Raw genomic sequence first — 57671 nt, 5'->3', positions numbered from 1 at the left:
TTGATATCATCCACCAGGACCCCGTTATCTCTCAGGTTAAATTGATTGCCGAACCCTGGGACATTGGCGAAGGCGGATACCAGGTGGGCAAATTCCCTCCGGGATGGGGCGAATGGAATGGCAAATACCGCGATTGCGTGCGTGATTACTGGCGCGGGGCCGATAGTACGCTAGCCGAGTTTGCTTCGCGCTTTACGGGAAGTTCTGACCTGTACCGCGATGAACTGCGTCGACCTACGGCAAGTGTCAATTTCATTACGGCACATGATGGCTTTACCCTCAACGACCTGGTAAGCTACAACGAAAAACACAATGATGCCAACGGCGAAGGCAATAACGACGGGGAAAGCCACAACCGCTCCTGGAACTGCGGTGCCGAAGGACCGACAGATGATGACGCAATTAACGAGTTAAGAGAACGCCAGAAACGGAACTTTTTAACTACCCTGTTCCTTTCGCAGGGCGTGCCGATGCTGGTTTCAGGTGACGAGATCAGTCGTACACAACAAGGTAATAATAACGCCTATTGTCAGGACAACGAGATTTCCTGGACCAATTGGGAACAAGCTGATAAAGAACTGCTGGAGTTTACACGTAAGCTGATTGAATTCCGCCAGAAGCATCCTGCCTTCCGCAGAAGAAGATGGTTTAGAGGTACAGCGGTTAAAGAAGGCGGACTGGAAGATATTGCCTGGTTTAACACCTATGGCGCTCAAATGAGCGACGAGGACTGGAACTCGGGCTATGCAAAATCGCTGGCAGTATTTATGAATGGTAAAGCGCTGCGTTCGCGCTACCGCGATGGTGTGCCTATCATCGACGATAACTTCTACATTATCTTCAACGCGCATCACGAACCATTGGATTATACCTTGCCGCCGGATGATTACGGAAAAGACTGGCAACTGGTATTGGATACCTGCGACAACTTTATAGGCCAGGGCGATAAGTACACAGCAGGTGATACCATAAAAGTAGACGGACGCTCTGTAGTGGTACTGCATCACCCGGTTATGCACTGATAATGTGAGAAAGAATGGAAATTGAGAAACGGACGATTGGTGTTAACGTATCAAAAGGTGGTGTAAAAGCAGTGGTTTGGGCTCCGAATGCAAAAAACGTCAGTTTGCGTATCTGTAACGGCCGCATAGACCTGCCGATGGAGCAAAAAGATCTGGGTTATTGGCACCTGCAGACAGACCAGCTGAAAGACGGCGACTTATACCGTTTTGTATTGGATGGAGAGAAGTTCCTTCCTGATCCGGCTTCGCTTAGTCAGCCCGAAGATGTACACGGGCCCTCGCAGGTGGTAGATCTGAAAACATTTCAATGGACTGACGAAGGTTGGGACAATCCGGCTTTGGAAAGTTACCTGTTATATGAACTGCATGCCGGTACATTTTCGCCCGAAAGTAACTTCGCAGGGATTGAGGCAAAGCTGGACTACCTAAAAGAGTTGGGCATCAACGCCATTGAAATTATGCCGGTAGCACAATTTCCTGGCGGGCGTAACTGGGGTTATGATGGTGTGTTCCCTTATGCCGTTCAACACAGCTACGGCGGGCCCAAAGGCTTGCAACAATTGGTAAATGCCTGCCATAAGAAAAGTATCGCTGTTGTGCTGGATGTAGTTTATAACCACCTCGGCCCGGAAGGAAATTACTTCGGCGAATTCGGCCATTACTTCACCAAAAAGTATAACACCCCCTGGGGCAACGCCATCAACTTTGACGACGCCTGGTGCGATGCCGTGCGGCAATATTACATAGAAAATGCCTTAATGTGGTTCCGCGATTTCCATATTGATGCCCTGCGTATGGATGCCGTTCACGCGATTAACGATTTCAGTCCGAAACACATTCTGGCAGAGATTAAGGAACATGTGGACGCGCTGATGAAGCAAACAGGCAAAAAACACTATTTAATAGTAGAGTGCGACCTGAACGATACACGCTACATCAACGGCCTTGACAAGCAAGGCTATGGCATGGACTCGCAATGGGTCGACGAATTTCACCATGCGTTACGGGTAACTGCCGGCGGCGATCGCACCGGTTACTACGAAGATTTTAATGGTCTTAAAGACCTGGCCAAAGCCTACTGCGATGCTTACGTGTACGATGGTCAGTATTCGGCGCATCGTCATAAAAACTTTGGGGTACCGGCAAAAAATAATCCGGGTAAGCAGTTTGTGGTTTTCTCGCAAAACCACGACCAGGTGGGTAACCGTATGCTGGGCGAACGCAACAGCCAGCTCTTTAGCTTTGAAATGCAAAAGCTAATGGCAGCAGCAGTGTTAACAGCGCCTTTCCTACCCATGCTGTTTATGGGTGAAGAATGGGCGGAGCCCAACCCTTTCCTGTATTTTGTAAGCCACACCGACGCGGAATTGGCGGAAGCAGTACGTAAAGGCCGTAAGGCCGAATTCGCCGCTTTCCATGCACAAGGTGAAGCGCCAGACCCGGTTGATGAACAAACGTTCGAAGGCTCTAAACTGCAATGGGATTTACTGGATAAATACCCCCATGCGATGATGCTGGCCTATTACAAAACATTGATTAATCTGCGTAAAACCGTACCTGCATTAAAGAACTTAAACCGGCAGCACGTACAGGTGGAGGCCAATGAAGAAAACAAAACACTTGTACTGCACCGCTGGTACCAGGGAGAGCATCTGGTGGTTTTGATGAACTTTTCAGACCAGCAGCAAGTCATCGCTCTACCATCTACCGAAAAGAAATGGAACAAACTGATCGACTCTGCATCGCCAAGATGGAACGGACCTAAAGAAGCGCCGGATCATCTTCCTGGTGATTCCAAAGTTGATCTACAGCCAGAATCGGCTATCATTTACGCTATCAGCTAAACTATGTTTAATCCTGTCGCTACCTATCGTATACAATTCCACCAGCAATTTACTTTCGCTGAGTTCGAAAAAATAATCAGCTACCTGCAAAAATTGGGGGTAAGTACTATTTATGCTTCGCCGATATTTGAAGCAACACCAGGCAGTACGCACGGTTATGATGGCATTAACCCGCATCATATCAACCCCGAAATAGGCACCGAAAAACAGTTAAAAGCCATCAGCAAAAAGCTGAGCGATGCCGGTATGGGCTGGCTGCAGGACATTGTGCCCAACCACATGGGCGTGCATGAAAAGAACCCCTGGCTGATGGACCTGCTCGAGAAAGGCAAACGTTCACTATATGCAGGCTTCTTTGATACGGGTATCGCGAGCGACCTTTTTCAAAGCGAACGCCTGATGATTCCGGTCTTAGGCGGCGAACTTTCTGATGTGTTAGAAAAGCAGGAACTACAGGTAGCCTACCAGGACCGGCTACTGGTTCTAAAATACTATGATAACTTCTGGCCGTTAAACCCGCAATCCTATCAAACTATTTTAAACGCGGTTGAAATTCCTGATACATTAAAATCTACGGTTAGAGAAATAGATACGGTTTGGGCAGCTTCAGACAATAAAAAGCTTGCATTGAGATGGGCGGGTTGGTTAAGCAAGTTCAACCAGGTGGCAGAACAGCAGGACGCAAAGGATAGTATTGAAGATGCATTAAACAACATCAACAATAACCCCGAACTGCTTAAGCAAGTGATCGACAGCCAGTTTTACCGCCCATGTAACTGGCAGGAGACGGATAAGGATATCAACTTCCGCCGTTTCTTCACGGTAAACAGCCTCATCTGCTTAAACATCCAGGATCCGGAGGTATTCAGCCATTATCATAGCCTGATTAAGACTTTGGTTGACAAAGGCATTTTTCAGGGATTAAGGATAGACCATATTGACGGTTTATACGATCCCGAAAATTATTTGCATAACCTTCGAGAACTGGCTGGCGACGAAACTTATATCGTAGCCGAGAAAATTTTAGAGCGTGGCGAAAACATGCCCTCCCGCTGGGCTTTGCAGGGTAATACCGGTTACGATTTCCTGGCCCAGGTAAATAATCTGCTCACCGATGAGTCTTCGGAAAGAAAATTCACCTCGCTTTATAACCGGCTGATCGGTAAAAGCGAGCCGGTAGAGCAGCAGATCCACCAGAAAAAAACGCACATTCTGGAAACGCACATGCAGGGTGAGTTGAATAACCTCGCTTATTATTTTGTGCGGTTGAAACTGGCAGATCAGAAAGCATTAAAAACGGTCGGTCTGGAGAATATCAAAAACCTGATCGCTAAAATTTTGATTCATTGCCCCGTGTATCGGTTCTATGGCAATGCCATGCCCTTAGATGAAACAGAAACAGCGTCAGTGAGGTCTATTCTTTCAGCCGTGCTTATGGAAAGCCCCTCGCTTCAGGAGGCGGCAAATCTGTTTGATGAACGCCTGTTGCAGAAGCCGCATGAGAACAGCGCTTCTTATAACGACAGGGCTTTAAAATTTTATCAGCGGTTGATGCAGTTCAGCGGCCCGCTAATGGCTAAAGGCGTGGAAGACACACTGATGTACACCTACAACCGTTTTGTAGGTCATAATGAAGTAGGCGACGCGCCCGACGCTTTTGGGATAGACGTGAAAGAGTTTCACCGGCTGATGCGCCAGCGCCAGAAACAATGGCCGCTTTCAATCAACGGAACTTCTACCCATGATACCAAACGCGGCGAAGACGTGCGTGCACGGTTGAACGCGCTCTCTGCGATGCCGGGCGAATGGGCTGACCTGATTAAACAGTGGCAAAAGCTGGAAAGGAATTGGGACTCCCCCGTGCCCGATGTTAACGACCGTTACCTGATCTACCAGACCATTGCAGGGGCATATCCTATGCCAGGGCAGCCGGAAGATAACTTCGGCGAGCGGATCAAAGAATACCTGACCAAAGCTTTGCGCGAAGCCAAAACAAATTCGGACTGGACGGCCCCGAACGAAGAATATGAAAACGCAACCTTAGATTTTGCCACCAGCCTGCTTGATCAGCAGGGCGAATTCTGGCAATCGTTTGTTCCGTTCCACCAGCAATTAAGCGATCACGGTATTGTTAATTCATTGGCGCAGGTATTATTAAAATTCACCTGTCCCGGCGTGCCAGATGTTTACCATGGCTGCGAATTGTGGGATTTAAGCCTTGTCGATCCGGATAACCGCCGACCTGTAGACTATGATTTACGCAATCAATTACTTCATAGTAAACTAGCTGAAGACAACGCAGAGCTGCTTTCGCAATTATGGCAGGACCGTTACAACGGGCATATCAAACTATGGTTGACGCAGCAATTGTTCAAACTCCGCAGCGAAGAGCGCGAACTATTTACCAAGGGAAATTACATTCCGCTAAAAGTAAAAGGTGCCTACCAGGATAATGTCATCGCCTTTGCGCGCCGCTACCAAAAGAAATGGCTGATAGTCGCCACAGGGCTGTACACCGCTGCCATCTGTAAAGAGCAAAACAGAGATATTACTGAGATCGACTGGAAGAATACGCGGTTAATTATTCCGGAGGAAGCGCCTGAAAGCTTTAAGAACACACTGACCAGCGTGGAAGAAAAGGTAAATCCGGAAGGCGTGCTGTTAAGTCAGATTTTCGGAGCACTGCCGATGGCGATACTCGAGTTAGAATATCCGGAGAATGACCGCGGCGCAGGTATCCTGATGCATATCACCTCGCTCCCATCCAATTTTGGTATTGGCGATCTGGGTCCGGGTGCGCGTACCTTTGCAAACTTTTTAAGCAAATTCGGGCAGAAGTACTGGCAATTATTGCCGTTGAACCCCACGGAAAAAGCACAAAGCTATTCGCCATACAGTTCCATTAGCAGCATGGCCGGCAATACGCTGCTCATTAGCCCCGTGCTGTTAGCCAAGGACGGCCTGATTGGCGAAGAGGAATTAGAAAACTTCCACCTACAGCAGACCGATAGTATTGATTTTGAAAATGTAGAGGATCTAAAGCAACAGCTTTTCGATAAAGTTTATCAGAAATTTACCAGTGGCAACTTCAAGCAGTTACAGCAACGTTTCAAAGCTTTTTGTGAAAAGGAAGCTTACTGGCTTAATGATTTCGCCCTATATAGTGTAGTAAAAAATTACCACGAGGGTGATGCCTGGTACGAGTGGCCTAAAAGCTTTAAGAGCCGCAACGAAGCAACTTTAAACAGGTTTGCGGAACGAAATGCGGAAGAGATTAATAAGATCAAATGGCTCCAGTTTATTTTCTTCCGGCAGTGGCAGCAGTTAAAAGACTATTGCCGGGTGCTGAATATTCAGCTCTTTGGTGATCTTCCCTTCTACATCAGTTATGATTCTGTAGATGTTTGGGCAAACCAGCATTTATTTGCCGTGGATAAAAATGGCAAGATGACGGGTGTAGCAGGCGTACCATCTGACTATTTTAACGAAAATGGCCAGCTTTGGGGAATGCCTGTTTACAATTGGCAGGCCATGAAGCGGGAAGACTATTGTTGGTGGATCAACAGGCTGAAGAAAAATATGGAGCTGTTTGATCTGGTACGCTTAGATCACTTCCGCGCGTTTTCTGCCTATTGGGAAGTTCCGGCTGGTGAAGAAACGGCAAAAAATGGCAAGTGGGTAAAGGGGCCCGGCAGCGATTTCTTCACCAACATCAAAGAGGCTTTAGGTAATGTGCGTTTTGTTGCCGAAGATCTTGGAGATATCGATCAACCCGTGTGGGACTTGCGCGACGAATTTAACCTGCCGGGTATGAAAGTACTGCAATTTGCCTGGGGCGATACCATGGCGCAGTCCATCTATATCCCGCACAATTACGATCATAATTTCCTTGTATACACCGGCACGCATGATAATAATACTACGGTTGGCTGGTTCAACCAGGACACAGACGATTTAATTAAAGAGCAAATCGAAACCTATACAGGCATGGCGCCAAAAGCAAAAAACATTCACCGGATATTTATACGCCTTGCCTATGCCTCAACAGCTAAAGTGGCTATTGCTGCGATGCAGGATGTCTTAGGCCTGGACGAAAATTCCCGGATGAACAACCCGTCAACGACAGAAGGGAACTGGTTATGGCGTTTAATGCCTAAACTGGTTACAGATGAAGCGGCAGAAACTTTAATTAAGTGGGTGAGAATGTATAACAGGCAGTGATGTTTATTCCTTGCCCTTACTTTTACGGATCACCATCCATAAGGCCAGGACCATAAACGCCAGGATAAATACAATTGCAAATGGTAGTAACATAGCCGTAAGTTTTATTTAAAGAACATAGGGCTGCCACCATTGTTTAACTAATAAGAAATAAAAAAAGAGAGGCGGCACCTCTCTTTTTTTATTTAAACTTTAGCTTTTCTTACAACATGTTTTGTCTTTGTACCGCTGTATTTCTTTTTCTTGTGAAAGATGTTGTGTACTTTTTGCGGCAAGGTTGAAGTACGTTTGGTTTTGGTCTCGTTCTTGGTAACAACGGTTGTTTGTGCCATCACAGCAGTAGTTGTAAAGGCTGTAAGCAAGAGCAAATAAATTAACTTTTTCATAAAGGTTGTAAAATTGATTTTTACTACAACCACTAATGTCTTCAAATGGTTTTAACACCATTATTTTACTTTTCTGCCTAAACTTTAGCCGGGGTTAAAAGTTTATCTTTTACTATGGAAGACTTTGATATTGAATTATCCCTTAACCGTCAGCAGATCCCTGCGCGCGTACATACTTATGTTAACGATGATAAAACCTATTACGACGTTACCTTCGAAGACCAGACCATTACCCTTTATAAAGAAACCCTGTACACCTGGCGCGCTGAAACCAGCAACGGTTTAAGCGAGGCGGATATCCAGAGCATTGGCGAACAGTTACAGAATTATTGAGCTTTTCTTTTCGTAGCGGCAGCGTTCGCCTTTTAAGGTTTCCAGCATACGCTCGTCAACCACCGGTACCTTAATTTTTGCGCAGTTTTGCTTGTATTCTGCTTTGGCATCTTTACGACGGCGGGCTTCAATAAAACGGCGCACCTGCTCCCGCGTTTCCAGGGTAAGGCCGGGAACTTCTACCGGTTTGCCGGTTTCATCTTTTGCTACCATGGTGAAATAGCTGGTGTTGGTGTGTTTAATTTCGCGCGTTTTGATGTTTTCAGATTCCACCCGGATGCCTACCACTAAAGATGTCCGCCCAACATATACTACTGATGCCTTCAGCGAAACCATCTCGCCTACTTCTACAGGTGCCAAAAAATCCACACCATCTATAGATGCCGTTACGCAGTAGTTACCGGCATGTTTGGCAGCGCATACATAAGCAACTTTATCCATTAGTGATAACAATACACCACCGTGTATCTTTCCGCCAAAGTTGGCATAAGAAGGAATCATTAATTCGGTAAGTATTGTTTGCGAATATTTTACGGGCAGGAAATCTGGCTTGGGTTGCATATCCAAATTTAGCTATTTTCGTGTAAACTGATATATTTACTGAATGTCCCCTACCCAAACCTTTCCCTCAAAAATAACGTACTGGCTCTTTGTGCCTTTATTTGTTTGCCTTACAGCCGCTTTAGTTCAGTCCATTGTAGATGGCGCCATTGCCGGAACAATTATTTTAGGGGGCGTGTTGGGCTTGCTTTTGGCGCCGATGTTTTTTAACACGCGATATACAATTAATGGTGATGTACTGAACATCCGTTGCGGTTTAATTGTTAATAAGGATATCGACATTCATACCATCAGGAAGATCAGCAAGACAGACAGCATTATTAGCTCGCCTACCCTTTCCGTTAATGGCCGCATTGATATTGCCTATAATAAATATGATAACGTTATTATTGCGCCACAAAACCTGGAGAAATTTATCGAAGCCCTGAAAAGTGTCGAGCCGGGCATTGTTATTGAAATTTAAGATGTACAAAAAATTACTTTCAGTCATATTAATCATCCTTCCGGCATTGGTAAAAGCGCAGGAAACCGTGGTGATTAAACACCGGCTTACAGACGCCGTAAAAGAATATATCGAAGTTTTAAAAACAGATAAAAACATCAGACAGGGCGTATACAGGGCGATGTTGTCTGAAGGTCGGCCGCTAGCTATAGGTGCTTATACCAACAATGTCAAAACGGGAACCTGGACCTTTTATGACGACCAAAAGCACATGCTGCAGCGTTTTAATTACGACAGGGCCGAACTTACTTTTCAGGCGCCGGAAGATACCTCGTCATTCTGTCGTTACGTTGTAGACCGCGACATAAAACAGGGCGATACCACTACCCGGCCAATCCGCATCGGCGACCGTTACTACGGCTACATTAATTACCTGAAGCTATTTAAACTACCGCAGCAACTGGAAGGCATCAGCAACAGGGTATTTACACCGGTGATAGAATTACTGGTAAGCCCCTACGGCCGGCTAGCCGATTTTGTGGTGCATTTACAATCAAACATTTACCCTACCCAGGACGTGCACATGAACATCGATGCCCTGCCCGATGAAGATAAAATTTTTATACCGGCAAGTATCAACCGAGAGAAAGTATCGTGCCGGATATTCATCACTTGTTATCTAACAGATTCGGGCCAACTGGATGTAGAATAACGGGTAAAGAAAAAGGCCTGCAAATTAATGCTGGCCTTTTCTGTATAGTTGGTTAAACCAATACTTAGTGTGCATGATGACCATCCGGGCCATGTGCATGACCATGCGAAAGCTCTTCAGGCGTAGCCGGACGAACATTCAGGATGTTACCGGTGAAATGCAGTTCCTGGCCAGCCATTGGGTGGTTCAAGTCTACAATAATTGCATCTTCAGCTACAGATACTACCTGGCCGCGGAAACGGTTACCGTTGTTATCTTGTAATGGCAATACGTCGCCAATCTGCGGAAGATCTGTTCCGCTAAACATCTCTTTCGGCAGGTTAGCTACTGCTTCTTCATCATAAATGCCATAAGCATCTTCTGCAGTAAGTTTAAAATCAAAGTTATCCCCGGTTGAAAGGGTTGATAAGTTTTCTTCAAACTTTGGCAGCATTTGTCCTGCGCCGTATAGGAAGGTTAAAGGTTGCTCTTCTGTGGTTTTCTCTACCAGGTTCTCGGTACCGTCTTGGTCTACATATAAGTTGTAGGTTAACGATACCACGTGTTGAGGCTCAATTTTCATCAGGATTAATTTTTATGCGGCAGGTCTTAAGCCGCAGTTTATATAGGATTAAGGATTTAATTTGCGATTTGTTTTAAAGCATCGGCAACAGTATCGGCAGGTAAGCCGCAGGTTTTATCTTTACAGATAAAAATCCTGGTGGTGCTACCCACTCTATTTTGCAGTAAAGGTAAGTTTTCCTGCGTACCTCCCAATATTATTTTATTAGGCACATAGTTTTTATCAAACTCCTGCCTAACGGTTTCTGCGCGGGTTCCGGTGATGGCTACTTCATAAATTCCGAACACTTCCTCAAGCAATAAGAGCGACCAGTTTGAATAAACCGAACCGTATTTGGCCATGTAAGGCATCAGGTTGCATAACAACTGCGACGATATTTTCCCGTAGCTTTCGTCCTCAAAAAACAAGCTCAGTTTTTTGAGGTTACGCGCCATTACCGAATTTGAAGAAGGTATCACGCCGTCCATAATTTCGCACTTCCGGGCAATCAACTCTTCATTTTCTGCGGAAGTATAAAAGAACATCCCCTCTTGCTGGTCATAATAATTCACAATAGCATCATTGGTAAGTGAGCGCGCCAGGGTTAACCAATCCAGATCAAAGGTAAGTTCATATAATGTAATAAACGCGTCTATTACGTTGGCATAATCATCAAGGAAAGCAATTCTTTCGGCAGAACCATAAATGCGGTTAAGCTTTCCATCAGCACTGATCAGGTTTTCCCGAATAAATGCTGCGTTCTTTAAGGCCAGATCCTGATAATTTTCCGCAGGGAAAACTCTCGCCGCTTCGCACAAACCTTTAAGCATTAAGCCGTTCCACGAAGCAATAATCTTGTGATCCAGCCCGGGGCGTACTCTCTGGCTTCGGTATTCAAACACCAGTCTGCGCGATTCCTGTAGTTCCTCGTCAAACTCTTCAAGCGTATAACCCAGGTTATCAGCTAAAGCTTCTTTCTCCCTTGCCCTGAAAAGTACATTGGTTTGCTCCTCTTCCCAATTACCTTCGTCTGTCGCGCCGTAATAAAGCTTGAATGCAAAGGCAGCATCTTTCCCCAACACCTGCTCCAGTTCTTCACCGGTAAACGTGTAAAACTTTCCTTCTACCCCTTCGCTGTCAGCATCCAGGGCAGAATAAAAGCCAAACTCCGGCGAGGTAAGTTCCCGCTCTACAAAAGCAATCGTTTCGGCTACAATCTCTTTGTAAAGTTCGTCTGGTTGGCGGGTATAAGCTTCGGCATATAAACTCACCAGTTGGCCGTTATCATACAACATTTTTTCGAAGTGCGGCACATGCCAGCGGGCATCTACCGAGTAACGCGCAAAACCACCGCCTATATGATCGTAGATGCCGCCATAAGCCATCTTCTTCAACGTTAGTTCTACCACCTCACCGATTTGTTCGTCCTTCATCAGGTGGGCGTAACGCATCAGGAAGAGCCAATTATTAGGCATCGGGAATTTTGGCGCATGCCCGGTCCCTCCTTCTTTCATATCAAAGGTCTTTCGCCAGGTAGCAACAATTGCTTCCAGATCGTCCTTCGAATAGGTTGGCTGTTCGCTCATAAAGTTTACCGATTCATACTGACGAATGCCTTCCGTTAACCGCACGGCATACTCCTCTGCCTCCTGCGGCTTTTCACGGTAAAACTCCGACAGGTTCAGCAGCAGGCTGATCCAGTCTTGTTTGCGAAAGTAAGTTCCCCCGTAAATCGGTCGCTGGTCTGGCAGGCAGATACAGTTTAAAGGCCAGCCACCTCTCCCGGTCATCAGTTGAATGGCGCTCATATAAATCTGGTCGATATCCGGGCGTTCCTCACGGTCCACCTTAATACATATGAACAGATCGTTCATTACCTGCGCCACCTGCTCATCTTCAAAACTTTCGTGCTCCATTACATGGCACCAGTGACAGGCCGAGTAACCGATGCTGACGATAATTAGCTTATTTTCATCGCGCGCTTTTTGCAGCGCTTCTGCTCCCCAGGGGTGCCAGTCTACCGGGTTGTTGGCATGCTGAAGTAAATATGGCGAAGCCGAGTTGGCCAGTCTGTTCATAACGAATTCGGATTTTGATTTTTAATTTCGGATATACTTTAAAAGACACCCACGTGCCTGATTTGATTTTGAGATGCCGTCAAAAATCAAAATAACTTTTCAACATTACAACCTTACAACATTTAGCCCATCAACTTCCCGCCCAAAACCTTAATTTTGTCACCCTAAAAACAGAGGAGCAGATTTGGATTATTTAGAAGGGTTAAACCCACAACAGAGGGCAGCAGTTTTACAAACCAAAGGACCTGTAATGATTATTGCAGGTGCAGGATCGGGAAAAACACGGGTAATTACCTATCGGGTAGCCCACCTGATCCGCAGCGGTGTTGATGCCTTCAATATCCTGATACTTACGTTTACCAATAAAGCTGCGCGCGAAATGCGCGAGCGGATCACCAAGGTAGTAGGCGACGAAGCCAAAAACCTTTGGATGGGCACCTTCCACTCTGTTTTTGCCAAGTTGCTACGTGTTGAGGCTGATAAATTAGGCTATCCGAATAATTTTACCATTTACGATACCGACGATAGTAAAAGTGTGATCAGGGCTATTTTGAAAGAAATGAACCTTGACGACAAGCTGTACAATGCCAACTTTGTTTATAACCGCATTTCTTCCGCAAAAAATAACCTGATCTCGTGGCAGGAATACCAGCAGAATGAGCAGATCCAGGCGGATGATTTTTCTACAGGCCGGGGACAGATGGGGAAAATCTACGAAACCTACGCCCAACGCTGTTACCGCGCCGGCGCAATGGACTTTGACGATTTGTTGTTCAAAACCAATGAACTGCTGAAGAACCATGCCGAAGTACTTTATAAATACCAGAACAAGTTTAAGTACCTGATGGTGGATGAGTATCAGGATACCAACTTCTCGCAGTACCTGATTGTTAAACGCCTGGCTGCTATCAATGAGAATATCTGCGTGGTGGGGGACGATGCGCAAAGTATCTATGCGTTCCGTGGTGCTAACATCCAGAACATCCTGAACTTTGAGAAGGATTACCCGGATTTGAAGGTATTTAAGCTGGAACAGAACTACCGCTCTACACAAAATATAGTTAAGGTTGCCAACAGCATTATTGCCAACAATAAAGAGCAGTTGAAGAAAAACGTGTTCTCTGAGAACGAAACCGGCGATAAAATCAAGGTAATGCGTGCCTTCAGCGACAACGAAGAAGGTAAAATGGTGGCCGAAGGTATTTTGCAGGATCGCACTACCAAGGGCATGAAGTGGAACGACTTTGCCATTCTGTACCGTACTAATGCCCAATCGCGCTCGATGGAAGAAGCCTTACGTAAGCTAAACATCCCTTATAAAATTTACGGTGGTCTCTCCTTCTATCAGCGTAAAGAGATTAAAGATTTGATCGCTTATTTCCGCCTGACGTTTAACCCAGCGGATGAAGAAGCACTAAAACGGGTGATCAACTATCCAAAACGCGGCATTGGTGATACTACCATTGATAAGATTATTTTAAGCGCAGATCAGCATGGCGTTACCACCTGGGACGTGGTGACCAATCCGTCTAAATACCTGGATGGCCGCAGTGCAACCAGCGTAGGCACTTTCGGCACCATGATCCAAAGCTTTCAGGTAATCGCAAAAAACCTGCCTGCTTACGATGCAGCAATGCACATTGCCCAACACTCCGGTTTGTTGAAAGATCTGTACGAAGATAAATCGGTTGAGGGTTTGAACCGCTACGAAAATATCCAGGAGTTATTGAACGGTATCAAAGAATTCTCTGAGCGTGAAGATATCGAAGAAAAGGGCCTTGATGTATTTATGCAGGACGTTGCCCTGTTAACTAATGACGACAACGACAAGAACCCGAATGCGGAAACCGTTTCCCTGATGACCATCCACGCCAGCAAGGGGCTTGAATTTAAACAGGTGAATGTGGTGGGTTTGGAAGAAAACCTGTTTCCGTCTCAAATGTCATTAAATTCAAGGACAGACCTTGAAGAAGAACGCCGCCTGTTTTATGTTGCGGTCACCCGGGCAGAAAGCAAGCTTACGATCAGCTACGCTACCTCTCGCTTCAAATTTGGCACACTTATCAGCTGCGAACCAAGCCGCTTTTTAGATGAGATAGATCCGCAGTATTTAGAATTAGATTTCACGGCACGGCCCGCTGCTTCTGCCAATCCGTTTTTCAATGACGAACGCACTGCCTGGACACGCAACACCAATAGTGGAACCAAAGGGCCGGATAGCTTTTCCAAACCCAAACCAGCCAGCCAGCCGGTAAAAACCACTTCTATTTTGGCTAAAGCGCACGTGCCATCGGCTAACTTTGCGCCTTCAGATACGTCTAAGTTGCAAACAGGCATGGAAGTTGAGCACGAGCGTTTTGGGTATGGAAAAGTAATTAACCTGGAAGGATCAGCCCCGGATATCAAAGCTACAATTTTCTTTAAGGAAATAGGTCAAAAGCAGTTATTATTGAAATTTGCAAAACTTCGTATTGTTCAATAAATCGTGGATTTTTTTCCCGATGGGATTAAATAGTTGAGGAATTTATTACTCGTTTTTTTCTTATAAATCCAAATACATGCTATTTTACGTTAATTTAACATTGGCATTTAATTTGAACAAAGAAAAATTATTCCCCTAATTAAACCCGAATGAGTAACCCGAACAAACACTCGGCAGGCAGCGCCGTAGGAAAAAACATCCGTACTTTACGTCACCGCCGTGGCTGGAGCCAGGAAGACGTGGCAAAAAAATTAAACATATCTATCCCTGCTTTTTCTAAGATAGAAACGGGCGTTACCGACGTTAATCTTTCACGTTTAGAACAAATTGCCAATATCTATGAGGTAAGCGTTGTGCAGCTGCTGGCTTTAGACGAGGCGCCTGCTGAACCGCAGCTAACAGCATTGAACAATGTACAGCAAAAATTAAACGCGCGGGAGATAGAAATTGCTACTTTACAACGCAAAGTGATTGAGCTTTACGAAGAACTGCACACCCGCGGCTCTTACGCCAGTTAACATATTTGGTCCTACTAAGCAGTGTCATTTTTTTTCGACACTGTTTAGTACACTTTTTTATCTGTTAAAACATTAAATAATTTCCATTAAAGAAATTTAAATAATCAAAAAGAAATTATTTAATCGATTTGATTGTTAACTTAACTGCCTGGTTTATTTAACAATAAAATACGGCACTTTGGCATTGTTGGATTAATAATTGTTGAACACCGTTAGTCTAACTGTGAGTAACATGTCTAACTACTTTATTTCTATTTCAGACCGCGACGGATCTCTTGAACAAGAAACGATTCACGACCCGAATACCAAATTAAAAGTAAAGGTTTTTGACCTGTTGGAATCGCCGTTTAAACCCAGCAAAAACGAAGTTCAATACTTTGTTACTGCGGGCAGCAACAAATTTGCATTTCAGACAGAGGGGTACAAGAAGCAGCGGCAGTTGCTCATTCTGCACATGATTGCGCGCTACTGTGTTTATTTAGGATTAATTGAAGCGCAAATCCACTCTACATTGCAATAATTACATACCGGTTCTTTCCGGATCATGCAGCATATCGCTCATATCCATAATTTTATTATCAATTTCCGATACGCATTTATCCATCATATTAAAACACTCTGCTTTATTAACCAAGCCTTCTTTTTCGAGGTTAATAAGCCCTTTTAACGTAGCGATAGGCCCCCTGATCTGGTGCGACAGATAGGAAGAGTATTCGGCCAACTTGCGGTTTTTTATTTGCAGATCCTTTGTGCGTTCGTCGATAATTTCTTCCAGGTGGTGGTTTACCCTGTCCAGGTTATCTTTCTGCCTGGATACTTCACCATTAAGATCGGTAAGCCGTTTGTTGGTTTCGGCCTTACGGCGAACATTACCTACCAGCAATACTATAACCACCAATAAAAGTGCAGCCACGCAAACTACCCCCCAGAAAATTACCCGCTCATTTTTTTGTTTAATCAGCGCCAATTGGGTTTCGCGGGCCTTTTCTTCCTGCTTATGTTTCACCAGCAGCAACCCTATTCTGGCCGATACGTAATTCTGAAAATCTAAGCTATCCTTTTTATAAATATCCTGAAGGTAATACAACGCCTTTTCAAAGTTCTTACGCTTAACCTCTAACTGGTACGAAGTATATTTAAAGTCGCTCAGCAAGCGTTTGCTTTTGATCATTTCGGCATACATAATACCCTCATCCAGATATTGCTCAGCCTTTTTAAAGTCGCCTTTGCCAATGTATAAAGAAGTAAGGGTAAGATCTATACTGGCAATCTGCTGGTAACGGCTTGACGCCTTGGCCTGCTGGTTACTGGCAAGCAATAATTTTTCGGCCTGATCAAAGCGCTTTAAATTAAAATAAACTACACCCAGGTTTTGCATGCAGGTTACCACGTACTCGGTATTATTTAATTTAGAGAACAGATCGTTGCTCTTGTTATAATATTTGAGGGCTTCGTAAAAATCTTTCTGCCGGTAATACACATTACCGATGTTAAGGTATAAAGAGGCGATCAGGTTTTCGTCGTTAATTTTCAGCGCAATTTTCAGGGATTTCCTGAAATATTCCAAAGACTCGCCAAAGTCGCTGTCGCGGTAAAGGTTACCAATGTTGTTGTAAACTTTAGCCTGGCCAGAGAGGTTATTATCACGCTGAAAATAGCTCAACGCATTCAGATAATTATCTATCGCTTTTTCGGGTTCGCCATGATAATCATAACCCACGCCTATTACCCGGTACGATTCGCCTATACCCTTTAAAAAGTTAAGCTGTATAGATAATTTTAAAGCTTTTGTTGCTTTCTTTATAGTTTGGTCAGCATCAGACCTGCGTAAGTTGTACCCATCACTATTTAATTTGTTTATCAATGCCGTATCTGCCAGTCTATCAGTCGATATAACATCGTCTAAAGTATTCCCGTAAACAGTTATGGAGAGGAAAATGAAAAACAAAAGGGCGCTAATTTTTTTCATTATAGCACTATTACGAATTCGTATCATGAAAGTTATAAAAATTAATTGCAAATAGAAGATATTAAATTTCGAGGGGGTTAGAAAAAAATTAAAAAAAGACTTGACTACTTAAAAAACTTCTTTAACTTTGCATTGTTAAACAATTCAAAAACAGACACTTATATATCATATAAATGAAAAAATTTTTATTTTTTATTGTTGCCTTAGCGGCGTTTGCTTTTACCTCTTGTACAAAAGATAACAGCGTTCAACCAACCACGGTTAAAGCAAAAACTTTAGCTGACGACAATGCCAAACAAGACATTGGCCAGGCTGATGGTGCGAAACAAGATATCGGACAAGCTGACGGTGGCGTTGCTGCTAACTAATAATTCTATTAACTATTCATTCATTTAAGAACCCTAACAACAAAACGAATCATGAAAAAATTAATCATAGCTGCTGCAGTAATCTTAACCGCTTCTTTCACCGCTTGTACAAAAGATAACAGTGTTCAACCAACTACAGTGAAAGCAAAAACTTTGGCTGACGACAATGCCAAACAAGACATCGGTCAGGCTGATGGCGCGAAACAAGATATCGGACAAGCTGACGGTGGCGTTGCTGCTAACTAATAATTCTATTAACTATTCATTCATTTAAGAACCCTAACAACAAAACGAATCATGAAAAAATTAATCATAGCTGCTGCAGTAATCTTAACCGCTTCTTTCACCGCTTGTACAAAAGATAACAGTGTTCAACCAACTATGGTGAAAGCAAAAACTTTAGCTGACGACAATGCCAAACAAGACATCGGTCAGGCTGATGGCGCTAAACAAGATATCGGACAAGCTGACGGTGGCGTTGCTGCTAACTAATAATTCTATTAACTATTTATTTATTAAAAGGACTTCCAACAACATACGGTCATGAAAAAATTAATCATAGCTGCTGCAGTTTTAACTGCTTCTTTAAGTGTTCAAGCTGAATCTAACGTTCAATTAACAGCAAAAATCACATCGGTAGCCACCGGCGCAAAACAGGACATCGGGCAGGCTGATGGTGCTAAACAAGATATCGGACAAGCTGACGGCGCTAAACAAGATATTGGTCAGGCTGATGGCGCGAAACAAGATATCGGTCAAGCAGACGGTGCTAAACAAGATATTGGTCAGGCGGACGGTGCTAAACAGGACATTGGTCAGGCAGATCTTGCTAAACAAGACATCGGTCAGGCAGACGGCGCCAAACAGGACATCGGTCAAGCAGACGGCGCGAAACAAGATATTGGTCAGGCGGACGGTGCTAAACAAGACATCGGTCAGGCAGATGGCGCTAAACAAGATATCGGGCAAGCTGATGGTGCTAAACAAGATATTGGTCAAGCTGATGGTGCTAAACAAGACATTGGTCAGGCTGACGACAACAGATCTGCTCGCTAATTAATCCGTTCTAATTTTCACCCTTTAAATTACCCGAAAATGAAAAAGATATTTGCTGCCGCCGCACTTGTAGTTTTAGTGTTGTTATCTATAACTGTTATCAGCAAAACAACCGCTGTTAAACCAACTCCGGCACCAAAAGCAGATAAAGCTGTTTTAACAAGCGTTAATAATAACTTTATGCCTAAAAATGATATTGGTAACGCGGACTAATAAATAAAGAATCCTTAAGTGATCATCGAGCGATCATGATCTTCCTGGTCATCCGCTGACCACCAACCTGCATGGTATATAAATATATACCCGGACTAACATCAGCCATATTAACAGTTAGTTCATGGTAACCAGAGTTTTGATATTCGTCAAGGATATTTTTAACAGAAGCACCGCTCATACTTAGCAGTGAAATCTGCACACGACCGGATTGTGAAAGACTGAACCCAAAAGTAGTATTGTCTCTAACAGGATTAGGATAATTCTGGTTAAGACCAATCACCAGGAAAGGCACCTGCTCTATCACCTGGCTAATCACATCATACCAAACGTAAGCAATCAAAGCATTACCCTTGGCGTTTGGATGAACATCGTCTTTATACAAAGAAAAATCCCTGCCCAAGGCTTTATTAATATCAGCGATATAAACTTTATACTGGCCAGCCAGCTTTTTGTATAAATTGTTGATCTGCTTGATATACAGATTGGCTATCTTATTTTCGTCAGACTTGGTATCGTTGATAAACTGAAGCGTACCTATAATAGGTATTAAATGTCTTTTCTGACACTCTTCGATATAATACCGCATGTTACGTTCAGTCTCGCTGATCTTTATTTTTTTATTAGCCAACGCCCAGGCATCATTCACACCCATAAAAATCAAAACAAAACCGGTACGGCCGGCAATTGCATCCGGGAAACGCTTTAAACCCTGTGTAGTGGTTTCGCCAGGTACGCCATTATTAGTAATATCTACTATCTTACCGGTATAGCAATGCTGAAAATCTTGCAGCAAAGGTGTTTGGAAATCGCTGCCGTACATGCCGTGTACCGTGCTGGCCCCAAAGGTTGTAATTACAATACTATCTTTACTATAGAATTTTGCTGCCGCGCTGCAACTTGGAGTAAGATTCACCGGCGATACCGATATAGCTGCCGGAGCGGCACTTACAGGTGGCGGTGGCGGCCCTTGTTGAGCTATTGACCTTAAGCTTATAAATCCCAGGAAAAAAGAAAAAAATAAAAATGCCTTGTTCGGGTTCATCTTTAAAAACGGAACTGATAATTAACCTCTGTTATCAATCATGACGCGTGTTACAAGTAATAATTACATCATGACTTTAACTTAAAGTCAATTCAAATACCACTTTGAGCAACCAGTTTAAATTAGGCTGCAATATACTACAAATAGCTGATTTAAACACTATTGGCTATGAGTTACATGGGGCATAAAAAATCTTATGACCATTTTATGTGGAATAAAAAGAATTTTCTTCCTCACATCTATATATTTGCCTCAAAACATCATAAATGGAAGAGATAAAACAATATATCGACAAGCACCGCGACCGGTTTCTGGAAGAGTTGTTCGAGTTACTGCGCTTCCCCTCTGTAAGTGCAGATCCTAAATACAAAGATTCGGTACTTAAAACCGCAGATTATGTAGCGCAAAAATTGAAAGATGCCGGTGCAGATAAGGTAGAAGTTTGCCCTACTGCAGGTTACCCGATTGTTTATGGCGAAAAAATAATTGACCCGGCTAAACCTACCGTCCTGGTTTACGGCCATTATGATGTACAACCACCAGATCCGCTTGAGCTATGGATAAGCCCTCCGTTTGAACCCACCGTTCGCGATGGTAAAATCTACGCGCGTGGCGCCTGTGATGATAAAGGACAGTTTTACATGCACGTAAAAGCCTTTGAACTGATGATGCAGACAGGTACGTTGGCATGCAACGTAAAATTCATGATCGAAGGTGAGGAAGAAGTTGGATCAAACAACCTGGGCATCTTTGTGAAAGAGAATAAGGAACGCCTGAAGGCTGATATTGTACTGATCTCTGACACCTCGATGATCAGCATGGAGAACCCTTCACTGGAAACCGGCCTGCGTGGACTTTCTTACCTCGAGGTGGAAGTTGTTGGCCCCAACCGCGATTTACACTCAGGTGTGTATGGTGGCGCGGTGGCTAATCCGGCGACTATCCTTGCTAAGTTGATTGCCTCTCTACATGACGAAAATAATCACATTACCATCCCCGGGTTTTACGATGATGTGGTAGAACTGACCGCCGAAGAGCGTAAAGCCTTAAACAGCGCACCTTACGACGAAGAGGAATACAAAAAGGACCTTGACGTGGAAGAGCTTTGGGGCGAAAAAGGTTACAGCACTTTTGAACGTACCGGCACCCGTCCTACTTTAGAGGTAAACGGCATTTGGGGTGGCTACATCGGCGAAGGCGCTAAAACTGTATTACCATCAAAGGCTAACGCAAAAATCTCGATGCGTTTGGTGCCGAACCAAACCTCTGAAAAGATTACGCAACTGTTTACCGAGCATTTTGAACGTATCGCGCCTAAATATGTAAAGGTAAAAGTAACCCCGCATCATGGCGGCGAACCTGTGGTAACGCCAACAGATAGCGTGGCCTTCCAGGCAGCTAAAAAAGCAATAACGACATCATTCGGAAAAGAGCCTATACCCACCCGCGGTGGCGGCAGTATCCCTATCGTAGCTTTGTTTGAAGCAGAATTAGGCATTAAAACCGTCCTGATGGGATTTGGATTAGACAGCGATGCGCTTCATTCACCGAACGAGAAGTACGATATCTTCAATTTCTATAAAGGAATTGAAACGCTACCGTTATTTCACAAGTACTTTGCAGAACTGAGTAAATAATTTACTTTTAGAGAAATTATTTTAAACAAAAAGGAGCAATTACTTTTTATTATAGTACATCTAAAATGAAAAGTTATGGCAACTGCAAAATCAAAAAGTGAGGCCTCAAAAGAAATGAGGGATCCTAAAGCTTCAAAACAAGAAAAAAGTGAAGCAGCTAAAGAATTAGCATCAAAATCTAAAAAGAAAAAGTAAGCATAAACTTACAACAGCAAGGCCCCTGAGTGATAAGGGGCCTTGTTGTTTATGAGATATCTAAATTTGCTTTCCTAAACCACGCGGCTTGTCCCGAATTTTTTCGAAAGGATCTGCCGATCAGTTTCTGTACAGACTCTTCACTTCGTTCCGAATGACAAAACTTTTCTCTATCGTTCCACGACTACTCTTTTTCGATATCTAATTTGTTGTCATCCTGAGTAACGCGAAGGATCTGCCGATCAGTTTCTTTACAGATTCTTCACTTCGTTCTGAATGACAAAACTTTTCTCTATCGTTCCACGACTACTCTTTTTCGATATCTAATTTGTTGTCATCCTGAGCAACGCGAAGGATCTGCCGATCAGTTTCTTTACAGATTCTTCACTTCGTTCTGAATGACAAAACTTGTTACACCCGCCAGTGCTCACAATTTTTAAGAAAATGTTCGTCGGCATCTGCGCTAATACCGGGGGCATCATCAATAGTTAAATGATAGCCTTCATATTTTACACCTCCGAGGCATGGGTCTTCTAAATGACCAAGCATACAGGTATCCATATCGTAGAATTTGATATTTGGGCTAGCATAAACCAGGTGCAACTTAGCGCTCAATGCAATACGGCTTTCCAGCATTCCACCCATCATACACGGAACGCCATGGGCCGCAGCCATGTCATGGATTTGCCGGGCTTCATGCAATCCGCCGGATTTTGACAGCTTGATATTTACGTAGTGGCATGAACCACTTTCGATCTGCCTGCGGGCATCGTGGTGGTTATATACGCTTTCGTCTGCCATGATCTTCACGGGCGAAAGCTTCATTAGCTCCGGTAGCCGATCATCGTACCAGGTCCGCATAGGTTGTTCGCAAAAAGCGATATGATAAGCGCCCATTGCCTGCAACGCGTAAACCGCATCATCAAAACTCCAACCCTGGTTAGCGTCTATCCTTATTTGCATGTCGTCGCCGACCGCCTCGCGGATCCTCCGGATACGCTCTACATCTTCCTGAGCATTCTTACCCAGTTTTACCTTCAATATCGTTGCGCCGTTTTGTTTAAATTCCACTGCGCGTTCGGCCATCTTTGCAGGCTCTGCAATACCGATGGTAATATCGGTCTCCACCGGTTTCCGCTCCCCGCCCCAGTATTGATACAACGGAAGGCCGGCATGCTTTGCAGCCAGATCATACAAGGCCATGTCGAAAGCGCTTTTAACGGTGGTGTTACGGGCCGTAAAATCGTCCAGTTGTTTTAACCTGGCGGAGATATCAAGTGCATCCTGCCCTTTCCATAATTTGGCAAACTCACGTGCCATTACCAAGCAGGTATCCTGCGTTTCGCCAACAATCATCGGGAAGGCAGAACACTCTCCCACACCGTAAATCCCAGCGTTGGTATGCACTCTGATAAACGTGTTCTGCGCATATTCCATAGTACCGGTAGCAATTGTAAACGGCTCCATCTTGATACTGAAACGGTAGATATCCACATGGGTAACAGTCAGTTCTGCTAATTTATTCGTCATAGGAAAACAATATTTTGGCTTCGCCGAAGTTCTAGTTCATGTTTCGGTAATAGCCGCTTTAAACGGTTTGAAAAATTAACACAAAAAATATATATTTGCGTTACTACAATAAAAGAATTACACTTGTCGCTGCATTGCGCATTTGCCCTAAGCATTTACAGGCGCAGCAAGTACAAAAAAGCTTTATTAATTTTACATGGCATCATTTGCAAAGCCTCAGAAAGAGTTTGATTATAACTCTACCCGCAATAAACTGATCCTGTCTGAATACGGTCGTAACGTGCAGAACATGGTTAAATATATTGTTAACCTGCCTACTAAAGAAGAACGTAACCGTTACGCGCAAGTAGTGATAGACTTGATGGGTTTCCTGAACCCTCACCTGCGTGATGTTGCCGACTTTAAACATAAACTTTGGGATCACCTCCATATCATTTCTGATTTTAAGATAGACGTAGATTCTCCATACCCGGTTCCGGAAGCCGAAGCGCTTTACGTAAAGCCTGCTCCGCTGAAATACCCTAACCAGCGTATACGCTTTAAGCATTATGGCAAAACCATTGAATACATGATGGAGAAAGCCAAAAGCATTGACGACCCGGCACGCAAACAGCATATGGTACAGGCGATTGCCAACTTCATGAAAATGGCGTACGTACAATGGAACAAAGATTCCGTAGCCGATGAAATTATCCTTTCAGACTTGAAAGAAATGTCTGGCGGTGCGCTTTCGCTGGAAGACAACGTTAACCTTAACAGGGTTGAATATCGTGCTAACCCGCAGAATAATAACCCACGTAACAATAACCAACGTAATAACAACAACCAGCGTAATAACAACAACCAGCGCAATAATAACAACCAGCGCAACAATAACAACAACAATCAGCGTAACCGCAAACAGCGCTAAACCCAGGTGTTGAAGGATTGCCTTTAGGACTTTAAGGTACTTTAATGTAACTTAGCTGCATACTTTTACAGGCTTCAAACGTTATAAACTGAGGCATAGTAAACCTATACGTAAGATACATGAAAAATGCTTTTGTAATACAGGGCGGCAAACCGCTCAAAGGTGAAATTGTTCCTCAGGGTGCAAAAAACGAAGCTTTGCAAATATTATCGGCGGTTTTATTAACAAGCGAGCCGGTAACGATCAGCAATATACCCGATATCAAAGACGTCAACAAGCTGATTGAACTGCTTGGTGATATGGGTGTGATTGTTGAACGCGTTAGCGAAGATACTTATCGCTTCCAGGCTAAAGACATCAATACCAACTTTTTCCAGTCAGAGGAATTTAAGTCTAAAGGTGGCAGCCTGCGCGGCTCGATCATGATCGTCGGTCCGTTGCTGGCACGGTTCGGTAAAGCTTCCATTCCCAAACCGGGTGGTGATAAAATCGGTCGCAGACGTCTGGATACGCACTTCCTGGGCTTTGAAAAATTAGGGGCACGTTTTAATTATAATCCAGAAGATGGTTTTTATAATGTAGACGCCAGCGATCTTCGCGGAACTTATATCCTACTAGATGAAGCTTCCGTAACCGGTACAGCCAACGTGGTAATGGCGGCTGTGCTGGCAAAAGGCACTACCACCATCTACAACGCGGCTTGCGAACCTTACCTACAGCAGCTTTGCAAAATGCTGAACCGCATGGGTGCAAAGATTAGCGGTATTGGTTCTAACCTGCTTACCATAGAAGGCGTTACCGAACTGAAGGGAACCGAACACCGCATGCTGCCGGATATGATCGAGATTGGTTCTTTCATCGGCCTTGCCGCCATGACCGGGTCAGAGATCACCATTAAAAACGTGCAGTACAAGGAACTGGGCATGATCCCGGACGTGTTCCGCCGTTTGGGTATTAAACTTGAACTTCGCGGCGATGATATTTATATCCCTGCACAAAGCCATTACGAAATAGAGACCTTCATCGACGGTTCTATCATGACCATTGCCGACGCACCATGGCCGGGCTTCACCCCCGACCTGTTGAGTATCGTGCTGGTGGTAGCTATCCAGGCCAAAGGTTCGGTATTGATTCACCAAAAGATGTTTGAGAGCCGCTTATTCTTTGTAGATAAACTACTGGATATGGGTGCGCAGATCATTCTTTGCGATCCGCACCGCGCTACCGTAATAGGACTGGACAACCAGGTAAAGCTCCGCGGTATTTCGATGACTTCGCCCGACATTCGTGCCGGCGTATCCTTACTGATCGCCGCTTTATCCGCCCAGGGACAATCTACTATTTACAACATAGAGCAAATTGAACGCGGATATCAACATATTGATAAGCGCTTAAAGGCACTTGGCGCCGATATTACCAGAATATGATGCCAGAAAAATAAAAGATTTCAATGCCCTTCTTCCGGAGGGCATTTTTTTTTGGATCGCTGGTAAAATACAACCATAAGGTTTGCGATAACAAAGTTATCACTATCTTAAACCGAATTTGTATTTTCAGCCAGTTAACCTAACGCAAGGAATGTCATACATCAACCGCAAACCAACCTACGGTAATTTTATATTAATTTTTGCGGGGCTTAAACTGCTGCTGAACATGCTTGCGCTTAACCGTTACGGCTTTCACCGCGACGAACTGCTGCACCTGGCCCTGGGCGACCACCTGGCATGGGGTTACAAAGAGGTGCCGCCATTCATCGGTTTCCTTGCCTTTATTGTTAACCATGTTTTAGTCGGTTCGCTTATTGCAACACGTATTTTCCCCGCTTTATTTGCGGCTGCCATGGTGTGGGTGGCCGGCAAACTGGTGGTTGAATTCGGCGGCAGAAGGTTTGCCATCGCTATTACCTGCCTAACTTTAATTCTATCCCCGGCATTTGTTGCCAGCGATTACCTGTTTCAGCCTGTTATTTTCGACCAGTTCTGGTGGGTATTTGCTACGCTTTTGCTGGCAAAATTCATCAATACAAAGGAGGATAAGTATTTATACTTTTTTGGGGTGGCCGTAGGGTTTGGCATACTTACAAAGTACACGATGCTGTTCTATGTAGTTGCCCTGATTATCGGTTTGCTTTGTACACGGCAACGAAAAATGCTTATCAGCAAGCCCTTTCTGATAAGCGCGGTTATCGCTATCATCATGATATTGCCCAATATCGTTTGGCAGCTAACGCACCACATACCTGCAATTTCGCACATGAACAAGCTGCAGAGCCAGCAATTACAGTATAATCACTGGCAAGATTTTGTGATTCAGCAATTCGTCTACCAAGGCATTAGCTCACTGGTATGGTTGGCAGGTTTAGGCGGCCTATTTCTCTCCTATAAACTCCGCCGTTTCATGTTCCTTGGAATAGCCTATCTGGTAGTCTTTGCATTTTTACTGAAGATGAACGGCAAAAGCTATTACCTTTTCCCGGCTTATCCGATGCTTTTTGCTGCGGGGGCGTACATGATAGAGCGGGTTTTAAAATCGTCATGGAAGCCCTTGAGAATCGCTGTATTATTGGTACTAACGCTCCCTCACCTGCTGCTATTACCCATTGCATTACCTATCATGCCGGTTGACCAGATGATAGCTTACCTGAAGAAGCTGAAACAGAACTTTCCGGTGTTAAAATTTGCTAACACCTGGGAAGATCATAAACAACATCCGCTGACGCAGGATTATGCCGACATGCACGGGTGGGTAGAAATGGTTGAAAAAAGTGCGAAGGCCTTCCACGCTTTACCAGCTGCAGAACAAAGTAAGACCATCGTTTTTAGTGATAATTATGGCGAAGCTGCTGCATTTTTCCATTACGGACCGCAATACGGACTGCCACCAAGCATCAGTTTGAACAGTAGTTTTGCACTCTGGGCTCCTGAGCATTTAGATATCGACAATATTATCTATATCAGTGATGACGATGACGTGAGCGATTTAGTACCAGTTTCTCAATCCATCGAAAAAATTGGAGAAGTTACAGATACCCTTTCACGCGAAAAAGGCACGGGTATCTTCCTGATTAAAGGGATAAAACCAGAGCTGAGAGAAATCTATAAAAAGCACCTGAAAGAAAGCCGGGAAAACTAATTGCAAAATCTACGTCAGCAAGATTTGAGATTAAGTTACGGGCAAGACAAAAGGCGTTAAGCTATTCGCTCAACACCTTTTGTCTTGATTTTTGACTCTTGTTTCTTGCTTCTAACTCATTATCCTGCCATGGCAGTGATGATATCAAATTGGGTGATGATTTCAATTTTACCATGCTCATCCTCTACCAATACCGCAATATTATCTTTATTGATCATGGATGAGATCTTATCGATCGAAGTGTTCAGATCAACGAATGGAAACGGTGCGGTGATGATGGTGCTAATCGGTTGAGATTTTAATCCGGGGTTTTCTAACAATGCGGTAAGAATATCGCTTTCTGTAACCTTACCCACTACCATGCCTTTTTGTGTAACAGGTATTTGCGAAATATTTTGCGTTTTGATGGTATTGATCGCTTCTAACACGCTTTTCTCGATATCAAGGGTGATAATTTCCGGGTTCTCTTTTTTATTCAGTATATCACGGGCTGTCAACTTATCATCGGCAAGGAAACCGCGTTCGCGCAGCCAGTCCTCGTTATACATTTTACCCAGGTAACGCGTGCCATGGTCAGGGAAGATCACTACCACCACATCGCCTTCCTTAAAGCGATCTTTCATCTGCAACAACCCAGCTAATGCCGCCCCAGAAGAGTTACCGGCAAATATTCCTTCCCGGCGTGCAATCTCGCGCGTCATCAACGCGGCATCCTTATCGGTCACCTTTTCAAAATGATCGATCAGCGTAAAATCTACGTTCTCCGGTAGGAAATCCTCGCCAATACCTTCAGTGATGTACGGATAGATCTCTTCCTTATCAAAAACGCCTGTTTCTTTATATTTTTTAAATACCGACCCGTAAGTATCGATACCCAAAACCTGGATAGCCGGATTTTTCTCCTTCAGATACTTAGCCGTACCAGAGATGGTTCCCCCAGTGCCTACGCCAACAACGATATGAGTTACCTTCCCTTCAGTCTGCTCCCAAATTTCCGGGCCAGTCTGTTCGTAGTTTGCTTTGCTGTTTGAAGGATTATCGTACTGATTAGGTTTCCAGGAATTTGGCACCTCGCGTTCTAAACGTGAAGAAACCGAATAATAAGAACGCGGATCTTCCGGGTCTACGTTAGTAGGGCAAACAATCACTTCGGCTCCAAAGGCACGCAAAGCGTCAAATTTTTCTTTTGACTGCTTATCAGTACTGGTGAAAATACACTTGTAACCTTTTATCACGGCAGCAATAGCCAGGCCCATACCAGTGTTACCAGAAGTACCTTCGATGATGGTACCCCCCGGTTTCAAACGGCCATCCTTCTCTGCATCCTCAATCATTTTCAGGGCCATACGGTCTTTTATAGAATTACCTGGGTTGGTGGTTTCTATCTTCGCCAGAACCGTTGCAGGAATATCCTTGGTAATCCTGTTCAATTTTACCATCGGCGTGTTGCCAATAGTTTCAAGTATATTGTTATGCCACATATAAACGCAAAATTGCAAATAGGCTATTAATAAGCAATAGCATATTTGCAAAAAGTATATTAAAATGATAGAGATTTAGAACCGCAGATGTTTTACGGTTAATCCATTATTGATCAGCTGTTTTAATGAATCTATCCCGACACGCAGGTGCTGCTCTACGTACTGTTCAGTTACTTTAGAGTCGCTTTCAGCAGTTTTAACACCTTCGGGAATCATCGGCTGATCTGATACCAGCAACAAAGCGCCGGTAGGGATCTTGTTGAAGAAACCCGTAGTGAATATAGTAGCGGTTTCCATATCTACCGCCATTGCACGAAGCGTTTTCAGATAACGTTTAAACTCCTTGTCGTGCTCCCAAACACGGCGGTTGGTGGTATAGCAGGTACCAGTCCAATAATCGCGGCCCATATCACGTATGGTGGTTGAGATTGCTTTTTGCAAAGCGAAAGAAGGCAACGCAGGGACTTCTGGCGGCAGGTAATCATTCGATGTACCTTCTCCCCTTATCGCCGCAATCGGCAGGATCAGGTCACCTACGGCATTTTTCTTTTTTAAACCGCCGCACTTACCCAAAAAGATTGCGGCTTTAGGATGAATTGCGGTAAGCAGATCCATCACCGTAGCAGCAACCGGGCTCCCCATACCAAAGTTGATAATGGTGATACCATTAGCCGTTACGCTTTGCATTGGTTTATCCAGACCCATTATCGGCGCATTATCATGCCACTCCGAAAATAGTTGCAGATACTTCGAAAAATTGGTCAGGATGATGTAGCTGCCAAACTGATCAAGAGGACGCCCCGTGTACCTCGGCAACCAATTGGCCACAATAGAGTCTTTGGTTTTTAAACCAGATTTTACAGGGCTTTGCACTTCTTTTACCTGTTTTGACTGTTCAACAATCTCAGGATTTTTTTTGATTTCGATTTCTTCGTTCATATTTCCTCTTTTAACATCTGCCCCTCCCCATGAGGGGACTTTTAATTGTGATAAGTCTTTGTGATTCGTTACGTTGCAAGTGTACCGACGAGATTGCTTCGTCGTCCCTCCTCGCAATGACACGACTTCTTATTATACGACAAACCCCGGCGTTTCACCAGGGTTTGCGTTTCGCTTGTGCGAATTATTTTCTTAATATTTAGCCGACGTTTACGCAACTTTCAGCTTTTTAAGATCAGATTTCTCGAACTTCTCGCGGGCGTAATCTAACGTTACTGTTAAACTTTTCACGTCTTTTTGGGACGGGAAGTCGAACATCGCATCGATCATGATCGCTTCGCAGATAGAACGAAGGCCACGTGCGCCTAACTTAAACTCCATCGCCTTATCAACAATAAAGTCAAGCACATCTTCTTCAAACTCCAGCTTTACACCTTCGTATTCAAACAGTTTTTTATACTGCTTTAATAATGAATTCTTAGGCTGTGTAAGAATATTGTGCAAGGCGCTACGGTCAAGCGGGTTCAGATAAGTTAACACCGGTAAACGGCCGATCAGCTCAGGTATTAGACCAAAAGATTTCAGGTCTTGTGGTGTAATATACTTATACAGGTTCTTAAGATCTACTTCGCTTTCGTCGCGTTTCATTTTGTAACCTACAGTTTGCGTACGCAAACGGCTTGCAATCTTCTTCTCGATACCGTCAAAAGCACCACCGCAAATAAACAGAATGTTATTAGTGTTCACGGTGATCATTTTCTGATCGGGGTGTTTACGTCCGCCTTGCGGTGGAACGTTTACCATGGTACCCTCAAGGATTTTTAACAAAGCCTGCTGTACACCTTCGCCGGACACGTCACGGGTGATGGAAGCATTATCGCTTTTGCGCGCGATCTTGTCAACCTCATCTATATAAACGATACCTTTTTCGGCAGCAGCAACGTCATAGTCAGCAGCCTGCAGTAAACGGGTAAGGATACTTTCCACGTCTTCGCCCACATAACCCGCTTCGGTAAGTACAGTTGCATCGCAGATACAAAAAGGTACGTTTAAAACTTTTGCGATCGTTTTTGCCAGCAAGGTTTTACCGGTACCGGTTTCACCTACCATGATGATGTTAGATTTTTCAATCTCCACTTCATCTTTTTCGACGCGCTGATTTAAACGTTTATAGTGATTGTAAACCGCTACAGAAAGTATCTTCTTTGCGTCGTCCTGGCCAATAACATACTGATCGAGGTGAGACTTGATCTCTGCCGGTTTTAGTATGGTAGGTGCAGACGGTGAAGCCTTTACCTTACGTACCTTCAATTCCTCGGCTAAAATCTCATTCGCCTGATTAACGCACTTATCGCAGATGTGTGCGTCAAGACCGGCAATCAGCATCAGGGAATCCTGTTTTCCGGCGCCACAAAACGAACACCTGATTTCCTTGCTGTTTTTATTCATCGGAATATGTTTTACTCAAAATTAACTATTAATCCTTAAACTCACAACCCTCAGCGACAATCCTCCCCTAAAAGGACAATAGTTAATACTGATGGCAATTAAAAATTATTTCTCGCTGTTTGAACGAAGAACCTCATCAACCATGCCAAATTCTTTGGCTTCTTCGGCAATCATCCAGTGATCGCGGTCTGAAGCTTCCCATACTTTTTCATATGGTGTTCCGCTATGTTTAGAGATAATTTCGTACAATTCTTTTTTCAGTTTCTGGATCTCACGTGCAGTGATCTCGATATCTGAAGCCTGACCTTGTGCACCACCCAATGGTTGGTGGATCATTACGCGTGAGTGTGGCAACGCAGCACGTTTACCTTCTGCACCTGCGCATAATAATACTGCCGCCATTGAAGCCGCCATACCGGTACAGATCGTAGCCACATCATTGCTCACAAATTGCATGGTATCGTAAATACCCAGACCGGCATAAACTGAACCACCTGGAGAGTTGATATAAATCTGGATGTCGCGTTTTGCATCTGCAGATTGCAGGAACAGCAACTGTGCCTGAATAATGTTGGCAATGTTCTCGTAAATGGCATCACCAAGGAAAATGATGCGGTCCATCATTAAACGCGAGAACACGTCCATCTGGGCTACATTTAACTGACGCTCTTCGATGATATAAGGCGTCATGCCAACAGGGTAAGCAATGCCGGTAGGCATCATTTTATTTTCTACGCTTGAAATAAATTTATCTACGTAGAGACCATTTATACGATGATGTTTTACTGCGTATTTTCTGAACTCGTTCTTATCAATATTGCTCATTGGAAATTTTTGTGATTAGATAATATGAAAATTAGTAAATGTTTACGCTCTAAATATAGTTTTTAAGCCGCCAGATTTTGTAATCCGACCGTTAAAAATATTCTAAAGCTTCAAGAACGTGAACTCTAAGGTAAATCCCCTAAGTAACACAACTTAAAGCACTAAGTTTTATAAAAATAAAAAGCAACTCTCTGTTAGGAGAATTGCCTTTTTGGTGAGTATTTAAAAAGAATTTGTACGCTTTACCTTAGCGCTTAAGCGGTCAGTTGCTCAAATTCTTTGTAAGTGATTTCTTTTGGGTTAAGTGTGATTACGCCCTTCAGATAATCCAGCACTTTTAACGCTTTCACTTCCTCGAAAATACGGTTTGCATTTTCTTTATTTTGCAGGAACTGAACAGTGTATTGTCCTAATTGCTCCTCTGGAAGGGGCTGCGGGCTGTACATTCTGAACTGCGCGTCTAACTGGCGTTTTGCTTGCTCGAACACATCTTTGTATTCAACTTTCAAATCCTGATTGGTCATTACTTTATTCGTAATTAGTGTCCATTTCAGGTTTTTAGCAAAATCGTCGTAACCACCGGCTAATTCTTCGTCGGTCAGTTTTTCGTTAGTTGCTTTTAACCAGCGTTTCAGGAATTCGTCAGGAAGTTCAAATTTAATCTTCTCCAGGCTGTACTCATACAGATCGTTCTGTAATTTACGGTCTGAATCCTGTTGCATCATGGTTTCTAATTCGCCGATGATGCGGGTTCTGAATTCTTCCTCGGTGGTAACACCGCTTTCTTCACCAAATATTTTATCAAAGAACGCCTGATCAAGGTCACTTTCCTCTAAACGGTTAACATTTTTAACAGTTAAGCGGAAGTTTGATTTCAGATCAGCAGCTGCATCTTCTTCAATTTTTAATAAACCGGCAACTCGTGCAGCATCGTTATTAAATGCTTTTTGAATATCAAATTCAACGGTGTCACCTTTTTTCAAACCGATCAGCGAAGCTTTGATGGCTTCATCCTGAACCTGGTCTAAACGAACAGAAGATGTTTGCTTAATTCCTTCTTCAAAAACAGAACCATCTGGTGAAAGTTGCTCTAATTCGCTATAAAGCACGTCACCATCTGCCGATACGTCAGGGTTTGTCATTTTGCCATAGCTGCGGCGCAGGTTTTTAATGCGCGAAGCTAACGTTTCGTCATCTACTTTGATTACGTACTGGTCAAGCTTATCTTCTGTAGAGAAGTTCACATCAAACTCAGGAGCCAAACCAACTTCGTAAGTAAAAGCAAATTGATCGTTAAAATCCCAGTTGTACTGCGCCTGGTCATCCATCTTTGGCAGTGGCTGACCAAGTACTTCCAGCTTTTGCTCTTCAAGATAGTTATTCAATGAGTCAGACAAGATGTTATTGATCTCGTCAACCAGGATGCTTTTACCGTACATACGTTTAATATGTGCAGGCGGCACCATACCCGGACGGAAACCTGGGATTTTTGCTTTTTTAGCTTGTTCTTTTATTGCTTTATCAACACGTGGCTGGTAATCTTCAGGATTAAGGTTAATGCTGATCAGCGCATTAAGCTTACCTGTTTTTTCCTGTGAGATGTTCATCTTTACGTTATAGGAGTTTTTAATATCAATACAACCATCCGCAGCAAATGCCAACGGATTTTAGAGGCGCAAAGATATGATTTTTTTGTTATTAGTAATTATTTACTTATAGCAGATATAAAGTAATTAACTTGATTAAGTTAATCTTACGAAAGATTTCCTACCCGGTAAACCATAGCTGGATAAATATGTTATGGTGTGTATACATGCCATTTATGAAAGCATTTAACCGGATATTGCCCTTGTTTTTACTTGCTGTTACGTTAAGTAGTTGCTTTGCTCATAAACGCCCGAGCGGCCGGTCTATCCGCGCAGCGGAAAGGGCTACACCGGTAGGAACCGGAACCGCGCCCGACACTTCTGCCCGTACACCCAATCCGCGGATAGTACCTAACCCCTCGCCTGCCCCGATACCAAATCCTAATCCCAACCCACAATCACCTAATCCACCGTTTTGATTTCGGATATCGAATTTTTGATTTCGAGTTTATTTTTGCTGCGACGCTGGTACCGCGTGCCGACGAAACAAACGCGATTTAATCGCTAAATTCACATAATCGTCACTCGCTGCAAGCGAGCGACTGCATTGAGCCAGGAGTCAAGACTGCCTTTAAAGGTTTTTTTTCATCCCGAACGCAGCGAGGGATCTTCGGCTTTGCGGAATGAAGCTAAGGGAATGTTTTATAATGAGCTTGTCATTCAGAGCGTAGCGAAGAATCTGCACGCGGATCAATCGGAGGCCATTCCATAATCTCCTTATTTAAGAAAGTCCAATTTTTATTCTCTGCTTCTATCATTGCTATTTTTTTATTTCTTGACAAACCTTTAATCTGCTTTTCTTTATCTATTGCATGTTGTACATACTGATGTCTTTCGAACCATACCAAGTAGAAACACTTATACTTGGCTGTGAAGCTGTCTTTATTGTCGGAACCGAAATAATGTTGAATTAGGCGTATTTCTAAATCTTTAGTAACGCCAGTATACAATACTGTTCGGTCATGATTGGTAAGAATATAGGTGAAGAAATTATACTGTCTCATTGTTATTCTAATTTACAGATTCTTCGCTTCGCTCTGAATGACAACCAAAGTGTTACTTCCGTATTCTTCCCGCAACGAGTTCGGGACAGGCGCTTGGCAAAGACATACTTGATGTAATGTGCTTTTGATGGGTTACAATAAAAAAGCGGCCGTAAAGCCGCTCTTGTATTTATTGCTCCGAATAAATCAGAAATCAAAATTCCGAAATCGAAATTTACTGCACATGTTCTACCTTGCTGGCACCGGCATGGTCGTTATGAATAGTGCCCGGGTTGCCTTTATATTTTACTTCAGATGCGCCGGTGCTGTTGATGCTCAGTTCATTTAACACATTCACTTCACAGTCTGTAGCACCCGATGTTTCAATCCGATACTTACCGGTAACCAGGTCAAAAGCGTGAAGCTTACCTTCGCCGCTCAAGGTTACCTTGTGTGATGACGCCTGGCCTGATAATGTCAGATCGGTAGCGCCAGATCCGTTAGTTTCTACAGTTGCAGCGTTAATATCCAGCTTAGCCTTAGTAGCACCGGCAAACGTTAGTTTCAGGTTCTGCACATTAAATTTACCATCGCCGTGCAATTCTATTCCACCAGCAGTATTCAGCTCATCAATATTTTTAAAGCCGATCACCAGTTTCAGCGGTGATTTTCCACACACGTTTTTGGTCGTCCTTATTTGCAGTGCATTGCCGTTTACTTCGCTTTTCACGTATTGTAACAGGTTATCATCGCCAGAAAGCGTTAACGACATTGAACTATCCTGCTTTAGGGTTACATCGTAACCACCTTCTATATCTATTCGACTAAAAGCACCCAACTTTCTGGATTGGCTGGTTTGATGACCAGAACCTTTTTCACAACCGATTTTACAGGATGTAACTGCTGAGGCAACAATAGCAGCGGCAAATAACAGCGCGGATAGCTTTTTCATAGTTTTTCTTTTTTAGACGACATCCCGCTTGTGCAGGTTACGTCAAAAATAAAAAAAGCCGTCAGAAACCGACGGCTTTTCAGCTATATATTGAACTTTTGGAAAAGTGATTACTCAAGACCGGCAACCATATCAACATTTCTTTTTTCCAAACCGTTGCGGTTTACAGTGCGGCTGATTTTGGTTGCAGCGAAGCTGGCACTGTTTACGGTTGCAGACTGATCATATGTTAACGCTGCTTCTGTTACTGAGCCAGACAGGTTTGCTTTTGCCTGATCGTTCACCTGGATGTTGGCAGCATAGCTGTCAAGGTTAAGGTTTGCTGAAGCGGTATTATGCAATTCTACGTCAAGGCTGATGGCAGATAGCTTGCCGAAAGAATTTACTACTGCATTATCATAAGCATCAATGCTGCGAAGGTCTTTAGCGGTAACCCAAACAACCAGTTTTTCATTTTTGTAAGATGAAATGCGCAGTACGCCTTTTTGGTTTTGCACTAAAGCGCTTTCGCTGTAGTAGCTGTTGTATACTTTAACGTTATCATCAGCACCTTCAGATACGTATAATTCTACGTTACCCCTTACTTCAATTTTGTTGATGTTTTTTACATCGCTTAATACGGTGCTGGTGCTTTTTAAGGTAGCGGCTTTAGTGGTTGTAGTAGTGGCTACGCCTAAAACTAACATTGCGGCTATGGTAAAGATTGTGGTTTTCATGATTTCTAATATTTTGTTTTTCAAACTGTTACTTATTCTTATAAATTAATTACAACAATAAGACGACGCTATTTTAAAAACGTTACAGCAGTTTTCAGACAAGTTTGTATATTAGAGGATTTAACCTGACGAATAGCCAAAATGTATCGGCCAATACCTGAAATTTATCGGCGAAAATCTTTATAAATAATAGACGCTGCCGTTGGTTTTTATCTTTCCGGCATCGAGCAGGGTGCGCAACACGTCTAACTTCTCCTTCTGGTGACCTTTTCTGAGCGATTCTATCAACTCTTCCAATGAAAGCGGCCGGACGGTAAGCAGTTCCAGCATCTCTGCGGTAATATCCGCTACAATATCTTTGTGGTGAAGCTGCCGCTTTTCTGCCAGGCAAACATCGCAAATACCGCATTTAGGCGCATTGGCTTCGTCGAAGTATCCCAGCAGCATCTGGCTGCGGCATTGCTTGTGTTCCGCATAATTAAACACCGCTTCCATTTTTGCGCGGTTCAGCTCTTTACGCTCGTTAATAAAATTAATATTGATAAGCAGATGTGAACTGGTTTGCCGCGGACGCAGATAGGTAATTTGTGGTTTATCCGTTTGTTGCAAATAGCTCAGTACGCCATAATCCTGCAGTTGGTTCAAATGTTCTATAATCATTTGTACGGGCGTGTTGGTACGGCGGGCCAAGTCAAATTCGCGGATATTCACATAGTGGTCAAACGCGCCGCCATAAGTCCGCAACAATACTTTAATAAATACATCCCAGGCGGGATTCTGTATCTGGAAGTTATAAAGCTCTTCGTTCATTACCTCGAACCTGAACCTCGACGGCAGGTAAACGCTTTCATTAACGGCCAGGTATTCGTCCTGCTCCAGGAATTTCAGCGCATTTAAGGTCTTAATCGGATCAAGGTTGAAACGCTTGCAAAAGTCGGGCAGGTCAAAATCAAAGCTGAGCCCCTCGCCTGCTCCGTAAGCCAACTGGTAGTAATTCGCCAGAAAATGATAAGCCTGTTTAATTTCTTCAAGGGAAGGATAGCTGGCTTCAAATTTCTTCTCCTGCCGGATACGGTCAACCTGGTGATACAGCAACACGGCATAAGCCCGCTGTTCGTCGCGCCCGGCGCGGCCTGCTTCCTGGTAGTAGGCTTCCAGACTTTCGGGCAGATCGCGGTGGATCACAAACCGCACATCTGGCTTATCAATCCCCATCCCGAAGGCGTTCGTGGCCACCATGATATCCGTTTGATTATTCTTCCAGGCCTCTTGTTTCAGTGAACGAATATCACCGGGTAGACCGGCATGATAATAATCTGCTTTCAAGCCATGACTATTCAGATATTTTGATAACTCGAAAGTATCCTTTCTGCTACGTACATAAATAATGCCGCTGCCTTTAGCTCCTTTAGCAATCTGCACCACCCGGCGCAGTTTGTTTTCTTCCTGCTCTACCAGGTAACTAATATTCTTCCGTTCGAAGCTTTTAACAAAAACAGCGGGGCTTTTAAGCTGAAGCTTATTGATGATATCGCCACGCACCTGTTCTGTTGCCGTCGCGGTAAGGGCGAGCACCGGAACTTTGGGCAGTAGCTTCCGTAGTTCTGCGATATGTAAGTATGGCGGTCGGAAGTCATACCCCCACTGCGAAATACAATGCGCCTCGTCTACCGCCAGCAGGTTTACCTGCATGTATTTAATGCGCTCGCGCACCAGTTCTGATTGCAAACGCTCTGGCGAGAGGTAAAGGAACTTCACATTGCCATAGATACAATCGTCAAGCGTAATGTCAATCTCGCGCTTACCCATACCCGATACAATAGCTGCGGCTTCTATCCCTTTGGTTTTCAGGTTTTCAACCTGGTCTTTCATTAGGGCAATCAGCGGCGAAATTACCAGGCAGATCCCGGGTTTAGCCATGGCAGGCACCTGGAAACAGACCGACTTACCACCACCCGTTGGCAGCAACGCAAGCGCATCATTACCGTTTAGTACAGCGGTAATAATTTCTTCCTGCAGCGGCCTGAAATATTGGTGGCCCCAGTAATTTTTTAGGATCTCTTGTATCGTCATTCAGTGGCGAAGAGGCGCAAGATAATATTTTGCTGATGATTAAAAAGATTCTGCACACCCAGCTAATTGCTATAGCTTAACACCAGTGTTTTGACTAGCTGGCTATTCAACAAAAAACCCGCCTTTAAGCGGGTCCTTCATTTATTTTATCGGCTGGCGATATCCTGGTAGTCGCGATTCTCATGACCAACATAGATCTGCCGCGGACGCCCGATTGGTTCATGGTTCTCTTTCATTTCCTTCCACTGCGCAATCCATCCTGGTAAACGGCCCAATGCAAACAGAACAGTGAACATCTCAGTCGGGAAGCCTAACGCACGGTAAATAATACCTGAATAGAAATCCACGTTCGGATAAAGTTTACGCTCTACAAAATACGGGTCTTTCAACGCGTGTTCTTCCAGCTTTTTAGCAATATCCAATACCTCGTCATTAATACCCAATTGCTCTAAGATATCATCACATGCTTTTTTGATGATCTTGGCACGTGGGTCGAAGTTTTTATAAACGCGGTGACCGAAGCCCATTAAACGGAATGGATCATTCTTGTCTTTTGCCTTAGCAATCCACTTGTCGGTATCCCCGCCATCTTCTTTAATACGCTCCAGCATTTCAATCACCGCCTGGTTAGCGCCACCATGCAGCGGGCCCCAAAGCGCAGAAATACCTGCTGAAATAGAAGCATAAAGGTTAGCATCTGACGAACCTACGATGCGTACGGTAGAGGTAGAACAATTCTGCTCGTGGTCTGCATGCAGGATCAGCAGTTTGTTCATAGCGTCTACCACAACAGGCTCCACTTTATACTCTTCTGTACGCTCACCAAAGGTCATGTACAGGAAGTTTGTAACGTAATCGTGTTTGTTTTGAGGATAAACTACCGGATGCCCTAGTGATTTCTTATAGATCCAGGAAACGATGGTGCTCATTTTAGCAATCAGCTTAATGATCTCTTCGTTCACCTCTTCGGCGGTTAAACCCTGTTTTAACGACTGCGGATTAAAAGCCGCTAATGCGCCAATTAAAGAAGACAATTGCCCCATCGGGTGCGATTTTGACGGAAAACCATCAAAAAACTTCTTCATATCCTCGTGTACCAGCGTATGGCGGCTGATCTTGTATTCAAAATCGGCAAGTTGTTGCTGGGTAGGAAGTTCGCCGTAGATAAGCAGGTATGCTACTTCAATAAAAGTAGAACGTTCGGCAAGTTGCTCGATCGGGTAGCCACGATACTTTAAGATACCTTGCTCGCCATCTAAAAATGTGATAGCGCTTTTGGTAGCCCCGGTATTTTTATAGCCGATATCAAGTGTAACGTAACCTGACTGATCTCTTAATTTTGAAATATCGATTGCTTTCTCATGTTCGGTTCCTTCTAAAGTAGGCAGTTCAAATACCTTGTCACCGATGGTTAGCTGTGCTTTATCTGACATAGAAGTTAATTGTATTCGCGACAAATGTAATTAAATAAGTGTATTGTACATCCCCGCGGCGTAGGCAGTTTGTAAAATGTTTATCAAACTAATAGATTTTCCTTTGAATTGTTTGGTTGAATGCTGAGAAAGCAGTTTTTAAATTGCCCCTCCTAATCCTCCCCAGGTGGGGAGGACTTTCTGTAACCTGCTCACTACTTAGTTAAACTTCTTCCTAATTAGAACGTATCGCTTCTACCGGATCCAGTTTAGAAGCAAAATAGGCCGGTATGATCCCCGATAGCATACCAATGGCTACGGAAATACTGATCCCCCTGATAATATTTTTCACATCCAGCACCACGGTGATATCCGCGACAGACTTCACTACAAAGGTTCCTGCATAAACCAATCCCAGGCCAATGAGCCCGCCCATCAGGCAAAGCACAACGGCTTCCACCAAAAACTGTAGCAGGATGAAATAATTCTTAGCCCCTAACGACTTTTGTATACCGATAATAGGTGTGCGTTCTTTAACAGACACAAACATGATGTTAGCGATACCAAAGCCACCTACCAGGATAGAAAACCCGCCGATGATGATACCGGCAATATTTACCACGCTAAATAACTGGTCGAGCTGGTTGGATAACACGGTTGTTTTGTTTAGCGAAAAATCGTCGTCCTGCTGCGGTTGTAAGCGGTGGATAGAACGCATCAGGCCTTTTAATTCGCTTTCAACTTCAACATCGGTCAACCCCGGCTTGCCTTTTACCACAATCTGCGGGTTATATTTTTCGTTCTGTACATCAATCAGGTTACGGGCAAAGTTCAGCGGGATCAACACCACTTTATCATCAGAAATACCCAGGATATCATCCCCCTCTTTAGCAAACACACCTACAATGGTTACAAAGCGCCCCATAATCTTGATCTGTTTACCAATGGCATTGCCGCCAGGGAACAAATTATCTGCAATATCAAACCCGATAACCGCAATAGGCGCACCGGTTTTCGATTCCATTTCTGTAAAGTAACGACCATCCTGCAGGTCGAAATTCCAGGTTTTGTCGTGATCTTTGGTAACCGCCCAGATAGAGACGCCCTCTATGGTATTACTGCCATACTTAACGGTACGGCCATCGATACTGGTTTCGTAAGACGTGGCATAAGCTGTCTGGCTGCGGCGTTGCACCTGCTCAAAATCGCGAAGTGTAGGCTGCGGTCGCTGCATATATTTCCACCAGGGAAAATCCGGCCCGCCGGTCCACGGCCATTTCTGAATATAGATACTGTTGCTGCCCAACTTATTTACACTCTGCTGCAAATTGTTTCGTAACGTATCTACTGCCGAAAAAACCGCGATAATGGTAAAGATACCAATGGTTACGCCCAATAAGGATAGCAAGGTGCGCAGCTTGTTTTGCCGCAATGCGTCAAAAGCAAACAAAAAGCTTTCTCTGAAAAGTTTTAAAAAGATCATATACCCGTGTTATGGTTTAGACTGCATGGGCTGCATTTGGTTACAGCAAAAAATAATTATTAATAAGTTAAATCTTTGTGAACCAACCGCTTCTTCTTGCGTTTAATATTACTAAATAATTCGTAACTTTGCGCGCTTAAATTAAATCTGAAAGATGAAATTATCTCAGTTCAAATTCAATCTGCCTGAATCTTTAGTTGCACATACCCCCTCTCCAAGTCGTGATGAATCGCGTTTAATGGTATTGCACCGTGATTCGGGAAAAATTGAGCATAAAATATTCAAAGACGTTCTGGATTATTTTGATAATCAGGATGTAATGATTTTGAACAACACTAAAGTTTTCCCTGCCCGTATGTACGGTAACAAAGAGAAAACAGGTGCTACCATAGAAGTATTTTTACTGCGCGAGCTGAACAAGGAACTACGTTTGTGGGATGTGTTGGTAGATCCGGCACGCAAAATCCGTGTGGGTAACAAATTATATTTTGGTGACGACGATCTGTTAGTAGCAGAAGTGGTAGACAATACTACCTCTCGCGGTCGTACCATCCGCTTCCTGTTTGACGGCACCGACGAAGAATTCCGTCGTAATATTGAAATTTTAGGCGAAACACCGCTTCCTAAATACATTAAGCGTAAAGCGACCGAAGAAGATAAAGAGCGTTACCAAACCATCTTCGCTAAAAACGAAGGTGCAGTTGCTGCACCAACTGCCGGTTTACACTTTAGCCGCGAACTGATGAAACGCCTGGAATTAAAAGGTGTGGAATTTGCCGAGGTTACCCTGCACGTAGGTTTAGGTACCTTCCGCCCTGTTGAGGTGGAAGACTTGACCAAACACAAAATGGATTCTGAGCAGTTCATTATAGAGCAAAGCCAGGCTGACATTGTAAACCGTGCTATCGAACGCAAGAAACGCGTTTGTGCCGTGGGTACTACTTCAATGCGTACTATCGAATCTGCCGTTTCGGCAAACAAAACCCTGAAAGCTGCAAACGACTGGACCAGCAAGTTCATCTTCCCTCCTTACGATTTCAGCATTGCTAACGCGATGGTAACCAACTTCCACACACCAGAATCTACTTTGTTGATGATGATCTGTGCGTTCGGCGGTTACGAAAACGTAATGAATGCTTATGAAGTGGCCGTAAAAGAGAAATACCGCTTCTACAGCTATGGCGATGCCATGCTGCTGATCTAAGTTTACACTTAAATAAGATTTTAAAGCGCCATTCATTTTAGGATGGCGCTTTTTGTTTGTCGTGATATTCTCGTTTTTTAGTGCCTATCTTTTTGATGTCATCTCGATCCGACAGTTGGCGGACAGAGATCTTCTTCGATTGACACCTTCAAGAAGATTTCTCCTCGTTCCTCGTCGAAAGGACGGTTCTAATAGCTTTTAAAACTTTTCTTAATAACTTCGTCACTTCATGACCGATTCAAATCTTCCAACATACGCCATTATCGTTGCGGGCGGTACAGGTACGCGTATGCAAAGCGCGGTGCCCAAGCAATTTTTGCTAATGAACGGCAAGCCGGTACTGATGCATACGATAGAGAACTTTTACCGCAGCAGTTACCAGCCGGAAATCATCCTGGTGCTGCACGCCGGGTTTCATGATTACTGGAAAGAACTTTGTTCGGCACATCAATTTACCGTTCCGCACCGATTAGTTGCCGGTGGTGAGACACGTTTTCATTCGGTAAAAAACGGACTGGAAATAATTGCGGAAGAAGAAGCTGTAGTAGCTGTACAAGATGCGGTACGGCCGTTAACTACCTCAAAGATCATAGACGCCGCTTACGAAGTAGCAGCCTCTAAAGGGAATGCCGTGGTGGCGGTTAAAAGCCGCGACTCTATCCGCAGGTTACAGGGCGAGGTCTCTCATCACTTGAACCGGGATGAAATTTACCTGGTGCAGACACCGCAAACATTTAGGTTATCGTTGCTGCGTAAGGCTTATGAACACCCCTTCACTAATACCTTTACAGATGACGCCAGCGTGGTGGAAAGTGCAGGAGAAACCATTAATTTGGTTGACGGTGAACATTTCAACCTAAAAATTACCTTCCCTGAAGATATTGCCATTGCCGAACTGATACAAAAAAAGCTGCCCGTTTGAGCAGCTTTCATAACCCTTATTGTTTTCAGCGGTATTTAAGCCCTTCTGATAATGCCCAATAGTAATGCAATGACAGCTATTACCAGCAGCACGTGAATTAAGCCGGTTGCCGAATAAACAAATACGCCTAATAGCCACCCGATAATCAGGATAACGGCAATGATGTAAAGTAAGCCTCTCATGGTAAGATGTTTTAGTTTGAATATTTATTTATCAAATAAACCAAAACCACACCAAAAAGTTGTCTCAAAATAAAAAACCCTGCTAATACAGGGCTTTTTAAATCGTAAAGAAATAATTATTACTTATTAGAAATTAATATTCATCTTCATTGAAGAAGAAATCGTCTTTTGTAGGGTAATCAGGCCATATTTCTTCTATATTTTCGTACGGTTCGCCGTCATCTTCCAAAGCCTGTAAATTTTCAATTACTTCTACCGGCGCGCCTGAACGGATGGCGTAATCAATCAATTCGTCTTTTGTAGCTGGCCATGGAGCGTCTTCCAGGTGTGATGCAAGTTCAAGTGTCCAATACATATTTAATATTTTAAAGGTTCTAAATTTGAGTTTCTATTTTTCCGCAAAAGTATAATAATTTCAAATTGATAATCAAATAAAATTATTCATTTTTCTTATACTCTTGGTATCCAATGATTTTCAGGGATATGATGTTCGTGTGCAATCATTCGCGCAAGGGTAAAAAGGTAGTCGCTCAGCCTGTTCAGGTACATAATTACCTTCTCGTCAACTTCGCTTTCCTCTGCCAAATGTGTTGTGATACGTTCTGCGCGGCGGCAAACGCAACGCGCCACGTGGCAATAAGACACGGCATTATTACCACCGGGCAATATAAAATGTTTTAGTTCAGGTAAACTTTCATTCATGCGGTCCATTTCCTGCTCCAGCAATTCAATATCGCTTAAATGCAAATCGGGTATCACCATTTTAGAACGTTCCGGGTCCGCCGCTAAAGATGCACCAATGGTAAACAGCCTGTCCTGAATCTCCTTCAGCAAATCCCGCTGCTGTGTGCTGATCTCCTGGTCTCGGATCAGGCCGATATACGAATTCAGCTCGTCTACCGTACCGTAGCTCTCTATGCGGATATGGTGCTTTGGCACACGCGTACCGCCAATAAGCGAGGTAAAACCTTTGTCACCCGTTTTGGTATATATCTTCATAGTGGGCGCAATTAAGTAATTTTGCAGGGGTTTTAGCACAAGTGTGAATAATTATTTAAATGTGCATATTTAAACCAAACCCGCTTTTAAACATCTTAGAACCATGATACAATACCGCTTTAAACTCAGATTCTGGCTGATCATTACCGCCCTTGTTAGTACGATTGATATCAGTTGCGGTAATGCGGGTAAAAAAGACATGAAACAGGCGCCATCAACTCCGGCAAAATCTGACATTACTACCCTGTTAAGCGAGAAACAGTTTAATGATCTGTTCCCCCAGCGGAACAAAATATACACTTATGCCGCTTTTGTGAAAGCAGCGAACGACCTGGCAAAGATCAAGGTACAGGTAACCCGCCGGGCGGTATCCGTCTACCAACTCATCCGTACAGATAAAACTACCGGCAAGGCTGTTACTGTGAGGCAGGATGAGGATTGGAACGAAGCGTGGGCAAAACAAAAGCCTGACAGTACTTACACCATAGATTATGGCAGGTTTTGTAATGAGGGCGATACCCAGACACGCAAAAGAGAACTGGCGGCGTTCTTTGCGCAGATTGCCCATGAAACCCGTTTTGGCCAGAACGGCGCTTATAACGATGGACTGATGCTAACGCACGAGAGCAATACCAATCTGGATTATTTTGGCGACAGCGACGAATACCCACCGGCCAAAGGACAGAAATACTATGGCCGCGGACCAATGCAGATCAGCTATAATGGTAACTACGGCTACGCTTCTGACTGTATCTTCGGCGACAAAAAAATATTACTGAACAATCCGTCATTGGTGGAAACAGACCCGGTTATCGCTTTTAAAACAGCCATCTATTTCTGGATGACCCCGCAGACTAAAAAACCTTCAGCCCATGATGTGATGACCGGCAAATGGCAGCCAAAGGCAGATGACGTTGCTAAAGGACGGAAGCCAGGTTTCGGCATGACGATCAACATTGTTAATGGCGAAGTGGAGTGTAACCATGGTGATAATACCAATATGCAAGACCGCATTGGCTTTTACCAGTTCTTCCTGAAGAAATTGGGCACCTCAGATCCAGACTGCGCGTGCTCTTGCGGAACCATGCAACCGTATAAATATTGACAATAAGAAGCGTGGAGGCGAGTATTGGTTGCGAGTTTTCAGTTACGCGGCGCGGGGTTCGAGGAGCGGGTGTGCGCGGTTGCGAGTAACATAGATAACTAAATTTTCACGCGGAACTCGCAACTCGTAACTGGCAACTTAATTAGCAATCGCTATCTCCTTCTGAAACAGGATGGCATAGTCATTATTAACATCGTTGTACAGTTCAAAAGTTACATCAGCCGCATCGTACTTCAGGTTAGCCGCTCCGGTTGAAAAGCCGTAAAAAGCATTGGTATTTGAAGTAGATCCTTTATAATCGCTCGTTTTTATGTTGATGTAACCATACCCCGTCTGGTACTTTATTTTATTGACGGTTCTGTACAAGTTTCGCGAGATATAAATATTTTTAAATGGCAGCGTAGCCGGCAGGCGCATTTCAAAATAAGAATCTGTTGGATAATACCCTACTGCGAACGTAATGTTATATAGCGCACTGTAAAAGTATAATGCAGAAGCCCAGGTATCGTAAGGCTTGTCAGAAGCTGCAATGATGTTGCTGTTCTTTGAGGTGCTGATGGATGTGGTATTTCGGAACATCTTGCGCGTTCCGGCGCTATCCGCCGTTGTGTAGATTTTGGTAAGCGCCGAATAGGTTCCACTTGGCAATGAGCTTAGCAAGAAACTATAAAAAGTACCTTCGCGCAACCCCTTTTTACGGATGGTATCAGTGCTGGAGGTAAACGTACAAATCACCGAATCAACACCGGTAATAGGCACTGTAGCACTCGAAAAAGCAATGATCAGTTTATTGTTGGTATCGGCTGCAGGTTCATCGTCCCCCTTGGTACAGCCGCTAAAAGCCACTGCTGCCAAAGCAATTATCCACAAAAACCTAAGACGATAAAAATCACGCATATATTAGCCCAAATACTTTGATAAACAGGCATAAAGATAAGCAATTTTATTTCAAAGGCGAGCGGGAAGCGCAGAGTGGAAAGCGAAAATCCGTGTTAAAGAAGTTAGTAAACAATATCAATGACTAATGACCAGTAGCCATTGACTAATGACCAGCGATTTATCATCCGCAACTAATGATCAATGACCACTAACGAATGCGTCCATGACTAATGACTAACGACCAAATGACCGGTGACCAATGACTGATAACGAATGCACCAATGACCAACTTCTACTCTTCTACCGCCAAACTGCGGTCTGTTTTGGAGATATTGATATTGGCGTAATCCTTTTCAATCAATCCATCGCGCATACGCACAATGCGGTGTGCGTGCAGGGCAATATCCTCTTCGTGAGTTACTAATATAATGGTATTCCCCTTTTCGTGGATGTCCTCCAGCAGGCCCATAATTTCGATGGATGTTTTGGTATCCAGGTTACCGGTAGGTTCGTCGGCCAGGATGATGGAAGGGTTATTGATCAGCGCACGGGCCACTGCCACGCGCTGCCGCTGACCGCCCGAAAGCTCATTGGGTTTGTGGTCCATACGGTGCCCAAGACCTACATTCTTCAATGCGTTACCCGCACGGTTCATCCGCTCCTCCTTACTCACACCAGAATAAACCAGCGGCAAGGCCACGTTATCCAGCGCAGTATTGCGGGGCAGCAGGTTAAAGGTTTGAAACACGAAGCCAATTTCTTTATTACGCACCTCGGCCAGTTGATTGTCCGTCATGTGGCTTACGTCTATCCCGTTCAGCACGTAGCTGCCTTTGGTAGGGGTGTCCAGGCAGCCTAAAATATTCATCAAAGTAGATTTTCCTGATCCCGAAGGGCCCATCAGCGCTACAAACTCGCCTTTATTAATCGTTAACGAGACTGATTTTAACGCATGAATTACTTCTGCGCCAATTACATACTTACGGCCAATATCGGTGATGGTAATCAGGGGCTCCATTTAGTTTTTTGAGGGTTTGACTGCCGCACGTAGCTAAATGTTACAGGCTATCTTCACTTTTTGGCTGGCTGCCCGTGCCATGCTCTTTTTTATTCAGCACTTTGGCAACCTTAAAATAGTCGGCGGTTTTAGCAGGGGCGTTCAACAGTGCCTCTTCGTGGGTGACAAGTTGTTTAACTTCATCTGCACGAAGCACGTTTACTTCACCAGTCATGTAAACCAATGGTTCAACATCGGCAGTGTCCACCTCGTTCAGCTTATCCATAAAATCCAGGATGCGCGTCATGTCTGCCTTCAACTCGTGCTTTTCTTCTGCGCTTACTTCCAACCGGGCCAGGTTAGCAATTTTATCTATGGTTTCTTCAGTAATTTTCATGTGTTTGTTCCAACTTTTGCTGCATCAGTTTAAATACACGGTCTTTCAGCAAATCTGCATCATCTAAACTCATGTCCGCCGTCTCAATAGGCTGATGAACGTAAATATGACAAACGCCGGGTTTGCTGCCTCTTTCAAGGCCGGTATCCCACAACACCTGCCAGGTATTTAACGAAGTTACAGGAATTATCGGTATTTTAAGCTCTATAGCCAGTCGAAAAGGCCCGTTTTTAAACTCGTGCAACCGGGGCGGATAATCATCCGGAATTTTCCCTTCCGGAAAAATAATTACACTCTGCCCCTTTTGCAGTCGCTCTGCTGCCGTTTTAAAAGCGCGGAAAGATGATATTTTGCTTTCGCGGTTCACCGGGATATCGATGGTTTGAAAGAATAATTTCGTCACGATATTATCCAGCAGTTCATCCTTACCAATGAAGCAATAATTGCCTTTTACCAGAATACTTGCAGAGGAAATATCCAGGTTAGAAGTATGGTTGGGGCAAATGATATAGGTACGAGTCCAGTCGATCGGTTGTTCGAATTGAAAGCGGTAAAAAATCCCGGCCATGGTAGACCCGCACCAGGCGCATAACCGTCTGAAGAAATTAAGCCGGGCATAGCGTTCAGGCTTACGCGAATGATAGTAAAGAAAGGGCCACCAAAGGAAAAAGAAAAAGGCCTGGCCATAACGGTAAAAATGTGCATGGGCCTTCTTCAATAGTAATTTCATCGCGCTCAAAAATATAAAAAATCCTTACTTTCGCCCCCTATGGAAACTGTTGTTAGCGGTATTCGTTCTACCGGGAAATTACACCTTGGAAATTATTACGGAGCTATTCAAAACTTCGTAAAAATGCAGCACGAATACAACTGTTATTTTTTTATAGCCGACCTGCACTCTCTGACCACACACCCAACGCCAGATGATCTGCACGGCAACGTAAAACATGTTTTGGTTGAATATCTGGCCGCCGGGATAGACCCCGACCGCGCCACCATCTATATACAGTCTGACGTACCGGAAATTGCAGAATTATACCTGTATCTGAATATGAACGCGTATTTGGGCGAACTGGAGCGCAGTACCTCTTTTAAGGACAAGGTACGCGCCCAGCCGGATAATGTGAATGCCGGATTATTAACGTACCCTGTACTGATGGCTGCAGATATCCTGATCCACAAAGCGACTAAAGTGCCCGTTGGCAAAGACCAGGAACAACACCTGGAAATGGCACGCACTTTTGGCAACCGCTTTAACCGGCTTTATAACCACGATTATTTCCCCGAGCCTTACGCATTCACCTTTAGCGAAAACCTGGTAAAAATTCCGGGACTTGATGGTAAAGGTAAGATGGGAAAATCTGAAGGCGAAGCCAATGCCGTATACCTTTCAGATACGCCTGAAGTGATACGTAAGAAAGTGATGAGGGCTGTTACTGATAGCGGCCCGACCACAGAAAACCAGGAAAAACCGCAGGAAATTCAGAACCTTTTCGACCTGATGAAGGTGGTTTCGACCGAAGATACTTACCAGCATTTTGACGGCCTTTACAATAATTGCCAGATCCGTTACGGCGACTTGAAAAAACAACTGGCCGAAGATATGATCATCGCTACAGCACCCATCCGGGAAAAGATTAATGATATTGCTGCCGATTCTGCCTACTTACGCCAGGTGGCGCGCCATGGCGCCATCAAAGCCCGGGAAAGTGCGCAGAAAACAATCAAGGAAATACGGGAACTGATCGGTTTCAGAAGTTTTTAAACCTCACCCAACCCTCTCCTGAAGGAGAGGGCTTTTTGGATAAATATTTTATATTAGCGAAAACTAAGAAAAAAGTCCTCTCCCCTGGAGAGGATTAGGAGAGGTCATATGCACATTGCCGTTGTTGGAAATATCGGAGCCGGAAAAACCACGTTAACAGAACTGCTGGCTAAGAATTACGGATGGGACCCGCTTTTTGAAGCGGTGGATAACAATCCCTACCTGGAAGATTTTTACGGCGACATGAAACGCTGGAGTTTCAACCTGCAGATCTACTTCCTGAATAGCCGCTTCCGCCAGATTGCTGAAATTCAAAAAGGCACCAAAGACGTTATACAGGACCGCACCATTTATGAAGACGCCTTCATTTTTGCGGAAAACCTGCACGACATGGGGTTAATGACCACCCGCGATTTCGAAAACTACAACAACATCTTCGAGAATATTACTTCGTTCATCAAACCACCTGATCTGCTCATTTATCTGAAAGCGTCTGTACCTACGCTGGTGAACAACATCCAGCGCCGCGGCCGCGAGTATGAAATCGGTATCCGGTTAGATTATCTTTCCAAACTGAACGAAAAGTACCAGAAATGGATATCCGGCTATGACTTGGGCAAACTGCTGATCATCGATATGGATAACCTGGACTTTGCCAACAAAACCGAAGACCTGGCATTTATTGTCGAGAAGATAGAACGAGAAATACACGGATTATTTTAGTTACGAGGTTCGGGTTTTAGGTTACGAGTTTTATTCTGGCCTCAGACTCACTATTCATACTCGCAACACGCAACTCAAAACTGGCTACTGAATGAACATTTTAGGCATCATCCCTACGCGCTACGCTTCCACCCGCTTCCCGGGAAAACCACTGATTATGCTGGATGGCAAAAGCATGATCCAACGCGTTTACGAGCAGGCTAAAAAGTGTACGGCAATTACAGAAGTGGTGGTTGCAACGGATGATGAGCGTATTTTTAGTCATGTGCAGGAATTTGGTGGCAAGGTGGTCATGACTGCATCTGATCACCAAAGCGGTACCGACCGCTGCGCCGAAGTAGCGGCAAGCCATCCAGAATATGATGTGGTAATTAACATCCAGGGCGATGAACCTTATATCGACCCGGAACAGCTAAGTAAAGTAGCGGCCTGTTTTACGGATGAAACTGTGCAGATTGCCACCCTGATTAAGAAGATTACCCGCGCCGAAGAGCTTTTTAACCCGAATGCCCCAAAGGTGATCATCAATAAGTTTGCAGAGGCTATCTATTTCTCCCGCTCACCTATCCCCCATGTGCGCGGCGAAGGACAGGCTGACTGGCTGTATAGCTACACCTATTTTAAGCATATCGGGGTATATGCCTACCGTTCTGATATCCTGCAGGAGATTACCAAACTACCTGTTTCCTCTTTAGAAAAAGCCGAAAGCCTGGAGCAACTGCGCTGGATAGAAAATGGCTATCGCATTAAAGTAGCGGAAACAGAACTGGAAACGGTGGCCATTGATACCCCGGACGATCTGAAGAAACTGAACCAGAAATAAGCTTTATAAGCCGGCAAAATAATCATACCCTCTTTCTGCCCAATAATCTGCTGGTCGCTCATTGCTGAAGAATATGGTGCCGATCTGCTTCAGGTTTTTTATACCATACTTAACCGGGATAATCAGCCTTAAGGGCGCACCGTGATCAGGGGTGATCGGCTGCCCGTTCATCTCATAAGCTAAAATGGTTTGCGGATGCAACATGCTGGCCGTATCAACCCCGACATAATATTTACCATCGGGTGTTTTCAAACCTACGTGTTTATTCATTAGCTCGTTTTGCAGATTGAAATGTTTAGCGAAGTCGGCGAACTTTACGCCCGCCCAGCGTTGAACTTGCTCCCATCCTTCCACGCATTTAAAATCAAATGTCAGGTCTGTTTTAGGTAAAGCTTTAATTTCAGCTATGGTAATCGCGGTAGTTGTTCCGTGGGCTTTCACCAATTGCAGCTTCCAGTCTTCAATCGCCTTTGCATCCAACCCTACGTCACCGTTCACTTTTGGCGTCTTCACAACTGCAGAAGCAGGGTACGTTTTCGCCAGATGATTACCTGGAACAGCTTTATCAAACACCTGCTCGTTTGCATTCAAAACACCACGAAGCGTTTTACGGGCACCAGCTGTAGCGCCTTCTGATTCGAGCGGCTCGTGATACAGTCGGTTCCAGCCAAAATAAGCAGCGATACCGCCCGCGCCTAACGTCAGGAAAGACAAAAACGTACGACGGTTTACCTTCTGCTTATCATAAGGCTCGCCTTCGTTAAACCGCTGTAGATCGTCTTTATTCTGTTCTTTCATGGCTTGTCAAAGTTTCGTCAGGCTTTTGCTTAAGCTCAAATCCGGTTACCATCGCCCGGAAGTTGTTCCACCCGGCTAAGATCACTTGTACAATATGTATCACAAAAAACAGGCAATAGCCAATGGTGAGCGCGAAATGGATGATCCGTGCAAAACGGTATCCGCCAAAGATCAACACCAGCCAATTAAACTGTACAGGCTTATAAATAGCCAAACCTGTAAGCAGAGAGCCCAGGCCCATCACAATCACGGCGGAATAAGCAATGCGCTGAGCGGCGTTATATTTCAATTGAGCAGGCGCAAATCTACGGATATGCAGATCATGAAGGATCACCAGCCAGGCTTCCTTCCACGAATGCCTGTCGGGTAATAAGTAGCGCCATTCGCCTGAAATGATGGTATACAGCACATACAAAAAGCCATTGATGGCAAACAGCCACATAAAGGCAAAGTGAAAAGCCATCCCTTCAGATAGCCGGTGGTTGATATTATATTTATCATAAAACCACTGTGGAAAAAACTTCACCCAGGTGGTGCCGAAGAATTTGATTTGATAAGGATCATAGGCCCAGTAAATCAAAATACCGCTCCAGACCATCACCGCCAGTAACGGAAAATTGATCCAGTGGAACCAGCGGATAGCTATGGGGTGCTTATTAATCAGTCTTTTCACTAAATAAATTTACGGTATATACGTACACTTCGTCGTAAAAAGATGAAGGGCCTTACACCAAAAGTAATATTTTTTTGATGCAAGGCCCTTATCGCCATTACTAAGCTCGGTTTAATCCTGGTCTATTTCCAGTTTGCCTTCGATAGAATCGTCTAAAGTTTTACCTAAAACGGCGCCAATGGCTTGCTTTGCAAAAGCAATGGCATTACCATGTTTGTTGTCCCAATAGTAACCTTCGGTAGGTTCTACTTTCACCACAGAAATGCGCGGATCGTCTTCACCCTCAGTAAACCAGGTCTTTAAAATCGGCTGCCATAGTTCTTTGATCTTTTCTTTATCATCGCTGATGGTTGCCAGACCGTAGATATTCAGAAAGTTTGAGTGCGCGCCGCCCTGGAACAACAGGTGCACAAACGGATCAGTGCTGATCTCTTCATTCTTATGGCTGTCTTTCGCACTCAGGAACCAGATGTTACCCTCGTCATCGATCTTCTGAATGCTCATCGGCCGAACCGAAAGTGGGATACCGGTTTTAATATTGGTAATAAAAAAGCAAGACTCTGCCCCTTCTGCCAGTTCTTTTATTTTCTCATAAGCCTCTTGCCCTTCCAGGTTCTTTACGTTTTCTTCAGGCTGATTTTGATTAATGCTATCCATAATTTTCGATTGGTAGTGTTTAAAGAAGGATAACATCCGAACGGATAGATTGTGTGCAAGCCCGAAGCAGTTTTCAGCTCATGGCTTCAATGAGTGTGACAAGGTGATTTTCCAGTTTCATTTTCCTGATCTTCTTACTCCGCTCTATGCCAATTATTTAACCCTCACCACGCTTCTCCACATTTGTTTATTTTATCCACAGGTAACGCCTGCCCCGAAAATTTTGCTACTTTTGTATCCCGTACACAAACAAATCATGACTAAATATATATTTGTTACGGGCGGCGTTACTTCGTCGTTAGGCAAGGGTATTATATCTGCCTCATTAGCCAAACTTCTTCAGGCACGCGGTTACCGCGTTACCATCCAAAAGTTCGACCCTTATATCAACGTCGATCCCGGAACATTAAATCCTTATGAGCACGGCGAGTGTTATGTAACCGAAGACGGTGCTGAAACCGATCTTGACTTAGGCCATTACGAGCGCTTTCTGAACACGCCGACATCGCAAGCCAACAACATTACTACCGGCCGTATTTACCAAAACGTGATCAACCGCGAGCGAGAGGGTGCTTTCCTGGGTAAAACAGTTCAGGTTGTTCCTCACATTACAGACGAGATCAAACGCAACTTTCGCATTTTGGGCGAAAGCGGTAACTATGACATCGTGATCACCGAAATCGGCGGTACAGTAGGTGATATCGAATCATTGCCTTTTGTAGAGGCTGTACGCCAGTTCCGCTGGGAATCCGGCATCAATGATTCACTGGTAATTCACTTAACGCTGATTCCATTCCTGGCTGCTGCGGGCGAGTTGAAAACCAAACCAACACAACACTCGGTGAAGATGTTGCTGGAATACGGTATCCAGCCGGATATTTTGGTTTGCCGTACTGAACATCATTTAACGGCAGATCTGCGCAAGAAAATTGCCCTTTTCTGTAACGTAAACGTAAATGCGGTTATCGAGTCTATCGATGCTTCTACCATTTACGATGTGCCGTTGCTGATGTTGAAAGAGCAGCTGGACCGCACCGTATTAAGCAAACTGAAGCTTTCTTCTAAAAACGAACCCGATCTGGAAAGCTGGAAAGATTTCCTTGGTCGCCTCAAAAATCCTACTGCCGAAGTACGCGTTGGCCTGGTGGGTAAATATGTGGAACTACCTGATGCTTATAAATCCATCACCGAAGCGTTTATACATGCCGGTGCCAAAAACGAATGTAAGGTACGTGTAGATTACATCCACTCGGAGCAATTAACCAAAGAAAACGCCATTGAGCGTTTAAAAGGCTTGCATGGCGTACTGGTAGCCCCTGGCTTTGGCGAACGTGGTTTCGAAGGCAAAATAGAAGCCATCCGTTATGTACGCGAGAATAACATTCCATTTTTTGGTATCTGCCTGGGTATGCAATGTGCCGTGGTAGAATTTGGCCGTAACGTATTGGGCCTCGAAAATGCCAGCAGCACTGAAATGGATGCCAATACCCCTTACCCGGTCATCAGCATGATGGAAGAGCAGAAAAACATTACTGCCAAAGGCGGCACCATGCGTTTAGGCGCACAAGCCTGCGACCTGAAAAAAGGAAGCAAGGCGGCTGCCATTTATGGCAAACAGCACATTATGGAACGCCACCGCCACCGTTACGAGTTTAATAACGAGTACCTGAAACAGTACGAAGAAGCGGGCATGATCCCATCTGGTGTTAACCCTTCTAACGGCCTGGTAGAGATTGTGGAACTGAAAAATCATCCGTTTTTTGTGGGCGGTCAATTTCACCCCGAATTAAAGTCGACAGTTGCTAATCCTCACCCACTTTTTGTTAACTTTGTCGCCGCTTCGCTGGCTTACGCCCGTAAAAGCTAATTGTACGATACATAGTAATGGATAAAAATCAATTCACAGGGTTATTCCTGATCATGCTGATCATGGTGGGCTCGTTCTTTTTGCTCAAACCATCAGCAGAAGAAGTTAAGAAAGAACAACTACGCCAACATAATGATTCGCTTCGCCGCGCAAGCATTACCCGTGCTTCAAACGCAAAACCAACTGCCAATGCCGCTGCAGCACCTACAGTAGATTCTGCTGTTTTAAAAGGTCCGTTTGGTGGCGCCATCAGCGGTACCGAGCAATTAATTACTTTAGAGAATAAAGACGTTCGTTTAAAAGTAAGCACCCACGGCGGCCGCATTTACTCTGTCGAGCTGAAGAACTATAAAACTTTTGACAAAAAGCCGTTGATTTTATTCGACGGCCCTCAGAACCACTTCGGTATTAAATTAAACGCAGGTGGCAAAAGCTTCAATACAGACGAACTTTATTTCACTCCGACTACACCGCAACCGGCTAACGGCGCATTAACCATGCGTTTAAACTACAGCCCTACCCAGTACATCGATTATGTATATAACGTAGGTGCAGAAGGCTTTAAGGTTGGTTTTGATGTGAAACCTGTAGGTATGGACGGCGTGATCAGCAGCAAAGAGCTTACCCTTAACTGGGCTTCAAGCCTGCATAAGCTGGAAAAAGACATCCATATGGAGCGCCAATATTCAACCGTTTACTATCACGATGTGGATGGTAATGTGGATTACCTGAGCGAAGGAAAAGACGACAGCAAGGCTATCGGCAGCGATGCCAAAAAACTGAACTGGGTATCGTTCAAGCAGCACTTCTTCTCAAGCGTACTGATCTCTAAGAACGGTTACAAACGCAGCAATTTAGCCGTGTCTACAGATGTAGTTTCAAGCGACATTAAGCAAATGAAGGCAGACCTGGCTATCAGTCCGGATGCTTCGGGAGCCTATCCTTTCGAGTTTTATTTCGGTCCGAACCAGTTCAGCGTGCTCAAAGCACAAGGCAACGACCTGGAAAAACAGATTAACCTGGGTTGGGGACCATTAAAATACATTAACCGTTTTGCGGTGATCCCGGTATTTAACTTCTTGCGCCAGTTTAACTGGGGTTACGGGTTGATCATCCTGGTGCTGACCATCCTGTTAAAATTGGTGCTGTTCCCGCTTACTTATAAATCATACCTGTCTATGGCAAAGATGCGCGTGCTGAAGCCGGAGATGGACGAGATTAAGGGTAAAGTAGGCGAAGACAACCCTACCCTGCTACAACAGGAATACATGAAGCTGTACCGGCAGGCAGGCGTGAACCCACTGGGCGGTTGTTTACCATTGTTGCTGCAAATGCCGATTGTGATTGCATTCTTCCGCTTCTTCCCGAGCTTATTCGAGCTACGTGGACAGAGCTTCCTTTGGATGCATGACCTTTCTACTTATGATGCATTGGTCACCTTCGCGCCACTGCCATTAGTTGGCTGGAACCACATCAGCTTAATGTGTTTGTTGATGACTATTTCAACACTGATCATCACTTACTTTAATAACCAGACTTCAGGCGCTACCGGCCAGATGAAATACATCGGTTATATTTCACCGCTTATTTTCTTTGGTGTACTGAACAGCTACCCTGCCGGTTTGAACTATTATTACTTCCTGGCCAACATGATCACCTTCCTGCAGCAAATCTTCATCCGCCAGTTGGTTGACGATAAGAAGATCCATGCGCAGATCCAGGATAATAAGAAAAAGCCTGAAGCCAAAAAGAAAAAGGGCGGCTTCAGCGCTAAACTGGAAGAAATGATGCGTCAGCAACAAGCGCAGCAATCCCAGCAACCGAAGAAGAAATAATTACTTATTGATAAATTATTGGTGAGTACTTGCTCATCACTGCATATAGAGCCACGGTTATCCGTGGCTTTTTTTGTTTTCGTAAATTGTCATTGCGAGCGCAGCGTGGCAATCTGCTCGCTATTAAAAAATAGGATGAGATCGCCACACTCCTTCAAAGTGCGAAATGACAAAAACTAACAACGACGGTTATGTTAACCAGTGTCCTTTCGACGAGGCACGAGGAGAAATCTTCTTAAGGGACAAAATGAAGAGATCCCTCTCCTTCTCCTTTTGGCAGCATGCCCCCCCCCGCCGACCCCTCTCAAGAGGGGAATTCTAAACGAAGAAGATCTCTCACTACGTTCGGGATGACAACGAAAGAGTTATCATTTACGAAAAGTGCAGTAAATAGAGTAATGCAGCCGCTCGCTTGCAGTGGCTGTTGCACAACTACGTTAATACGCGGGGGATATAAAACTTTTCGGACTTTGATTGCCATATGACTACTGTATTTGTGATGAAGCAGATAGTTTCTCTATAGCGACTTATTACTACTATTGCAAGGCTCGAAAGGTGTTTATGTTTGTGTTTGATCAACTTTTTCAGATTATATGCGATTCCGGCCAGTAACATGCATTTATTGGCAGCCTTTAAACCTTTGGTATATACCTTTCGCATGCCCAGGTATTCTGTCAGCGTACCAATAACC

The 57671-nt window shown here is 44.2% G+C and carries 56 protein-coding genes (1 of these 56 running past the window's edge); 26 read left to right on the top strand and 30 right to left on the bottom strand.

Features of this window, described 5'->3' with window-relative positions; all coding sequences use genetic code 11:
* The 3 genes in view from glgX to treY are tightly spaced (at most 14 nt apart) and all read left to right on the top strand, a layout consistent with a single transcriptional unit that may run on beyond the window.
* A protein-coding gene (gene glgX, locus MUY27_RS14610; protein WP_245131038.1) for a glycogen debranching protein GlgX crosses the window boundary here: on the top strand, positions 1-1022 show its final stretch. The gene continues 1108 nt to the left of window position 1, outside the view; 1022 of the gene's 2130 nt are visible here — the last part of the coding sequence; its start codon lies beyond the left edge, outside the window; the stop codon is at positions 1020-1022.
* Between the two features lie 14 nt (positions 1023-1036).
* Positions 1037-2866, top strand: a complete 1830-nt coding sequence (gene treZ, locus MUY27_RS14605; RefSeq protein ID WP_245131035.1) for a malto-oligosyltrehalose trehalohydrolase — start codon at positions 1037-1039, stop codon at positions 2864-2866.
* A gap of 3 nt (positions 2867-2869) precedes the next feature.
* The gene (treY, locus tag MUY27_RS14600; protein ID WP_245131032.1) at positions 2870-7087 is read left to right on the top strand and encodes a malto-oligosyltrehalose synthase; all 4218 of its coding nucleotides are present in this window, start codon (positions 2870-2872) and stop codon (positions 7085-7087) included.
* A 185-nt stretch (positions 7088-7272) separates the two neighbouring features.
* On the opposite strand, the gene MUY27_RS14595 is transcribed toward treY, so the two are convergent.
* Positions 7273-7473 carry a hypothetical protein gene (locus tag MUY27_RS14595; protein WP_245131031.1) on the bottom strand — a complete coding sequence of 67 codons (201 nt, stop codon included), beginning with the start codon at positions 7471-7473 and terminating at the stop codon, positions 7273-7275.
* 114 nt (positions 7474-7587) lie between these two features.
* On the opposite strand from MUY27_RS14595, the gene MUY27_RS14590 reads away from it, so the two are divergent.
* Positions 7588-7806, top strand: coding sequence for a hypothetical protein (locus MUY27_RS14590; RefSeq protein WP_245131029.1), 219 nt, complete (start codon positions 7588-7590; stop codon positions 7804-7806).
* Here the strand turns inward: MUY27_RS14590 and MUY27_RS14585 are convergent.
* The gene (locus tag MUY27_RS14585; RefSeq protein ID WP_245131027.1) at positions 7792-8367 is read right to left on the bottom strand and encodes an acyl-CoA thioesterase; all 576 of its coding nucleotides are present in this window, start codon (positions 8365-8367) and stop codon (positions 7792-7794) included. The genes MUY27_RS14590 and MUY27_RS14585 overlap by 15 nt on opposite strands.
* A 43-nt stretch (positions 8368-8410) precedes the next feature.
* On the opposite strand from MUY27_RS14585, the gene MUY27_RS14580 reads away from it, so the two are divergent.
* Together MUY27_RS14580 and MUY27_RS14575 are read left to right on the top strand one after the other, a co-directional pair.
* Complete coding sequence (locus MUY27_RS14580) at positions 8411-8830, top strand: PH domain-containing protein (protein ID WP_245131025.1); 420 nt, start codon at positions 8411-8413, stop codon at positions 8828-8830.
* Between the two features lies 1 nt (position 8831).
* Positions 8832-9521 carry a hypothetical protein gene (locus MUY27_RS14575; RefSeq protein ID WP_245131022.1) on the top strand — a complete coding sequence of 230 codons (690 nt, stop codon included), beginning with the start codon at positions 8832-8834 and terminating at the stop codon, positions 9519-9521.
* A 64-nt stretch (positions 9522-9585) separates the two neighbouring features.
* Here MUY27_RS14575 and MUY27_RS14570 read toward each other — a convergent pair whose 3' ends face one another.
* Positions 9586-10083 (bottom strand): FKBP-type peptidyl-prolyl cis-trans isomerase, encoded by a 498-nt coding sequence (locus MUY27_RS14570; RefSeq protein ID WP_245131020.1) that lies wholly within the window; start codon positions 10081-10083, stop codon positions 9586-9588.
* A 56-nt stretch (positions 10084-10139) separates the two neighbouring features.
* Complete coding sequence (locus MUY27_RS14565; protein WP_245131018.1) at positions 10140-12140, bottom strand: thioredoxin domain-containing protein; 2001 nt, start codon at positions 12138-12140, stop codon at positions 10140-10142.
* Positions 12141-12324: 184 nt separating this feature from the next.
* Here MUY27_RS14565 and MUY27_RS14560 point away from each other — a divergent pair, with 184 nt between their 5' ends.
* The 3 genes from MUY27_RS14560 (at position 12325) to MUY27_RS14550 (ending at position 15660) form a co-directional block, all read left to right on the top strand.
* The gene (locus tag MUY27_RS14560; RefSeq protein WP_245131016.1) at positions 12325-14622 is read left to right on the top strand and encodes an ATP-dependent helicase; all 2298 of its coding nucleotides are present in this window, start codon (positions 12325-12327) and stop codon (positions 14620-14622) included.
* A gap of 149 nt (positions 14623-14771) precedes the next feature.
* Positions 14772-15140: a helix-turn-helix domain-containing protein gene (locus MUY27_RS14555; RefSeq protein WP_245131014.1), complete on the top strand. Its 369-nt coding sequence runs from the start codon at positions 14772-14774 to the stop codon at positions 15138-15140.
* Between the two features lie 232 nt (positions 15141-15372).
* Positions 15373-15660, top strand: a complete 288-nt coding sequence (locus MUY27_RS14550) for a hypothetical protein (protein WP_245131012.1) — start codon at positions 15373-15375, stop codon at positions 15658-15660.
* Here MUY27_RS14550 and MUY27_RS14545 read toward each other — a convergent pair whose 3' ends face one another.
* On the bottom strand, positions 15661-17109 hold the full coding sequence (locus tag MUY27_RS14545; RefSeq protein WP_245131010.1) for a tetratricopeptide repeat protein: 1449 nt from the start codon (positions 17107-17109) through the stop codon (positions 15661-15663).
* Between the two features lie 173 nt (positions 17110-17282).
* Between MUY27_RS14545 and MUY27_RS14540 the strand changes: the two genes are divergently transcribed.
* The 5 genes from MUY27_RS14540 to MUY27_RS14520 are packed head-to-tail and all read left to right on the top strand — an operon-like array spanning position 17283 to position 18746.
* Positions 17283-17477: a hypothetical protein gene (locus tag MUY27_RS14540; RefSeq protein WP_245131007.1), complete on the top strand. Its 195-nt coding sequence runs from the start codon at positions 17283-17285 to the stop codon at positions 17475-17477.
* Positions 17478-17528: 51 nt separating this feature from the next.
* Positions 17529-17723 (top strand): hypothetical protein, encoded by a 195-nt coding sequence (locus MUY27_RS14535; RefSeq protein ID WP_245131005.1) that lies wholly within the window; start codon positions 17529-17531, stop codon positions 17721-17723.
* Between the two features lie 51 nt (positions 17724-17774).
* Entirely contained in the window at positions 17775-17969 is a 195-nt protein-coding gene (locus MUY27_RS14530; protein ID WP_245131003.1) for a hypothetical protein, read from the top strand.
* Positions 17970-18020: 51 nt separating this feature from the next.
* Positions 18021-18533, top strand: coding sequence for a hypothetical protein (locus MUY27_RS14525; protein ID WP_245130999.1), 513 nt, complete (start codon positions 18021-18023; stop codon positions 18531-18533).
* Positions 18534-18572: 39 nt separating this feature from the next.
* Positions 18573-18746 carry a hypothetical protein gene (locus MUY27_RS14520; protein WP_245130997.1) on the top strand — a complete coding sequence of 58 codons (174 nt, stop codon included), beginning with the start codon at positions 18573-18575 and terminating at the stop codon, positions 18744-18746.
* A 22-nt stretch (positions 18747-18768) separates the two neighbouring features.
* Here MUY27_RS14520 and MUY27_RS14515 read toward each other — a convergent pair whose 3' ends face one another.
* Positions 18769-19791 carry an SGNH/GDSL hydrolase family protein gene (locus tag MUY27_RS14515; protein WP_245130995.1) on the bottom strand — a complete coding sequence of 341 codons (1023 nt, stop codon included), beginning with the start codon at positions 19789-19791 and terminating at the stop codon, positions 18769-18771.
* Positions 19792-20057: 266 nt separating this feature from the next.
* On the opposite strand from MUY27_RS14515, the gene MUY27_RS14510 reads away from it, so the two are divergent.
* A complete protein-coding gene (locus MUY27_RS14510) occupies positions 20058-21428 on the top strand; it encodes a dipeptidase (RefSeq protein ID WP_245130993.1) in 1371 nt (456 codons plus the stop codon).
* Positions 21429-22034: 606 nt separating this feature from the next.
* Here MUY27_RS14510 and MUY27_RS14505 read toward each other — a convergent pair.
* On the bottom strand, positions 22035-23132 hold the full coding sequence (locus tag MUY27_RS14505; RefSeq protein ID WP_245131358.1) for a mandelate racemase/muconate lactonizing enzyme family protein: 1098 nt from the start codon (positions 23130-23132) through the stop codon (positions 22035-22037).
* 217 nt (positions 23133-23349) lie between these two features.
* Here MUY27_RS14505 and MUY27_RS14500 point away from each other — a divergent pair, with 217 nt between their 5' ends.
* The 3 genes from MUY27_RS14500 to MUY27_RS14490 all read left to right on the top strand — a co-directional run bounded on the left by MUY27_RS14500 (position 23350) and on the right by MUY27_RS14490 (position 27195).
* A complete protein-coding gene (locus tag MUY27_RS14500) occupies positions 23350-24063 on the top strand; it encodes a DUF4290 domain-containing protein (protein WP_245130991.1) in 714 nt (237 codons plus the stop codon).
* Positions 24064-24182: 119 nt separating this feature from the next.
* Entirely contained in the window at positions 24183-25490 is a 1308-nt protein-coding gene (gene murA, locus MUY27_RS14495) for a UDP-N-acetylglucosamine 1-carboxyvinyltransferase (protein WP_245130988.1), read from the top strand.
* 151 nt (positions 25491-25641) lie between these two features.
* Positions 25642-27195, top strand: a complete 1554-nt coding sequence (locus MUY27_RS14490; RefSeq protein WP_245130987.1) for an ArnT family glycosyltransferase — start codon at positions 25642-25644, stop codon at positions 27193-27195.
* A 119-nt stretch (positions 27196-27314) separates the two neighbouring features.
* On the opposite strand, the gene MUY27_RS14485 is transcribed toward MUY27_RS14490, so the two are convergent.
* The 12 genes from MUY27_RS14485 to MUY27_RS14430 all read right to left on the bottom strand — a co-directional run bounded on the left by MUY27_RS14485 (position 27315) and on the right by MUY27_RS14430 (position 41154).
* Positions 27315-28676, bottom strand: a complete 1362-nt coding sequence (locus tag MUY27_RS14485; RefSeq protein WP_245130985.1) for a pyridoxal-phosphate dependent enzyme — start codon at positions 28674-28676, stop codon at positions 27315-27317.
* Between the two features lie 75 nt (positions 28677-28751).
* The gene (locus MUY27_RS14480; RefSeq protein WP_245130983.1) at positions 28752-29615 is read right to left on the bottom strand and encodes an AMP nucleosidase; all 864 of its coding nucleotides are present in this window, start codon (positions 29613-29615) and stop codon (positions 28752-28754) included.
* A gap of 210 nt (positions 29616-29825) precedes the next feature.
* Entirely contained in the window at positions 29826-31064 is a 1239-nt protein-coding gene (clpX, locus tag MUY27_RS14475) for an ATP-dependent Clp protease ATP-binding subunit ClpX (protein WP_245130981.1), read from the bottom strand.
* Positions 31065-31169: 105 nt separating this feature from the next.
* Positions 31170-31889 carry an ATP-dependent Clp endopeptidase proteolytic subunit ClpP gene (clpP, locus tag MUY27_RS14470; RefSeq protein ID WP_245130979.1) on the bottom strand — a complete coding sequence of 240 codons (720 nt, stop codon included), beginning with the start codon at positions 31887-31889 and terminating at the stop codon, positions 31170-31172.
* A 254-nt stretch (positions 31890-32143) separates the two neighbouring features.
* Entirely contained in the window at positions 32144-33496 is a 1353-nt protein-coding gene (gene tig, locus MUY27_RS14465; RefSeq protein ID WP_245130978.1) for a trigger factor, read from the bottom strand.
* 280 nt (positions 33497-33776) lie between these two features.
* Positions 33777-33926 carry a hypothetical protein gene (locus MUY27_RS14460; protein ID WP_245130975.1) on the bottom strand — a complete coding sequence of 50 codons (150 nt, stop codon included), beginning with the start codon at positions 33924-33926 and terminating at the stop codon, positions 33777-33779.
* Between the two features lie 265 nt (positions 33927-34191).
* Positions 34192-34539, bottom strand: coding sequence for a GIY-YIG nuclease family protein (locus MUY27_RS14455; protein ID WP_245130973.1), 348 nt, complete (start codon positions 34537-34539; stop codon positions 34192-34194).
* Between the two features lie 214 nt (positions 34540-34753).
* Positions 34754-35470, bottom strand: coding sequence for a head GIN domain-containing protein (locus tag MUY27_RS14450; RefSeq protein WP_245130970.1), 717 nt, complete (start codon positions 35468-35470; stop codon positions 34754-34756).
* 110 nt (positions 35471-35580) lie between these two features.
* Entirely contained in the window at positions 35581-36186 is a 606-nt protein-coding gene (locus tag MUY27_RS14445; RefSeq protein ID WP_245130968.1) for a GIN domain-containing protein, read from the bottom strand.
* Between the two features lie 180 nt (positions 36187-36366).
* On the bottom strand, positions 36367-38259 hold the full coding sequence (locus MUY27_RS14440) for a RecQ family ATP-dependent DNA helicase (protein WP_245130966.1): 1893 nt from the start codon (positions 38257-38259) through the stop codon (positions 36367-36369).
* A 146-nt stretch (positions 38260-38405) separates the two neighbouring features.
* Positions 38406-39692, bottom strand: a complete 1287-nt coding sequence (locus MUY27_RS14435; RefSeq protein WP_245130965.1) for a citrate synthase — start codon at positions 39690-39692, stop codon at positions 38406-38408.
* 214 nt (positions 39693-39906) lie between these two features.
* Complete coding sequence (locus MUY27_RS14430; RefSeq protein ID WP_245130963.1) at positions 39907-41154, bottom strand: ABC transporter permease; 1248 nt, start codon at positions 41152-41154, stop codon at positions 39907-39909.
* A 154-nt stretch (positions 41155-41308) separates the two neighbouring features.
* Here MUY27_RS14430 and queA point away from each other — a divergent pair, with 154 nt between their 5' ends.
* Both queA and MUY27_RS14420 read left to right on the top strand, forming a co-directional pair.
* Positions 41309-42358: a tRNA preQ1(34) S-adenosylmethionine ribosyltransferase-isomerase QueA gene (queA, locus tag MUY27_RS14425; protein WP_245130961.1), complete on the top strand. Its 1050-nt coding sequence runs from the start codon at positions 41309-41311 to the stop codon at positions 42356-42358.
* 229 nt (positions 42359-42587) lie between these two features.
* The gene (locus tag MUY27_RS14420) at positions 42588-43280 is read left to right on the top strand and encodes a 2-C-methyl-D-erythritol 4-phosphate cytidylyltransferase (protein ID WP_245130959.1); all 693 of its coding nucleotides are present in this window, start codon (positions 42588-42590) and stop codon (positions 43278-43280) included.
* Between the two features lie 35 nt (positions 43281-43315).
* On the opposite strand, the gene MUY27_RS14415 is transcribed toward MUY27_RS14420, so the two are convergent.
* From MUY27_RS14415 to MUY27_RS14405, 3 genes are all read right to left on the bottom strand, one after another.
* Positions 43316-43462 carry a lmo0937 family membrane protein gene (locus MUY27_RS14415; RefSeq protein ID WP_245130957.1) on the bottom strand — a complete coding sequence of 49 codons (147 nt, stop codon included), beginning with the start codon at positions 43460-43462 and terminating at the stop codon, positions 43316-43318.
* 133 nt (positions 43463-43595) lie between these two features.
* Positions 43596-43817 carry a DUF2795 domain-containing protein gene (locus tag MUY27_RS14410; protein WP_002996718.1) on the bottom strand — a complete coding sequence of 74 codons (222 nt, stop codon included), beginning with the start codon at positions 43815-43817 and terminating at the stop codon, positions 43596-43598.
* A gap of 95 nt (positions 43818-43912) precedes the next feature.
* Complete coding sequence (locus tag MUY27_RS14405; RefSeq protein WP_245130954.1) at positions 43913-44461, bottom strand: cob(I)yrinic acid a,c-diamide adenosyltransferase; 549 nt, start codon at positions 44459-44461, stop codon at positions 43913-43915.
* A gap of 103 nt (positions 44462-44564) precedes the next feature.
* Here MUY27_RS14405 and MUY27_RS14400 point away from each other — a divergent pair, with 103 nt between their 5' ends.
* Positions 44565-45566 (top strand): chitinase, encoded by a 1002-nt coding sequence (locus tag MUY27_RS14400; protein ID WP_245130951.1) that lies wholly within the window; start codon positions 44565-44567, stop codon positions 45564-45566.
* A 138-nt stretch (positions 45567-45704) separates the two neighbouring features.
* On the opposite strand, the gene MUY27_RS14395 is transcribed toward MUY27_RS14400, so the two are convergent.
* The 4 genes from MUY27_RS14395 to MUY27_RS14380 all read right to left on the bottom strand — a co-directional run bounded on the left by MUY27_RS14395 (position 45705) and on the right by MUY27_RS14380 (position 48569).
* Positions 45705-46463 carry a hypothetical protein gene (locus MUY27_RS14395; RefSeq protein WP_245130949.1) on the bottom strand — a complete coding sequence of 253 codons (759 nt, stop codon included), beginning with the start codon at positions 46461-46463 and terminating at the stop codon, positions 45705-45707.
* A gap of 274 nt (positions 46464-46737) precedes the next feature.
* On the bottom strand, positions 46738-47463 hold the full coding sequence (locus tag MUY27_RS14390) for an ABC transporter ATP-binding protein (protein WP_274709921.1): 726 nt from the start codon (positions 47461-47463) through the stop codon (positions 46738-46740).
* Between the two features lie 40 nt (positions 47464-47503).
* Positions 47504-47839, bottom strand: coding sequence for an Asp-tRNA(Asn)/Glu-tRNA(Gln) amidotransferase subunit GatC (gene gatC, locus MUY27_RS14385; RefSeq protein ID WP_245130946.1), 336 nt, complete (start codon positions 47837-47839; stop codon positions 47504-47506).
* Complete coding sequence (locus tag MUY27_RS14380; RefSeq protein ID WP_245130944.1) at positions 47826-48569, bottom strand: lysophospholipid acyltransferase family protein; 744 nt, start codon at positions 48567-48569, stop codon at positions 47826-47828. Before MUY27_RS14380 ends, gatC begins: the two co-directional genes overlap by 14 nt.
* 39 nt (positions 48570-48608) lie before the next feature.
* Between MUY27_RS14380 and trpS the strand changes: the two genes are divergently transcribed.
* The 3 genes from trpS (at position 48609) to kdsB (ending at position 51150) form a co-directional block, all read left to right on the top strand.
* Positions 48609-49604, top strand: coding sequence for a tryptophan--tRNA ligase (trpS, locus tag MUY27_RS14375; protein WP_245130943.1), 996 nt, complete (start codon positions 48609-48611; stop codon positions 49602-49604).
* Positions 49605-49712: 108 nt separating this feature from the next.
* Positions 49713-50327 (top strand): deoxynucleoside kinase, encoded by a 615-nt coding sequence (locus MUY27_RS14370; RefSeq protein WP_245130940.1) that lies wholly within the window; start codon positions 49713-49715, stop codon positions 50325-50327.
* Between the two features lie 91 nt (positions 50328-50418).
* Positions 50419-51150, top strand: a complete 732-nt coding sequence (gene kdsB, locus MUY27_RS14365; RefSeq protein ID WP_245130938.1) for a 3-deoxy-manno-octulosonate cytidylyltransferase — start codon at positions 50419-50421, stop codon at positions 51148-51150.
* A 3-nt stretch (positions 51151-51153) separates the two neighbouring features.
* Here the strand turns inward: kdsB and MUY27_RS14360 are convergent, their stop codons facing one another.
* The 3 genes from MUY27_RS14360 to MUY27_RS14350 form a co-directional block, all read right to left on the bottom strand.
* Positions 51154-51948 (bottom strand): molybdopterin-dependent oxidoreductase, encoded by a 795-nt coding sequence (locus MUY27_RS14360; RefSeq protein ID WP_245130936.1) that lies wholly within the window; start codon positions 51946-51948, stop codon positions 51154-51156.
* The gene (locus MUY27_RS14355; RefSeq protein WP_245130933.1) at positions 51932-52621 is read right to left on the bottom strand and encodes a cytochrome b/b6 domain-containing protein; all 690 of its coding nucleotides are present in this window, start codon (positions 52619-52621) and stop codon (positions 51932-51934) included. Before MUY27_RS14355 ends, MUY27_RS14360 begins: the two co-directional genes overlap by 17 nt.
* 111 nt (positions 52622-52732) lie before the next feature.
* Positions 52733-53278 (bottom strand): pyridoxamine 5'-phosphate oxidase family protein, encoded by a 546-nt coding sequence (locus MUY27_RS14350; protein WP_245130930.1) that lies wholly within the window; start codon positions 53276-53278, stop codon positions 52733-52735.
* A 256-nt stretch (positions 53279-53534) separates the two neighbouring features.
* Here MUY27_RS14350 and MUY27_RS14345 point away from each other — a divergent pair, with 256 nt between their 5' ends.
* Together MUY27_RS14345 and yidC are read left to right on the top strand one after the other, a co-directional pair.
* Positions 53535-55145 carry a CTP synthase gene (locus MUY27_RS14345; protein WP_245130929.1) on the top strand — a complete coding sequence of 537 codons (1611 nt, stop codon included), beginning with the start codon at positions 53535-53537 and terminating at the stop codon, positions 55143-55145.
* 17 nt (positions 55146-55162) lie between these two features.
* Positions 55163-56980, top strand: a complete 1818-nt coding sequence (gene yidC / locus MUY27_RS14340; protein WP_245130927.1) for a membrane protein insertase YidC — start codon at positions 55163-55165, stop codon at positions 56978-56980.
* A 432-nt stretch (positions 56981-57412) separates the two neighbouring features.
* Here yidC and MUY27_RS14335 read toward each other — a convergent pair.
* A partial coding sequence (locus tag MUY27_RS14335; protein ID WP_245130925.1) for a hypothetical protein occupies positions 57413-57671 on the bottom strand: 259 nt, incomplete at its 5' end.

The sequence above is a fragment of the Mucilaginibacter straminoryzae genome (genome assembly GCF_022953055.1).
GTDB lineage: Bacteria > Bacteroidota > Bacteroidia > Sphingobacteriales > Sphingobacteriaceae > Mucilaginibacter > Mucilaginibacter straminoryzae.
This window is presented reverse-complemented; position numbering and strand designations above follow the sequence as displayed.

Excerpts from the sequence above, each read along its gene's own strand:
- MUY27_RS14445 (WP_245130968.1), bottom strand. The coding sequence starts at position 36,186 with ATGAAAACCACAATCTTTACCATAGCCGCAATGTTAGTTTTAGGCGTA.
- MUY27_RS14520 (WP_245130997.1), top strand. The coding sequence starts at position 18,573 with ATGAAAAAGATATTTGCTGCCGCCGCACTTGTAGTTTTAGTGTTGTTA.
- MUY27_RS14500 (WP_245130991.1), top strand. The coding sequence starts at position 23,350 with ATGGCATCATTTGCAAAGCCTCAGAAAGAGTTTGATTATAACTCTACC.
- queA (WP_245130961.1), top strand. The coding sequence starts at position 41,309 with ATGAAATTATCTCAGTTCAAATTCAATCTGCCTGAATCTTTAGTTGCA.
- MUY27_RS14485 (WP_245130985.1), bottom strand. The coding sequence starts at position 28,676 with ATGTGGCATAACAATATACTTGAAACTATTGGCAACACGCCGATGGTA.
- MUY27_RS14370 (WP_245130940.1), top strand. The coding sequence starts at position 49,713 with ATGCACATTGCCGTTGTTGGAAATATCGGAGCCGGAAAAACCACGTTA.
- MUY27_RS14535 (WP_245131005.1), top strand. The coding sequence starts at position 17,529 with ATGAAAAAATTAATCATAGCTGCTGCAGTAATCTTAACCGCTTCTTTC.
- MUY27_RS14555 (WP_245131014.1), top strand. The coding sequence starts at position 14,772 with ATGAGTAACCCGAACAAACACTCGGCAGGCAGCGCCGTAGGAAAAAAC.
- MUY27_RS14435 (WP_245130965.1), bottom strand. The coding sequence starts at position 39,692 with ATGTCAGATAAAGCACAGCTAACCATCGGTGACAAGGTATTTGAACTG.
- MUY27_RS14480 (WP_245130983.1), bottom strand. The coding sequence starts at position 29,615 with ATGAACGAAGAAATCGAAATCAAAAAAAATCCTGAGATTGTTGAACAG.
- tig (WP_245130978.1), bottom strand. The coding sequence starts at position 33,496 with ATGAACATCTCACAGGAAAAAACAGGTAAGCTTAATGCGCTGATCAGC.
- MUY27_RS14400 (WP_245130951.1), top strand. The coding sequence starts at position 44,565 with ATGATACAATACCGCTTTAAACTCAGATTCTGGCTGATCATTACCGCC.
- treZ (WP_245131035.1), top strand. The coding sequence starts at position 1,037 with ATGGAAATTGAGAAACGGACGATTGGTGTTAACGTATCAAAAGGTGGT.
- MUY27_RS14515 (WP_245130995.1), bottom strand. The coding sequence starts at position 19,791 with ATGAACCCGAACAAGGCATTTTTATTTTTTTCTTTTTTCCTGGGATTT.
- MUY27_RS14430 (WP_245130963.1), bottom strand. The coding sequence starts at position 41,154 with ATGATCTTTTTAAAACTTTTCAGAGAAAGCTTTTTGTTTGCTTTTGAC.
- clpP (WP_245130979.1), bottom strand. The coding sequence starts at position 31,889 with ATGAGCAATATTGATAAGAACGAGTTCAGAAAATACGCAGTAAAACAT.
- MUY27_RS14345 (WP_245130929.1), top strand. The coding sequence starts at position 53,535 with ATGACTAAATATATATTTGTTACGGGCGGCGTTACTTCGTCGTTAGGC.
- yidC (WP_245130927.1), top strand. The coding sequence starts at position 55,163 with ATGGATAAAAATCAATTCACAGGGTTATTCCTGATCATGCTGATCATG.
- MUY27_RS14415 (WP_245130957.1), bottom strand. The coding sequence starts at position 43,462 with ATGAGAGGCTTACTTTACATCATTGCCGTTATCCTGATTATCGGGTGG.
- treY (WP_245131032.1), top strand. The coding sequence starts at position 2,870 with ATGTTTAATCCTGTCGCTACCTATCGTATACAATTCCACCAGCAATTT.
- MUY27_RS14380 (WP_245130944.1), bottom strand. The coding sequence starts at position 48,569 with ATGAAATTACTATTGAAGAAGGCCCATGCACATTTTTACCGTTATGGC.
- gatC (WP_245130946.1), bottom strand. The coding sequence starts at position 47,839 with ATGAAAATTACTGAAGAAACCATAGATAAAATTGCTAACCTGGCCCGG.
- MUY27_RS14525 (WP_245130999.1), top strand. The coding sequence starts at position 18,021 with ATGAAAAAATTAATCATAGCTGCTGCAGTTTTAACTGCTTCTTTAAGT.
- clpX (WP_245130981.1), bottom strand. The coding sequence starts at position 31,064 with ATGAATAAAAACAGCAAGGAAATCAGGTGTTCGTTTTGTGGCGCCGGA.
- MUY27_RS14440 (WP_245130966.1), bottom strand. The coding sequence starts at position 38,259 with ATGACGATACAAGAGATCCTAAAAAATTACTGGGGCCACCAATATTTC.
- MUY27_RS14390 (WP_274709921.1), bottom strand. The coding sequence starts at position 47,463 with ATGGAGCCCCTGATTACCATCACCGATATTGGCCGTAAGTATGTAATT.
- MUY27_RS14490 (WP_245130987.1), top strand. The coding sequence starts at position 25,642 with ATGTCATACATCAACCGCAAACCAACCTACGGTAATTTTATATTAATT.
- MUY27_RS14455 (WP_245130973.1), bottom strand. The coding sequence starts at position 34,539 with ATGAGACAGTATAATTTCTTCACCTATATTCTTACCAATCATGACCGA.
- MUY27_RS14395 (WP_245130949.1), bottom strand. The coding sequence starts at position 46,463 with ATGCGTGATTTTTATCGTCTTAGGTTTTTGTGGATAATTGCTTTGGCA.
- MUY27_RS14530 (WP_245131003.1), top strand. The coding sequence starts at position 17,775 with ATGAAAAAATTAATCATAGCTGCTGCAGTAATCTTAACCGCTTCTTTC.
- MUY27_RS14360 (WP_245130936.1), bottom strand. The coding sequence starts at position 51,948 with ATGAAAGAACAGAATAAAGACGATCTACAGCGGTTTAACGAAGGCGAG.
- trpS (WP_245130943.1), top strand. The coding sequence starts at position 48,609 with ATGGAAACTGTTGTTAGCGGTATTCGTTCTACCGGGAAATTACACCTT.
- MUY27_RS14550 (WP_245131012.1), top strand. The coding sequence starts at position 15,373 with ATGTCTAACTACTTTATTTCTATTTCAGACCGCGACGGATCTCTTGAA.
- MUY27_RS14420 (WP_245130959.1), top strand. The coding sequence starts at position 42,588 with ATGACCGATTCAAATCTTCCAACATACGCCATTATCGTTGCGGGCGGT.
- MUY27_RS14565 (WP_245131018.1), bottom strand. The coding sequence starts at position 12,140 with ATGAACAGACTGGCCAACTCGGCTTCGCCATATTTACTTCAGCATGCC.
- MUY27_RS14450 (WP_245130970.1), bottom strand. The coding sequence starts at position 35,470 with ATGAAAAAGCTATCCGCGCTGTTATTTGCCGCTGCTATTGTTGCCTCA.
- MUY27_RS14410 (WP_002996718.1), bottom strand. The coding sequence starts at position 43,817 with ATGTATTGGACACTTGAACTTGCATCACACCTGGAAGACGCTCCATGG.
- MUY27_RS14405 (WP_245130954.1), bottom strand. The coding sequence starts at position 44,461 with ATGAAGATATATACCAAAACGGGTGACAAAGGTTTTACCTCGCTTATT.
- MUY27_RS14540 (WP_245131007.1), top strand. The coding sequence starts at position 17,283 with ATGAAAAAATTTTTATTTTTTATTGTTGCCTTAGCGGCGTTTGCTTTT.
- MUY27_RS14580 (WP_245131025.1), top strand. The coding sequence starts at position 8,411 with ATGTCCCCTACCCAAACCTTTCCCTCAAAAATAACGTACTGGCTCTTT.
- MUY27_RS14595 (WP_245131031.1), bottom strand. The coding sequence starts at position 7,473 with ATGAAAAAGTTAATTTATTTGCTCTTGCTTACAGCCTTTACAACTACT.
- MUY27_RS14545 (WP_245131010.1), bottom strand. The coding sequence starts at position 17,109 with ATGAAAAAAATTAGCGCCCTTTTGTTTTTCATTTTCCTCTCCATAACT.
- MUY27_RS14570 (WP_245131020.1), bottom strand. The coding sequence starts at position 10,083 with ATGAAAATTGAGCCTCAACACGTGGTATCGTTAACCTACAACTTATAT.
- murA (WP_245130988.1), top strand. The coding sequence starts at position 24,183 with ATGAAAAATGCTTTTGTAATACAGGGCGGCAAACCGCTCAAAGGTGAA.
- kdsB (WP_245130938.1), top strand. The coding sequence starts at position 50,419 with ATGAACATTTTAGGCATCATCCCTACGCGCTACGCTTCCACCCGCTTC.
- MUY27_RS14575 (WP_245131022.1), top strand. The coding sequence starts at position 8,832 with ATGTACAAAAAATTACTTTCAGTCATATTAATCATCCTTCCGGCATTG.
- MUY27_RS14590 (WP_245131029.1), top strand. The coding sequence starts at position 7,588 with ATGGAAGACTTTGATATTGAATTATCCCTTAACCGTCAGCAGATCCCT.
- MUY27_RS14510 (WP_245130993.1), top strand. The coding sequence starts at position 20,058 with ATGGAAGAGATAAAACAATATATCGACAAGCACCGCGACCGGTTTCTG.
- MUY27_RS14585 (WP_245131027.1), bottom strand. The coding sequence starts at position 8,367 with ATGCAACCCAAGCCAGATTTCCTGCCCGTAAAATATTCGCAAACAATA.
- MUY27_RS14350 (WP_245130930.1), bottom strand. The coding sequence starts at position 53,278 with ATGGATAGCATTAATCAAAATCAGCCTGAAGAAAACGTAAAGAACCTG.